This window comes from Stenotrophomonas sp. I18B00994 (assembly GCF_014145825.1).
In the GTDB taxonomy this organism is placed as follows: domain Bacteria; phylum Pseudomonadota; class Gammaproteobacteria; order Xanthomonadales; family Xanthomonadaceae; genus Stenotrophomonas; species Stenotrophomonas maltophilia.
Genome location: NZ_JACIUW010000002.1, coordinates 221186 through 278160 on the forward strand (window position 1 = coordinate 221186; position 56975 = coordinate 278160).

A 56975-nucleotide genomic window follows, 5' to 3' on the forward strand; every position below is an offset into this window, starting at 1 on the left:
AGACCATCCGCGCGCTGTACAAGACCGGCTTCTTCGAAGACGTGCAGCTGGACCGCCAGGGCAGCATCCTGGTGGTGACCGTCAAGGAACGCCCGGCGATCAACAAGCTGACCGTGACCGGCAACAAGGACATCAAGTCCGAGCAGCTGCTCAAGGGCCTGTCCGATATCGGCCTGACCGAGGGCGGCACCTTCGACCGCCTGAGCCTGGACCGCGTGACCCAGGAACTGCGCCGCCAGTACAACGACCGCGGCAAGTACACCGTCGAGATCACCCCGACCGTGAGCCCGCTGGACCGCAACCGCGTGGACATCGCGATCGCCATCAAGGAAGGCAAGGCGGCCAAGATCCGCCACGTCAACCTGGTCGGCACCGAGAAGTTCGAGAGCAAGGACATCCTGGAGACCTGGGAGTCCAAGGAGCACAACTGGGCGTCGTGGTACCGCCGTGACGACCAGTACTCCAAGGAAAAGCTGTCCGGCGACCTGGAAAAGCTCAACTCGTGGTACCTGGACCGCGGCTACGTCGACTTCAGCATCGATTCCACCCAGGTCTCGATCAGCCCCGACAAGCGCGACATGTTCCTCACCGCGGGCGTGACCGAGGGTGCGCAGTACAAGATCTCCGAGATCAAGGTCAGCGGCGACACCATCCTTCCGCAGGAGGACGTCGAGCGCATGGTGATCCAGAAGCCGGGCGACACGTTCTCGCGTGCCCTGCTGGAATTCAGCTCGGACACCATCACCAACTCGCTGTCCAACATCGGCTACGCGTTCGCCAAGGTGAACCCGATCCCGACCACCAACCGTGCCGAACAGACGGTAGGGATCAACATGCAGGTCGTGCCCGGCCCGCGCGTGTCGGTGCGTCGCATCCTGTTCCGTGGCAACACCCGCACCTCCGACGAAGTGATGCGTCGCGAAATGCGCCAGTTCGAGAACAGCTGGTACTCGCAGGCCGCGATCGACCGCTCCAAGATCCGCCTGCAGCGCCTGGGCTACTTCGAGTCAGTGGACGTCGAGACCCCGGCCGTCAGCGGCAGCAACGACCAGGTCGACGTCGTCTACAACGTCAAGGAAACCACCTCCGGCAGCTTCGTGTTCGGCCTGGGCTATTCGCAGTCCTACGGCATGACCACCTCGGTGCAGCTGTCGCAGAACAACTTCCTCGGCGGCGGCAACCGCGTGTCGGTCGAAGCCTCGCGCAGCAGCTACCTGCAGCGCTACGGCTTCAGCTACACCAACCCGTACTTCACCGACGACGGCGTTTCGCTGGGCTACAACCTGTCCTGGCGTGAACTGGACTACTCCGACTTCAACACCGCGCAGTACAACAGCACCAATGGTTCTGCGCAGGTGGTGTTCGGCGTGCCGCTGACCGAGACCGACACCGTCTCGCTGATGTTCGGCATCGACAGCAACCAGATCACCACGTACCAGGGCTCGACCCCGCAGTCGATCATCGATTACATCAACGTGCTGGGCAGCAGGACGTTCCATGCCTGGCGCACGGAGCTGGGTTGGGCGCGTGACTCGCGCAACGACTACTTCATGCCGACCCGCGGCACCTATCAGCGTGTTGGCCTGGAAACCACGCTGCCGGGCTCGACCATCGAGTACTACAAGCTGAACTACCAGATCAGCAAGTACTGGCCGATCATGCCGTCGCTGGTGATCAACACCCGCGCCGAGATCGGCTACGGCGACAGCTACGGCAGTGACAAGACCGCAATGGTCCCAGACGAGAACGGCAACCTGCGCTCGGTCACCGCCAAGGGGCTGCCGTTCTACGAGAACTTCTACGCCGGTGGTACCAACTCCGTGCGCGGCTTCGAGGACAACACCCTCGGCCCGCGCGAAGTAACCCGCGGTTATCCGGAAGGCCAGCCGCTGGGCGGTTCGCTGAAGACCGTCGGTTCGGTCGAAGCCTACTTCCCGCGTTTGTTCGACAGCCCGTCGGCCCGCGTGTCGGCCTTCGTCGACTTCGGCAACGTCTACAACGGCGCCGATAACTTCAAGGCCAACGAACTGCGAGTGTCTACCGGTGTAGCCCTGCTGTGGCGCGCCCCGGTCGGTCCGATCTCGATCAGCTACGCCTTCCCGCTGAAGAAGGAAGACGGCGACAAGATCGAACGTCTGCAATTCACCTTCGGCGGTCAGTTCTAAGAACTGACCACCGAAGGTGCGCCGCGGCTTGCTGCGCAAGCAGCGGGTCCCGACCTACCTCCTATCCCCCGCGCCATTACGCATGCCATCCATGGCATGCGCCCTTCGGGCCGTTGCATAGCAACGTTGGGAATCGCTCCTGCGATTCCCAGGGGCGCGCCCCCCTTAACAGAAGGGGGGCTCTCCACCAGACGGGGTGCGAATCGCCGGGCTCTGCCCGGCGTTTTCGTTTTTCAGATGACACTGCACGGCACGGGCTTTTGGCCGCGCTCGCGGGAAATTGTCCAGAGGCGGCGGGTGGCCCTGGACAGGACCGTTGGCGCCATGGATGGCGCCATCGAGCACCATGGAGGGGCTTTTGCGTGTCCTGGCCAGGGCCACCCGCCGCCTCCCGCCCGTACCAGGCAGGCGCCAAGCCCTGCCCCCCGCATGACCGCAATGGCGTCACACGTTAAACTCCCGCCGTGAATACTCCCACCTACACCGCCCAGCAACTCGCCGAGCAGTTCGGCCTGCAGGTCCATGGCGACCCCGCCACCGCCATCCACGGCGTGGCCACCCTCGCCCACGCCGGTCCTGGCCAGCTGACCTTCCTCGCCAATCCACGCTACCGCGCCCAGCTGGCCGACAGCCAGGCCTCGCTGGTCGTGCTGCGCGCCGACGACGCCGAGGCCGCCCCCGGCGCCGCGCTCGTGGCCAAGGACCCGTACACCACCTTCGCCAAGATCGCCGCGCTGTTCGACATCGCGCCCACGCGCCCACCGGGCATCCACCCCAGCGCCGTCATCGATCCCAGCGCCCAGGTCGCCGCCAGCGCCCACATCGGCCCCTTCGTCTCCATCGGCGCGCGCAGCGTGGTCGGCGAGAACTGCATCATCGGCACCGGCAGCGTGATCGGCGAAGACTGCAGCCTGGACAGCGGCTGCGAACTGATCGCCCGGGTCACCCTGGTCACCCGGGTCAAGCTCGGCAAGCGCGTGCGCGTGCACCCCGGTGCCGTGCTCGGTGCCGATGGCTTCGGCCTGGCGATGGACGCCGGCAAGTGGATCAAGGTGCCGCAGCTCGGCGGCGTGCGCATCGGCGACGATTGCGAAATCGGCGCCAACACCTGCGTCGACCGTGGTGCACTGGAAGACACCGTGCTGGACGAAGACGTGCGCCTGGACAACCTGGTACAGATCGCGCACAACGTGCAGATCGGTGCGCACTCGGCCATCGCCGGCTGCACCGGCATCGCCGGCAGCGCCAGGATCGGCCGTTACTGCCTGCTCGGCGGCCACGTCGGCGTGGTCGGCCACCTCGAGATCTGCGACAAGGTCGTGATCACCGGCAAGTCGGTGGTCCGCAATTCCATCCATGAGCCGGGCGAGTACTCGTCCGGCACCCCGTTGACCGACAACCGCACGTGGCGCAAGAACGCCGCGCGCTTCAAGCAGCTGGACGCATTGGCTCGCCGCGTCCTGGCTGCTGGCAAGGAGAAAGAATGAACGACACGCTGCAGCTTCCGATCGACGTCTGCCAGATCCAGGAACTGCTCCCGCACCGCTACCCGTTCCTGCTGGTGGACCGGGTGCTTGAGCTCGACATCGACGCCAAGCGCATCCTGGCGCAGAAAAACGTCAGCATCAACGAGCCGTTCTTCCAGGGTCACTTCCCGGGCCGCCCGATCATGCCCGGCGTGCTGATCATCGAAGCGCTGGCCCAGGCCGGTGGCGTGATGACCCAGCTGACGCTTGGCCGCGATGCGCAGTCCAAGCTGTTCTACATGGTCAAGGTGGAAAACGCCCGCTTCAACAAGCAGGTCGTGCCCGGCGACGTGCTGATGCTGGATGTGCAGATGAAGCGCCTGATCCGCAACATGGGCTGGTACTACGGCGAGGCCAAGGTCAACGGTGAAGTCGTTGCCTCGGCCGAGGTCATGTGCGCCGGTGCCAAGGGCTGATCCACGGGAGGCAGCAATGACTGACAACGCACCACGGATCCACCCGACTGCCGTCATCGATCCGGCCGCGCGCCTGGCCGACGACGTCCAGGTCGGCGCGTTCACCCTGATCGGTGCCGATGTGGAAATCGGCGCCGGCACAGTGGTCGGCCCCCATTGCAGCATCCACGGCCCGACCAGGATCGGCCGTGACAACCGATTCATCGGCCACGCCGCGATCGGTGGCGAGCCGCAGGACAAGAAGTTCGCTGGCGAACGCACCGAACTGGTGATCGGCGACCGCAACGTGTTCCGCGAGTTCGTCACCCTGAACCGTGGCACCGGCGGCGGCGGCGGCATCACCACGATCGGCAACGACAACTGGATGCTGGCCTACACGCACGTGGCGCACGACTGCCATGTCGGCAACTTCTGCGTGTTCTCCAACAACACCACCCTGGCCGGCCACGTGACCGTGGGCGACTACGTGATCATCAGCGGCTTCGCTGGTGCCCACCAGTTCTGCCGCATCGGTGCCCACGCCTTCCTCGGCATGGGCGCGCTGACCAACGGCGACGTTCCGCCGTTCACCATGGTCGGCACCGATTCGCTGGGCCGCCCGCGCGGCATCAACAGCGAAGGGCTGAAGCGTCGTGGCTTCGACGCCGAGCGGATCTCCGCCATCAAGCGCGCCTACCGCACCCTGTACGTGGCGGGCCTGCCGCTGGCCGAAGCCAAGGTGCAGCTGACCGAACAGGCACGCGACAGCGATGACGTGAAGGCCATGCTGGACTTCATCGAGCACGCTGAGAGGCCCTTGCTGCGATGAGCAGCACGACCGGCCAGGCGCCGGCCGGCGCCGCCGTGATTCCGCTGGCCTCGATGGCCGGCAGCGTCCCCGCGCAGCGGGTGCTCAGCGAGCGCCCGTTGCGGATCGCTCTGGTGGCCGGTGAGGCCTCCGGTGATCTGCTGGGTGCGGGCCTGGTGCGCGAGCTGAAGGCACGCTTTCCGAATGCCGAATTCGCCGGCATCGGTGGCGATGCCATGCGCAGCGCCGGCTGCCTGACCTGGCACGATGCCAGCGAGCTGGCGGTGATGGGCCTGACCGAAGTGCTGCGCCACCTGCCACGCCTGCTGAAACTGCGTTCCGCGTTCCGCCAGCGTGCACTGGAATGGCAACCGGACGTGTTCATCGGCATCGACGCGCCCGACTTCAACCTGGGCATCGAACACTGGCTGAAGCAGCGCGGCGTGCGCACCGTGCACTACGTCAGCCCCTCGGTCTGGGCCTGGCGCGAGAAGCGCGCCGAGAAGATCGGCAGCAGCGCCGACCTGGTGCTGTGCCTGTTCCCGATGGAACCCCCGATCTATGCCAGGCACGGCATCGACGCGCGCTTCGTTGGCCATCCGATGGCCGATGACATCCCCCTGCAGGGCAACCGCGAGGAAGCGCGCGCCGCGCTTGGCCTGCCGACCTCGGCCAAGGTGCTGGCGGTGCTGCCAGGCAGCCGCCTGGGCGAAATCTCGCGCCTCGGTGAACCGTTCTTCGAGGCCGCCTGGCAGGTCTCCGAGCGCATCCCCGGCCTGCACGTGGTAGTGCCTGCCGCCAACCCGGCCTGCAAGCGCCTGATCGAAGAACAGCTGTCACGCTCGGCGCTGCCGGTAGCCTTCTCGCATGTACTCGACGGTGAGGCGCGAAACGCGATGATCGCCGCCGATGTGGTGGTGCTGGCCTCGGGCACCGCGACGCTGGAGGCGATGCTGGTCAAGCGGCCGATGGTGGTCGGTTACCGCGTCAACGAGCTGACCTACCGCCTGGTCAAGGCGCTGGGCCTGATCAAAGTCGACCGCTTTGCCCTGCCCAACATCCTGGCGGGCCAGGACCTGGCACCGGAACTGATGCAGCACGACTGCACGCCGGACAAGCTGGCGGCGGCCATCCAGCAATGGTTCGACCACCCGCAGCGGGTGACCGACCTGCAGGATACCTATGCCCGCCTGCATCAACGACTGCGCCGCAATGCCTCGGCCCGCGCGGCCGACGCTGTGGGCGAGCTGTTGATGCGCGACCAGGCCCAGGCATGAGCCGCCGCCACGCCGCAGCGGCCAGCCTGGCCCTGTTCGACGGTGCTGCCGTGGTCGAGCCGGAGCGTCTGGTCGCCGGCGTCGACGAAGCCGGCCGCGGTCCGCTGGCCGGACCGGTCGCGGTGGCGGCGGTGGTGTTCGACCCGGCACGGCCACGCATCAACGGCCTGGACGATTCCAAACAACTCACCGCAGCCCGCCGCGAGCAACTGCATGACCGCATCATCGAACGTGCCCTGGCCTGGCACGTGGTGCTGGTGGACGTGGACACCATCGACCGCCTGAACATCTACCAGGCCACCCTGCAGGGCATGCGTGACGTCGTTGCAGCGGTCGCCCACGTGGCCGGCTTCGCCCGCATCGACGGCAACGTGGTGCCCAAGGGCCTGGTACTGCCGGCGCAGGCGCTGGTCGGCGGTGATGGCATCGACCGCGCGATCATGGCCGCCTCGATCCTGGCCAAGGTCTCGCGCGACCGCTACATGCAGGACGTGCATGCCCGCCACCCGCAGTACGGCTTCGAGCAGCACAAGGGCTACGGCACCCCGGCCCATCTGGCCGCCCTGCGCGAGCACGGCCCCTGCATGGAGCACCGGCGCAGCTTCGCCCCGGTGCGCGAGTGCCTGGAAAACCCGGCAGCTGTGACCGCAGACAACGCAATCGCCTGAATCGCCTGAACGGTCGCTGCACCCGGCTGCGAAAGCAGGGTCAAGCGGGGCCCGCGGTTCGCCTGCGAACCGTGGGGAGCGATAGCGCGGATGCGATATCGCATGCCGTCAAGAGCTTGTCGCGCCCTCCAGCCCTCGCTACCCTGACCGGGCACTCCAGCGCTTCCCGACCCCGGCGACGATTCCCCCGTCAGCACCCGGGGCCCGCGCGCTCCAACCTGGTCCGGCATGTCCAACTCCCGCTTCGTACATCTCCACGTCCACACCGAGTTCTCGCTGGCGGACTCCACCATCCGTGTGCCGGCCAAGCCGGACCAGGCGGACCCGAAGAAGGCCAAGCAGGCCAACCTGCTGTCACGCTCGGTCGAACTCGGCCTGCCCGCGCTGGCGGTGACCGACCTCAACAACCTGTTCGCCCTGGTCAAGTTCTACAAGGCGGCCGAAGGCGTGGGCATCAAGCCTATCGCCGGCGCCGACGTGCTGATCGCCGAGGAAGGGCAGGATCCGTGGCGGATGACCCTGCTGTGCCGCGACCGCGAGGGCTACCTGAGCCTGTCGCGGCTGCTGACCCGCGCGTGGATGGAAGGCCATCGCCCCGAAGGCGGCGTGGCCATCCATCCGGACTGGCTGAAGGCCGGCAACGCCAACCTGTTCGCGCTGGCCGGCCGGCAGAGCCTGGCCGGGCGCCTGGCGCTGGACGGCAAGCATGAACTGGCCGAGCAGCAGCTGGCCGATTGGCAGCGCGTGTTCGGCGATGGCCTGCACCTGGAGCTGACCCGCACCGGCCGCGAGGGCGAGGAAACCTTCAACCAGTTCGCGCTGATGGCCGCCGGCCAGCGTGGCCTGCCGGTGGTGGCCAGCAATGATGTGCGCTTCCTGGCGCCCACCGATTTCAGCGCGCACGAAGCGCGCGTGTGCATTTCCACCGGCCGCGTGCTGGACGACCCCAAGCGCCCGCGCGAGTACAGCGACCAGCAGTACCTGAAATCGGCCGAAGAGATGTGTGCGCTGTTCGCCGACATTCCCGATGCCATCGACAACACGCTGGCGCTGGCCGAGCGCTGCAACATCGAGATGCGGCTGGGCACCTACTTCCTGCCCAATTACCCGGTGCCCGACGACGAGACCCTGGATACCTGGATCCAGAAGATGTCGCGCGACGGCCTGGAAGAGCGCCTGGAGAAGAATCCGCTGGCGCCGGGCAAGACCCGCGAAGATTATTTCGAGCGCCTGGAGTTCGAGCTCAACACCATCATCAAGATGGGTTTCCCCGGCTACTTCCTGATCGTGGCCGACTTCATCCAGTGGGGCAAGAACCAGGGCATCCCGATCGGCCCGGGCCGTGGTTCGGGTGCCGGTTCGCTGGTGGCGTGGGCGCTGAAGATCACCGATCTGGACCCACTGCCGTACAACCTGCTGTTCGAGCGCTTCCTGAACCCGGAACGCGTGTCGATGCCCGACTTCGACATCGACTTCTGCATGGACCGCCGCGACGAGGTGATCGACTACGTCGCGCGCAAGTACGGGCGCGAGCGCGTCAGCCAGATCATCACCTACGGCACCATGGCCGCCAAGGCGGTGGTGCGCGACTCCGGCCGCGTGCTCGGCTTCCCGTACGGCCTGGTCGACGGTGTTTCCAAGCTGATCCCGAACATCCTCGGCATCCACCTGAAGGATGCACTGGGCAAGGGCAAGGAAGGCCCCAGCTCGGAAATGGCGTCGCCGGAACTGATCCAGCGCTACGAGACCGAGGACGATGTCCGCGACCTGATCGACCTGGCGCTGCAGCTGGAAGACCTGACCCGCAACGCCGGCAAGCACGCCGGTGGCGTGGTGATCGGGCCCGAGCCGCTGAGCGAGTTCTGCCCGCTGTACGCCGAACACGACGAGAACGGCCTCGGCAAGAACCCGGTCACCCAGTTCGACAAGAACGACGTGGAAGAAGTGGGCCTGGTGAAGTTCGACTTCCTCGGCCTGCGCACGCTGACCATCATCGACTGGGCGGTGAAGGCGATCAACAAGCGCCATGAGCGCGCCGGCATTCCGCCGGTGGACATCGCCGCGATTCCGCTGGACGACACGCCCACCTACAAGGACATCTTCGCCAACGGCAATACGGGCGCAGTGTTCCAGTTCGAATCCTCGGGCATGCGCCGCCTGCTGAAGGACGCGCGCCCCGACCGTTTCGAAGACCTGATCGCGCTGGTGTCGCTGTACCGCCCCGGCCCGATGGACCTGATTCCCTCCTTCAATGCGCGTAAGCACGGCCAGGAAGAAATCATCTATCCCGATCCGCGCACCGAAGCCATCCTGAAGGACACCTACGGCATCATGGTGTACCAGGAGCAGGTGATGCAGATGGCGCAGATCGTCGGCGGCTACTCGCTGGGCGGCGCCGACCTGCTGCGCCGTGCGATGGGCAAGAAGGTGCCGGCCGAAATGGCCAAGCACCGCGAGATCTTCCGCGAAGGCGCGGCCAAGGACGGCGTGGACGAAGCCAAGGCCGACGCGATCTTCGACCTGATGGAGAAGTTCGCCGGCTACGGCTTCAACAAGTCGCACGCCGCCGCCTACGCGCTGGTCAGTTACCAGACCGCATGGCTGAAACGCCATTACCCGGCCGAGTTCATGGCGGCCACGCTGTCGTCCGATCTGGACAACACCGACAAGGTGGTCGGCTTCCTCGACGAGGTGCGCAACCTCGGCCTGACCGTGCTGCCGCCCAAGGTGAACCAGTCGGCCTTCATGTTCGAAGCGGTGACCCCGGACACCATCCAGTACGGCCTCGGTGCGATCAAGGGCGTCGGCCAGGGTGCCTGCGAGGCGGTGGTCGAGGAGCGACTGAAGGGCGGCCCGTTCAAGGACCTGCTCGACTTCTGCACCCGCGTCGGCTCGGCCAAGCTCAACCGGCGCACGCTGGAAGCGATGATCAACTGTGGTGCGTTGGACGAGCTTGGCCGCAACCGTGCCTCGCTGATGCTGCAGCTGCCGGAGGTAATCAAGGCTACCGACCAGATGGCCCGCGAGCGCGCTTCGGGACAGAACTCGCTGTTCGGTGGCCCGGACCCGAGCGCGACCACGATCCAGCTGGATCTGCCCGAAGCCGAAGAATGGCCGCTGCTGCAGCGCCTCAACGGCGAGCGCGACACGCTGGGCTTCTATCTCAGTGGCCACCCGTTCGATCCATGGCGCGACGATGTACGCGATCTGGTCGGCAACGACCTGGGTTCGGTGGAGAAGATCTGGAGCGCCAACAGCGGTGGTGGCGGCGGCGGCGAAAAGCGCTGGCGCCCGGAAGTACAGACCGTGCTGGCCGGCCAGGTGGTCGGTGTGCGTCGCAAGGGCGAGAGCCAGATCTTCATCCAGCTGGAAGATGGCCGCGGCCGCGTCGAGTGCAGCGCGTTCTCCGACGCGATGGCCGAGTTCGGGCACCTGATGACCAAGGACCGCATCCTGGTGGTCAAGGGCGGCCTGCGCGAGGACGAGTTCAACGGCGGCTACGCACTGCGCATCCGCCAGTGCTGGGACTTCGACGAAGTCTGCGCCAACTACGCCACGCGGCTGTCGCTGCGCCTGGACCTGCGCCAGCAGCGCCCGGTCTGGGAGCGCATCGATGCCCTGCTCGACCGCCATCGCCCGGGGCGCACGCCGCTGCGCCTGGACCTGCTGCTGAAGGGCCCGCACGGCGGCGTCGCCGGCATGCTCGATGTGTCCGGGCAGAGCGCGGTGCGCATCGATTCCAAGTTGATGGAGGCGCTGCGCGCCGACCCCGCCGTACGCACGCTGAAAGTGCGCTACAGCCCACCGTGGGCCAGCTGAGGCTGGCTCTGGTTTTCCTGACCCTCCTGCTTTCCCGTTCCAAGTATCAAGGACGATTGCCGATGAAGACCCTGCTGTTCCCGCTCGTTGCCGCTCTGGCCCTGGCCGCCTGTTCGCCCTCGAAGGTCGAGTTCCAGATCGACAACCCGACCGACGCGCCGCTGGCCCTGAGCATCGATGGCAAGGACCTGCCGGTGGCCGCACAGGGCTCGCGCCCGATCTCGCTCGCTGTCGGTGAGCACCGCCTGCACACCGACAAACTGGGGGACGTGCGCTTCATCGTCTACGTCGATGGCCGTGGCGGCCTGATCAACCCGACCCTGAGCGAGTACGTGATCGCCCGCGAGGTCTATGTCACCGACGAGAGCAAGCTGAAGAACTTCGGCACCGGCAAGGCCGGCATCGAGCTGGGCGGCGTCGACTTCGAGGGCCCGTTCGAGAAGAGCCACGACCTGTTCATCGACAAGACCTGGACCTACGGCGTGCGCGAACCCTTCCCGAAGGAAAAGGTGGTGGCCCACGTCGACGCCAGCGGTGGCCAGATCGTGGCCAAGGTGTTCACCGCCACGGACTTCATCGCTTACGTGGAAGAAGGCATGGGCGAGCCCGGCGCGTTCAAGCGCGAGCAGCCGGCCGGCTACGTGACCCCGGCGTTCAGCCTGGAACCGGCCCCGGCCAGCCTGCCGGCGCTGGTGCCGGCCTTCGAGGCCCACGCCGCGCCGCTGCGCGAGGTCTATGCGCGCTGGCTGAAGGCGACCACCGCCGATGAACAGAAGGCGCTGCGCAAGCAGGACTTCGCTGCGCAGATGGCCTTCACCTCGGCCACCGCCACGCTGGGCAGCGGGCTGGGCCGTGACGCCAACGAGGCCTACAACGACTTCGTTTCCCAGCGCAGCCAGCTGATGGGCCGCAGCGCCCTGGTGGTGCCCTGAGCTGACTGGCGCGCCCCGCCCGGCTGCGCTACCGTCGCCTTCCAGACGAAGGCGTACGGGTGGTTTGCGCGCATTCGGCTAGAATTCCCCTCTTCTTTACACGACGGCTTCCGATGAATCCGAACTACCTCGACTTCGAGCAACCCATCGCCGACCTGGAAGCCAAGATCCAGGAACTGCGCAACGCCAGTGCCGGGCCGGCGGTCAATGTCGAGGCGGAAGTGCACGCGCTGCAGGACAAGCTGCGCATGCGCACCGCGCAGATCTTCCGCAACCTGACCTCGTGGCAGGTGCTGCAGCTGGCGCGTCATCCGTCGCGCCCGTACACCGCCGACTACCTCCGCGTCATGTTCGATGAGTTCCAGGAGCTGGCCGGCGACCGTGCCTTCGCCGACGACAAGGCGATCATGGGTGGCCTGGCCCGCATCAACGGCCGTGCAGTGATGGTGATCGGCCACCAGAAGGGCCGTGACACCAAGGAGAAGATCAAGCGCAACTTCGGCATGCCCAAGCCGGAGGGCTACCGCAAGGCCCTGCGCCTGATGAAGATGGCCGAGCGCTTCGGCCTGCCGGTGCTGACCCTGATCGACACCGCTGGCGCCTGGCCGGGCATCGACGCCGAATCGCGCGGCCAGTCCGAAGCGATCGCGCGCAACCTGATCGAGATGGCCGAACTGAAGGTGCCGATCATCTGCACCGTGATCGGCGAAGGCGGCTCCGGCGGCGCGCTGGCGCTGGGCGTGGGCGACCGCACCGTGATGCTGGAATACGCGGTGTACTCGACCATCACCCCGGAAGGCTGCGCCTCGATCCTGTGGAAGGACGCCGGTAAGGCCAAGGACGCGGCCGAACAGCTGGGCCTGACCGCCCCGCGCCTGAAGAGCCTGGGCCTGGTCGACAAGGTCGTGCGCGAGCCCACCGGCGGCGCCCACCGCAACCCGACGCAGATGGCCAAGCGCCTGAAGGCGGTGCTGCTGAACGAGCTGGATGCGCTGGACAAGCTGTCCACCGAACAGCTGCTGGAACAGCGCTACGCGCGCCTGCGCAGCTACGGCACGTACGAAGCAGCCTGAAGTAGTGCCGGCCGCTGGCCAGCATGCAGGTAGGCCTGGTAGTGCCGGCCGCTGGCCGGCAACACGCAGGTGATTGCAGAAGCGAAAGCGCCGGGCAATGCCCGGCGCTTTCGTTTGCGCCCTGACGGCATCCACGCATGGCGTGGATCTACCGGGTGCAGATGACCCCGCCTCAGAACGGCTTGGCCAGCACCAGCCATACGATCGGAATGAAGGCCAGCAGCGGGATCTCGTTGATCCAGCGCAGCGCGCGCGACGACGGCAGCGCCCTGCCCTTGGCCACGCCCTTGAGCAGGCGGCCGATCCAGCCGAAGTACACCAGCAGCAGCACCACCAGTCCCAGCTTGGCATGCAGCCAGCCGGCGCCACCAGGCGCGACCATGGTCGGGAAATCGGGGATGACCTTGTAGCCCAGCCACAGCACCAGGCCCAGCAGGAATGCCAGGCCGAACATCGAGTGGCCGAAGCGGTACAGGCGCAGGCCCATCAGCTGCAGGCGCTCGGTCACCGCCGGCTGGCCCGCAGTCTCGGCCAGGTTCACCAGGATGCGCGGCAGGTAGAACACCGTGGCCATCCACGCCACCACGAACACGATGTGGAAGGTCTTGACCCAGTAGTAGCTCTGCATGCGCTCGCTCCGGCGGCTGGCGTAGATGGGTACCCATTGTCGCAGTAGAGCCACCCCATGGGTGGCTGCCGCGTCCAATCGCCGCAGCATGGCAGCCACCCATGGCGTGGCTCTACTGCAGGCCCGCCACACCCGGGGGCGCAACACCGTACGATAGGCGCCGTTTTCCCCGACCGCGCACCGCCCCATGGACAAGACCTACGACGCCGCCTACTTCCAACGCTGGTACCGCCGTGCCGACATCGGCGGCAGCGCCCGCCTGGCGCGCAAGGTCGCGTTGGCCGTGGCCAGCGCCGAGTACTACCTGGAGCGGCCGATCCGCAGCGTGCTGGACATCGGCTGCGGTGAAGGCGCCTGGCGTGCACCGCTGCTGAAGCTGCGTCCGAAGGTCGAATACCTCGGCTTCGACAGCAGCGAGTACGCTGTGCGCCGCTACGGCAGGACCCGCAACCTGCACATGGCCCGCTTCGGCGATTTCGCCTGGCTGCGGCCCTGTGCCCCGGTCGACCTGCTGATCTGCTCGGACGTGATGCATTACGTGCCCGACCGCGAGCTGCGCGCCGGTCTGGCCGGCGTGGCCGAGCTGACCGGTGGCGTGGCCTTCCTGGAGACCTTCGCCGCCGAGGACGAGTTCGAGGGCGACCATGACGGCTTCCAGGCCCGCCCGGCGCGCTGGTACCGCCGCACGCTGGCCCGGCACGGCCTGCAGCCGGTAGGGTCGCACTGCTGGCTCGGCCCCGCCCTGGCAGGCGATGCGGCCGCGCTGGAACGGATGTGAATCCGGATTCATTATTTTCAGCCGACTTAACCTGCGGGACACCCGGATGGGATATGCTGCGCGGCAACATATGACCATACATATTCGGTCGTCATGCTCTATCAACTGCACGAACTGACCCGCAACCTGCTCGCCCCCTGGGTGCACCAGGCCCAGGCCAACGCCAGGTTCTTCGCCAACCAGGGCCACTGGTGGTCGCAGATGCCCGGCGCTGATCGCCTGGCGGCGGTCAATGAGCTGTTCCATCGCATCGGCAAGGATTACGAGAAGCCCGAGTGGGGCATCAACGAAATCGACGTCGATGGCGAACGCGTGCCGATCGTCGTGCACGAGGAAGTGAGCAAGCCGTTCTGCAAGCTGCTGCGCTTCAAGCGCCACAGCAATGAAGCCGACCAGCTGCACACGATGCTCAACCAGCCGTTCGTGCTGGTGGTGGCGCCGCTGTCGGGCCACCACGCCACGCTGCTGCGCGATACCGTGCGCACGCTGCTGCGCGACCACCGCGTGTACGTCACCGACTGGGTGGACGCGCGCATGGTGCCGGCCAGCGAAGGCGAATTCGGCCTGGACGACTACATCGCCTACATCCAGGAATTCATCCGCCACCTCGGCGTCGAGCGCCTGCACGTGGTGAGCGTGTGCCAGCCGACCGTACCGGTGCTGGCCGCGGTTTCGCTGATGGCCAGCCGTGGCGAACCGACGCCGCGCACGCTGGTGATGATGGGTGGCCCGATCGATGCGCGCTGCAGCCCGACCGCAGTGAACAACCTGGCCACGCAGAACCCGCTGTCGTGGTTCGAGAACAACGTCATCCACACCGTGCCGGCCAGCTATCCCGGTGCCGGCCGTCGCGTGTATCCAGGCTTCCTGCAGCACGCCGGCTTCCTGTCGATGAACCCCAGCCGCCACTTCAGCTCGCACTGGGATTTCTACACCGACCTGGTCAAGGGCGATCTGGAAGACGCCGACGCGCACCGTCGTTTCTACGACGAGTACAACGCGGTGCTGGACATGCCGGCCAGGTACTACCTGGATACCATTTCCGTGGTGTTCCAGGACTTCCTGCTGCCGCGTGGCGAGTGGGTGGTCAACGGCGAGAAGGTCGATCCGTCGGCGATCCGCGATACCGCGCTGCTCAGCATCGAAGGCGAGCTGGACGATATCGCCGGCCTCGGCCAGACCGAAGCCGCACAGGCGCTGTGCACCGGCATCACTGCTGACCGACGCGAGCATTTCATCGTCGAAGGTGCCGGCCACTACGGCATCTTCAGCGGCCGTCGCTGGCGCGAAGTGGTGTACCCGAAGGTGCGCGACTTCTTCGCCGCGCATGCCGAAGCACCGGCGGCGAAGGTCACGAAGAAGAAGAGCAACGTCACCCCGTTGCGGCGAAAGGCGGGGTAATGCCTCGCCTCGGGGTCGGATCCCTTTCCAACGGAAAGGGCTCTGACCCCAGCATGATGGGATCCGGGGTCAGAGCCCTGTTCTGCGAACAGGGATCCGACCCCTGGCCTGTTACAACCGCACCAGCAGGTTCTTGGCAATCAGCCCGTGCAGCTTGCCGATGCCGCGTGCCAGATGCATCGTCAGCAGCAGCAGCAGCGCGCCCGCCGCAGCAACCGTGATCGCCACCAGCGGCGATGCAGCCATCGGCAGTACATTCACGCCATCGACGTACACGCCCGGAATGTCGCCACTGAAGATTGCCGCGACCGGCGCCCAGATCAGGCTCAGCGACAGCGACAGCAGCGTCACCGCGAGGGTGAAGTAGATGACGCCCAGCGGCAGCATCAGCACGAAGTACAGCAGGGTGAGCCAGGTGCGGCCATCGGTGAACATGTCGCCGATGCGCTGCAGCCAGGTGCGGCTGCGATCGGTGTAACGCGGACGGCGCGGCATGCGCTCGCCCAGCAGCGCTTCCACCAGCCGCCCTTCCAGCAGCGCCAGCCCGCGCACCGAGCCGAAGAACAGCACGGTCAGCGGAATGCCCACGATCAGGATCAGCAGGCCCAGCGACAGCGACAGGCCGGTCACCACCCAGGTGAAGAAGAAGATGCCGGTAGCCAGCGACAGCAGCATGTAGAACAGCGCACCGTAGGTGTGCGGATCGGTCACCACGCCGAAGAAACGCGCCAGCAGCGAGCGCTGCACCGGCGCCGGCGGCGGTGCGGCCGGCTCGACGCCACTGGCTTCGGCCGCTGCGCGCAGCACCGGTGCGGTATCGGCACGCGGCGTGCGCAGCGCGCGGTTCACCGTCACTTCGGTCTCGCGGTAGATCTCGGCCACTTCGTCCGGCGCGCCGTAGCTGCCGGCCACGTCGGCGATCACCTCGGCCTCGCTGCGACCGGGCTGCGCCGCCAGCTCCGAGCGCAGGTACTCCTCGGCGTCGTACAGCGCGTCCTGCACCATCGCCGGGTCGGCGCCTTCCAGCGCCGCGCGCAGCTGCGCCAGGTACTGCGGGATGGTGGTCGGCAGGGTGCGGCCTGCCAGGCTCGGATCGTTCATTGCGGTACCCCCTCCAACACGGAATCGACGGAATCGCGGGTGGCCTGCCAGGCCTGGCGCCACTGCGCCAGCACCTCGCGGCCACGTTCGTTGATGCGGTAGTAGCGTCGCGGCGGCCCGCTGCTGGACGGCTCCACATGGCTTTCCAGCAGGCCGGCTCCTTCCAGATTGCGCAGCACCGGGTACAGCGCGCTCTGCTTGCCGCTCAGCACGCCCTCGCCCACCCGCTCCAGCTCCTTGGCAATGAGGTAGCCGTACAGCGGCTCCCCGGCCCGGGCCAGCACCGCCAGCAGGGCCAGCGACACCGTTCCGGCGCTGAGCTCCTTCTGGAACTTCTTCAGCTGGACATCGTCCTCGGACATGACCGGCCCTCCACTACGTTGAAGTCCACAGTAGTGCGAAGTTCGGTATAGCGAATGTGTCGTTAGTCATCGTGCCGGTTGGCGTGGCCGGGCCGCTCGCGCAGAATCGAAGCCTCGTTCATGTTCCGGGGATCCCATGCCGCACCTTCGTCGCCTTGCCCTGACCGCCATCGCCCTGTCCTGCCTGCTGCCCGCCATGGCCAGTTCGGCCACGCCCTACCGCAGCCCGCAGCAGATCCTCGACGCTTCGGCCGCCAGCGACTGGCGCACCCCGGACCCGGCCAACCTGCTGTACATGGACCTGCCGGCCGGTCGCGTGATCATCGAGCTCGCGCCGCAGTTCGCCCCGCGCCATGTCGCCAACATCCAGACCTTCGCCCACGAGCACTTCTGGGACGGCACCAGCATCTACCGCTCACAGGACAACTTCGTGGTGCAGTTCGGCGATGCCGACGCCGATGACGCCGCCAAGGCCAAGCCGTTCGGCAGTGCCGAGCGCAAGCTGCCGGCCGAATTCGAGCGCGCCGGCGCCGGCCTGAAGGTGAGCGTGCTGCCGGACCGCGATGGCTGGGCCGCGCAGACCGGTTTCGTCGATGGCTTCCCGGTGGGCCAGGACCCGCAGGCCGGCAAGGCCTGGCTGGCGCACTGCTACGGCATGCTGGGCGCCGGCCGCAGCAACGAAGAGGACAGCAGCATCGGTGCCGAACTGTACGTGGTGACCGGGCAGTCACCGCGTCAGCTGGACCGCAACATCACCCTGGTCGGCCGCGTGCTGAAGGGCATGGAACTGCTCAGCGCAACGCCGCGCGGACCGGCGCCGATGGGCTTCTACACCGACCCGAAGCTGCGCACACCGATCGTGTCGATCCGCCGTGCCAGCGACGTGCCGGCGGCCGAACGCACGCCGATCCAGGTGCTGCGCACCGATTCGAAGACGTTCGCCGATACGGTGGAGGCGCGACGCAATCGCGTGGATGATTTCTACAAGCGCCCGGCGGGGCATATCGATCTTTGCAATATTCCGGTGCCGGTGCGGTGATGGTTTCCACACGTTACGCGTGCTGAAGGTACTTCACTGTTCATGGGCGTCACTTTTCTTTTCGCGCGAAAAGAAAAGTAACCAAAAGAAACGCGCCGCCAGGTCGGGAGCCGCCGTGCTTCGCACGTCGGTACCCTGCGCTTCTCGGTGAAACAGGGGACGGTGCCGAACTCGCTACGCTCAGACATCGGCACCTCTTCGCCCCTGATTCCCCTGCGATGCTCGGCTCACTCAAGGCGGACCCAAGGTCAAGAGCCACAGCTGCACGACGATGCATGGTAGTGCCGGGCCGGGCCCGGCGAGCGAAGCGACCGCTTCTGCCTTTGATCTTGGATCCGCCTTGAGCGAGCCGAGCACCGCAGGTCCGGCGAGGGCGAAGAGGCGCGGGTGTCTGAGCGCAGCGAGTTCCCGCGCCGTCCCTCGACGGGCCGAGGAGCGCAGGGCACCGGTGCGCAGCACCGGCTCGCGGCCGGCGGAACGTTTCTTTTGGTTACTTTTCTTTGCGTACAAAGAAAAGTAACGCCCATGAACAGTGAAGCACCTTCAGCACGCGCAACGCGCAAAACGCCAATTCCTCAGCCCTTCTGGCTCACCGCCACGCTGCCCAGAATCAACACACCCGCAATCAGCATCTGCACCGTCACCGCCTCCCCCAGGAACAACCACGCAAACGCCGCGCCGAACAGCGGAATCAGGTAGGTCACCGTCGACGCCCGTGACGGGCCGATACGGCCGATCAGGCGGTAGAACATCAGGAACGCCAGCCCGGTGCAGGCTACGCCCAAGGCGATCGCCGCGCCCCAGGCCTTCAGCGGAATCGCCGCCTGCGGCCAGTGGCTCACCGCCATCGGCAGCATCCACAGCGAGGCACACGACAGCGTTGCCGCCGCCGCTGCCGCCGACGGCAGGCCGGTCATGTGCCGCTTCACCAGGTTCACGCCCAGGCCGTACAGCAGCGAAGCCGCCGCACCGGCCAGCACCGCGGTGCCGATACTCAGGCCGGAAACCTTGGCGGTGGCCAGCACCACTACGCCGGCGAAGCCAACCAGCAAGGCACCGGCGCGGCGCATGCCGATCTTCTCGCCGAAGAACAGGAAGGCGATCAGCGCGGCGAACAGCACGGTCATCGCATTGCAGATCGCGCCGATCGCCGCCGGCGCCTGTTCCGCTGCATAGGCGAACAGCACGAACGGCAACGCCGAGTTGATCAGGCCGATCGGTGCCAGCCACAGCCAGCGCCGCGGCGGGAACTGCGCGCGGGCGCGCCACAGGAACGGCAGCAGCACCAGCGCACCCAGCACCAGCCGCACTTCGACCAGCGCGAACGGGCCGAACGACGGCACCGCCACCCGCATGAACAGGAACGAGCAGCCCCAGATGGCGCCCAGCAGGGTCAATTCCAGCGGCGTGCGCCAATCGCGCTCGGCCGCCTGTGGGACCGCATTCATGCCTTGCCTCCGTACATCGTCAGTTCCTCGCCAAGGCGGATAGGATCAGGCGCAGACGCCCGCCGCACAAGCGCGTAGTATCGCTGCCAGCCACAAATATGGTTTGAGGCTCGACATGCTGCTACGCCCTTCCCTGCTACCCGCACTGGCCGTGTTCGCGGTCGCCGCGCGCCACCAGAACTTCGCCCAGGCCGCGCAGGAGCTGCACCTGACCGCCAGCGCGGTCAGCCACCACGTCCGCCGCCTGGAAGAAGTGCTGGAAGTACGGCTGTTCCTACGCCACGCCCGCGGCGTGCGCCTGACTGCCGAGGGCCGGCAACTGGCCGACGCCGCCAGCGCCGCCTTCACCGATGTCGCGGCCGTCGCCCATCACCTGCAGCCGGATGCCGACAGCGTGCCGCTGCGGATCACCACGCTGCGCTCGCTGTCCTACTGCTGGCTGCTGCCACGGCTGCCGCGCTTCACCCAGGCCTACCCGCACATCCGCATCGAACTGCATACCGGCAGCGGGCTGGATCGCTATGACGACAACGGCCCGGAAGTGGGCATCCGCTACGGCCTGGGCCAATGGCCCGGCCTGCGTGCGCAGCACCTGATGGATGACTACCTGTTCCCGGTCGCCTCACCGGCACTGGCCGGCGTCGAAACGCTGGTCGATCCGGCGCGCATCGCCGACCTGCCGCTGCTCACCGACCTGTCGCCGCAGGGCTGGCGCGACTGGTTCCGCCACGCCGGCGTGCGCACGCCGTCGCCGCTGCCACCCATGCACACCTTCGCCGACAGCACCGATGCGATGCGTGCAGCGGTGTATGGCATGGGCGCGGTGCTGGCGCGCACCCACATCGCCCAGCCCTATCTGCAGCGCTACGAGGTGGTGCGCCTGCCCGGCCTGGCGCTGAAGGCGCGCTATGCGTACCACGTAGTGCATGCCGAAGGACAACCGCCCAGCCCGGCCGCACGCCTGTTCATCGACTGGCTGCTGGAGCAGGCGCAGGACGAACGCACACCGATTCCCGCATTGCCGGACAGCCTGCTCGGGCGTCCGGCCACACGCGCCTGACTGCACCCTCACCCGTTCTTTGCCCGGCGCTGGCTAGGCTGCAGGCAACTCCACAACGTACATACGCCATGGCCATGCTGCGACTGCGCATCACCGGAACTGAAGACGACGCCCGTGCCATCAGCGACCTGCTGCTCGGCCTGGAGGGCATCGAGCATGTCGAGGAAACCGACGACCTGATGCCGCACATGGACGACGACGATTCCAGCTCGGCCGGGCTGTCCGACGACATCGGCCCGGGCATCCATGAGCTGGAAGTGGAAGTCGGCAATGAAAGCACCGCGCAGAAGGTGCGCGACGCAGTGCAGGAACTGGCGCTGGAGCTGGATGTGTTCGTCGAGTACGAGACCGACGAGGGCTGATGCCGGCGGGCTGCCGGCATCAGCCTCCACCTCAGAGGTTGGGCGGCAGCTTGCGACGGCGGCGGCGCCACCATGCACGCACACCCCAGGCCGCGATCAAGGCCAGCACCGCCACCGGCAGCAGCGCGGCGACGGCGCGGATCAGGAACGCAACGCTGGTGCTGAGGATGCTGCCCGACTCGCTCAGCGCCTCGCCGATCTCGCTGCGGCTGCGCTGGCCGGACGTGGTATCGAAATGGATCGTCACCAGCTGGGTATCGATGCGCCGGCGCTGCTGCGCGGCATCCTTGCTGGCCTGCTCGACACCCGCCTCGATCTCGGACAGCCGCGTGGTGATCGCCATCAGGTCCTCGATCTTCAGGTCCTTGCGGTCCTGGTAGGCCAGCAGCCGCGCGTGTTCCTTCTCCAGCCGCGCCTTGGTCAGCGCGGTGTCGGCCACGGCCTGCGCGAGGTCCTCGGCACGCGTGTTGCGCGACTGCAGCGTGCCGCCCTCACCGGCCAACGCGATCAACGGCTCGGTGCCCTTCGGTGCAATCCGCACCTTGACCTCGCCACTGGGCTGCTCGCCACTGCGCTGGTCTACCTGCAGCACCGCGCAGTCACCGAACTTCGCGCTCTGGCAGGCCTGTGCCACCTGCTGGATGCGCGGTGCGATCTGCGCCGCTTCCAGTTGCACCTGCACGTCGTGTTCGTAGGCGAGGAATGCGCCTTCCGGTGAAGCGATGGCAGCCTCGGCCGCCGTGGCGCCCGCATCCGCCGCCATGTCGCCCTGCTTGGCGCAGGCGCCCAGCGCCAGCAGCAGCACCGGCATTGCCGCCATGCACGTCCACGCGCGCACCGGCCTCACAGTGCGGCCCCGTCGTAGGAGGTCACCGCCAGCGTGGCCAGATCCACTGCAGGCACGCAGCGCACGTTCACCGCCACCATCGGCATACCGCTGCGCGGATCCACCGCCTCGCTGTAGGGGGCAATGCCGCATTCGCGGCAATGGTGATGGTCGATGTGGGCCTTGTTGAAGTGGTAGGTGGCCACGTCCGCCGGATCGGTGCTCAGCTGGAACGCTTCGCGCGGGGCGAACCACAGCAGGCTGCCACGGCGGCGGCACATCGAGCAGTTGCAGTCGATGACGTCGCTGATCGGCGCCCCGGCCTGTACGGTGAATGCGATCCTGCCGCAATGGCAGCTTCCCTGGTATTCCATGTTCTGCGCTCCTTTGGAGGGTCCTTGTCTGCGCCCATGGTAATCCTATGGCACGGGGACAAAGCAGCCACGCGGCCCTATGCTCAGGGTTTGACCCCGTACAGGAACGCCGATGCGCCCGCATCTTCTTGCCCTCGCCCTGGTCGCCGCGCTGGCCGGTTGCCAGCCGGCCGACGCCCCGACCAACGCTTCCACCCCGGCCACCAGCCAGCAGGCCGGTGACGCGGCGGTCGATGCCGCCTTCGCCGACCTGTCCAAGCGCGCCCTGGACACCTGGATGCAGCTGTCGCCGGTCAGCGCTACCCAGATCGGTGACCACCGCTACGACAGCGAGCTGGACGACCTCAGTGCCGCCGGCCAGCAGAAGACCCTGGCAGCCTACAAGGCGCTGCTGGGCGAGCTGGACAAGATCGAGGTGGCCAAGCTGGGCCGCGAGAACCAGGTAGACGCGGCGATCCTGCGCAACCAGCTGCAGTCGGAAATCTGGAATGCCGAAGTGCTGCAGTCCGGCAAGTGGGATCCGCAGCTGTACAACGGCATTGCCGGCAGCGCGATCTACGGCCTGATGGCGCGCGAGTTCGCGCCGCTGCCGGAGCGCCTGAAGTCGGCCACCGCACGCATGGAAAAGCTGCCGGCGATCTTCGCCCAGGCCCGCGAGAACCTGGATCCGGCGCGGGTGCCGAAGATCCACGCCGAGACGGTGGCCAAGCAGAACAAGGGCATCCTCAGCATCGTCGATACCTTCATCACCCCGCACATCGGTGAACTGCCGCAGGCCGACCAGCAGCGCCTGCAGGCCGCCATCGACGGCCTGAAGAAGGCGGTGGACGAGCAGCAGACCTGGCTGGACAAGACCCTGGTGCCGAATGCCAAGGGCGACTTCCGCATCGGTGCGGAAAAGTACGACCAGAAGCTGAAGTTCGCGCTGAGCTCCTCGCTGTCGCGCCAGGAGATCGGTGAGCGTGCACGCGCCGAACTCAAGCGCGTGCGCGAAGACATGTACGGCATCGCGCAGACCGTGCTGAAGGACAAGCCGGGTGCGCCGGAGATGCCGGCCCAGCCGACCGACGAGCAGCAGCAGAAGGCCATTGAAGCTGCGCTGGAGCTGGCCTACGCCGACAAGCCGGCACGCGACAAGGTCGTCGACGATGCCAAGGCCTCACTGGAGCAGTCCACCGCGTTCGTGCGCGAGCACGATCTGATGACGCTGCCCGACGCGCCGGTGGACATCATCCTGATGCCGGAATTCCAGCGTGGCGTGGCCGTGGCCTACTGTGATTCACCGGGTCCGCTGGACAAGAACCTGAAGACCTTCTACGCCGTGTCGCCGATTCCGGACGACTGGAACGACAAGCAGGTCGACTCGTTCCTGCGTGAGTACAACTCGCGCATGATCCACCTGCTGAGCATCCACGAAGGCACCCCGGGCCACTACCTGGAAGGCTGGCATTCGGCCAAGTTCCCCTCCACCCTGCGTGCGGTGCTGCGTTCAGGCCTGTTCGCCGAAGGCTGGGCGGTCTACACCGAGCGCATGATGCAGGAGCAGGGTTACCTCAACAACGACCCGCTGTTCCACCTGGTGCAGCTGAAGTTCTACCTGCGCACGATATCCAACGCGATCCTCGACCAGGGCGTGCACGTGGACAACTGGGATCGCGAGAAGGCAATGCACCTGATGACCCACGACGCGTTCCAGCAGGAAAGCGAAGCGGCGGGCAAGTGGGTGCGTGCACAGCTGACCTCGGCACAGCTACCGACCTACTTCGTCGGTGCGCAGGAACACTTCGACACCCGCAAGGCGGTGCAGGAGAGGCTGGGCGACAAGTTCAACCTGAAGGCGTACCACGACCAGATGCTGTCCTACGGCGCCCCGCCGGTGCGTTTCGCACGCCAGCTGATGCTGGACCAGCCGATCGAGTGATCGGGGTGGTGTAAGTTGGAAACGGAACGGCCCGGGCAAACCCGGGCCGTTTCTGCAGGCCGCCCCGAAATGACGGAACGGAGAACTCAGACGACCACTGCTGAGTAGACTCGAGCGGCGAGATCATGCGCGACGCCCATATTGACCAGTGCAAAATCAGACTCGTCTTCCCCACCAGTCTTTTTGACAATCTCCTGCAACTGGTACCTGCGCTCATACGAGGCCAGCACATCGCCAACGTCGCCCTTCGAACGGGCAGCACAAACGATCACCTTGCATCCTGCCTGTGCAAATTGGTCGATCAGACCATCCACGGTTCCGGAAACATCACCACGGTTGAAAATTCCGATCTTGCATCCGTTGATCTGAACCATTGCACTGAAGTCGAGCTTGTGGCCAATAGCCTCAAACGAAATGAATCGCGTGGCAGAGTGCGCAGCCAGCAGTCGGTACAACATGAGAAGCGTCGAGCTCTTTCCCGAGTTGCTGGCGCCACGAAGCGCGATCAGCTGTTTTTTCATTTTCCAAGTCCATTTTCAGGGTTGAAATAATGCTGCCGGAACCTGGCAGCGAGCACACACATCATGCCACCGAGTTGCACCGGATTCAGCGGCATTGAATGGCGGCAATCCAAGTGTCGGCACCCGCCTGGTTCACGGGACTCTTCGGTCTTCAGACACCATCGACAGCCCTTTTGCCATCTCCGCTGAAAGCCCTCACTTTAGCTCCAAGTAGTTGCCTAAACTGCGCTTCAGTGCACCCAGTCTTCGCACACCCTTGCGGCACCAGCGTCGCCCGTACCGGCGGCTGCATTTCACTCAGTGGCACCGCGTCACGCAACTGCTCCTTGGTGGGATAGACATATACCAACCGGTAGTGCGCCCTCCCGCTGTGCCCACGCCAGCGTTCGAACTGCAGCAGGCCACCGATCGGCGTCTTCTCGTACTGCCCCGGCAGGCTGTAGTCGCTGATTCCCAACGCCGCCAGCACCGAGCCGATGTTGGAATCGTGACCGACCAGCAGGGTCACCTTCGGCGACGCCGGGTCGTCGAACAACGCATTCACTCTTGTCAGCAGCGGAGCGGCCACATCACGCGCCACCTCGGGCGTTCCGAACAGGATGTCCTGGTAGCGGTTGCGGATCTGCGCCAGCGCCTGCCATTGCGCCTCGGTGGTCAACCGGCCCCAGCCTTCGCGGGGGATGCCACTGCCCTGGTAGTGCTCCATCAACAAGGCATCGACCAGCCCGCTGGCCAGCGCCAGTGATCCGGACGCGCGAGGCTCCTTGCCCGGTTCCGTACTGAAGGTGGTATCGGCCAGCGCCAGATGGCAGTCGCTGTGCCCCTTGCATGCCGCCGACTGCGGATAGCGGGTGATCTCCTCCACCACGGACAAAGCCGGTGCCAGGTCCACTGCGGCCAGCGCTCGCTGCATTGACTCCAGCACGCGCGTGCGGAATGCCGCGTCGTCGTTGTGGATCACCGGATCGAACAGCGGATCCATCGTCCCCAGCGCCATGCGCTGTTCGACCGTGACATGGCAGCCCGGAAACGCACCGGCAATGAAGAACTGCGCGGTGGCCTGGGTGCGCTGCAGGCTGTTGGCGTACGCGTGGAAGTCATCCTCCTGCGGGCAACCCGACACCGGCAACAGCTGCGCCTGGCGCAGCCACTGGCCGATGTAGCGCCCCATGTAGACCTCCAGCACACCGCCCTTGGTGGTCAGCTCGCCCGGTGCCACCTCCCAGCGCGGCCAGTCCTCGGGCGTCGCATTGGCCAGCGCGCCGGAGGCGACCACTGGCGCGCGCAGGTTGTGGCGGCTGAGCAGGACGACCTGCTCGAGCTGGTCGCCGTCCATGGGTGCCGGCGCAGCCGTGGCAACCGTAGCAACCGTGGCAACCAGGCTGAGTGCCAGCAACAGGGAGCGCAGGGGGCGGATCATGCAGGTCTCCGGAAACACGCTGGGGTCAGAGCCCTTTCCTGCGGAAAGGGATCCGACCCCGAAACGATCATTGATCGGCAGCAACAAATCCACCGGTCTGTCGTGCCCACAACCGTGCGTACAGACCACCGGCAGCAATCAGCTCGGCGTGGCTGCCGGTCTCGACGATGCGTCCCTGGTCCATCACCACCAACCGGTCCATGCGCGCGATGGTCGACAGCCGGTGCGCGATCGCGATCACCGTCTTGCCGCCCATCAGCTCATCCAGGCTGTCCTGGATGGCCGCTTCCACTTCCGAGTCCAGTGCCGAGGTTGCTTCGTCCAACACCAGGATCGGGGCGTCCTTCAGCAGCACGCGGGCAATGGCGATGCGTTGGCGCTGGCCGCCGGACAGCTTCACGCCGCGCTCGCCGACATGTGCGTCGTAGCCACGACGCCCCTGCCCGTCCACCAGCGTATCGATGAAGGCTTCGGCACGTGCCTTGGCCACCGCAGCGCGCAGCTGCTCATCGGTCGCGTCTGGACGGCCGTACAGCAGGTTGTCGCGGATCGAGCGGTGCAGCAGCGAGGTGTCCTGGGTGACCACACCGATCTGCTGGCGCAGGCTTTCCTGGGTGACGTAGGCAATGTCCTGGCCGTCGATCAGGATGCGGCCGCTTTCCAGGTCGTACAGGCGCAGCAGCACATTGACCAGGGTCGACTTGCCGGCCCCCGAAGGACCGACCAGGCCGATCTTCTCGCCCGGCTTCACCACCAGGTCCAGGCCTGCGATCACGCCACCCTTCTTGCCGTAGTGGAAGTGGATGTCCTGGAAATGCACGCCGCCACGGGTCACCTGCAACGGCACTGCATCCTCGCGGTCCTGCACGGTCAGCGGCTGGGCGATGGTGGTGATGCCATCCTGCACCGTGCCGATGTCCTCGAAGATGCCGTTGATGGTCCACATGATCCAGCCGGACATGTTGTGGATGCGGATCACCAGGCCGGTCGCCAGCGTGATCGCACCGACGGTGATGTGGCCGCCATTCCAAAGCCACAGCGCCAGCCCACAGGTACCGGCGATCAGGAAACCGTTGACGATGGCGATGGTCAGGTCCATGCCGGTGGTCACCCGGGTCTGCGCGCGGTGCTTGACCGCCAGTTCCTGGATCGACTCGGCCACGTAGGCCTGCTCGCGCCCGCCATGGGCGAACAGCTTCAGCGTGGGAATGTTGGTGTAGCCATCGACGATGCGGCCCATCGCCTTGGAACGCGCTTCGGACGCAATCCAGGCCCGTTCCTTCGCGCGCGGCACGAAGTAGACCATGATCACCGCATAGGCCAGCAGCCACAGGATCAGCGGCACCATCAGCCGCCAGTCGGCCTGCGCGAACAGGTACAGCGCGGTGCCGGTATAGACCACGATGTACCAGAGCGAATCGACCATCTGCACCGCCGACTCGCGCAGCGAGGTACCGGTCTGCATCACCCGGTTGGCGACGCTGCCGGCGAAGTCGTTCTGGAAGAAGCTCAGGCTCTGCCGCACCACATAGTTGTGCATCAACCAGCGCGAGCGGTTGCTCAGGCCGGGCACGATGGCCTGGTTGACCAGCAGGTTGTGCAGGCCGACCAGGATCGGACGCGCGATGACCGTGATGAACAGCATCCAGCCCAGGTCGTTGGCATGGCGCTTGAAGAAGTCGGCACCGGGCTGCTCGGCGACCATGTCGACGATGCGGCCCAGGTAATCGAACATCGCCACTTCCACCAGCGCCAGCAGCAGGCCGGCGATGAGCGTGGCCAGCAGCACCGGCCACACCGGGCGCAGGTAGTGCAGGTAGAACGGCAGCACTTTGCGCGGAGGCATCCGCCCGTCCACGGGCGGGAACACCGGAATCAGGGATTCAAACCAACGGAACATCGCATTCCCTCGCCATCTTTAGCTGGCGGAGTATCCCATGCCGCATGTGTACGCCGGCCGACGATCGCTGCGGCTGCGGTCGTGCCGGCCGCTGGCCGGCAACCTTGTGACGCATCCGGGGATCATGAGGTTGCCGGCCGCAGGCCGGCACTACCCATCGGATTCGTCAAACGTCAGCGCCGGGCCACGCCCGGCGGCGTCATTTCACTGGGGTGAACAGCAGGTCCTGGAAATCGAAACTGAAATCGGTCAGGTCGGAAATCGGCTGCATGCGCACCTCGCGCACCTTGCCGTCCGGGTCCAGGCTGAAGTTCACGAACGCGTCGGCGTTGAGCGAACGGTCGTCCCAGCGCACGATGAAGGTGTCGTGCTGCCAGTGCTCCAGGCGACCGCTCAGCTGCGCGGTCCTGGCAAAGCGCAGGCGCAGTCCCTTGCCCTCGGCACTGACCTGCATGTCGCCATACCAGCGGTCGCGGAACGTGCCTGTGTAGCCGGCCAGCGCCAGCGACGGCCTGCTGCCCTTGTCGCGCGCGCTCTGGTGCTTGGCCCACGCCTCGTCGGCCTTGTCCTGTCCCTTGGCCACGGCCTTGGCATAGGCGTCCACCCAGTCATGCTTTTCACCGCCCAGGTAGGCATCGAGCACACTCAGGGTGATCGCATTGAACGCCGCGCCCACTTCCTGATTGGTCAGCACCACCACGCCCAGTTTCTCGCCCGGTACCAGGGTCAGCCGCGAGACCATGCCCGGCCAGCCACCGGTGTGCCAGACCAGCTTCTGCCCGCGGTAGTCGCTCAGGCTCCAGCCTTCGCCATAGCCGGCGAAGTTGGCCCGCGCCGGTGCCAGCTCCGGCACGCTCGGCGCCGGGATCGACTGCGGCGTGATCATCCGCCACATCTGCTGCTGGCTCTTCTCGGAGAACAACGGCGTGCCGTCGGCCAGTTTGCCTTCGGCCAGCTGCACCTGCATCCAGCGCGCCATGTCGTGCGCGCTGGAATAGATGCCGCCGGCGCCGGCATTGTTCGACCAGGTCAGCGGCGCGACGGTACGCAGGTCCTTGAAATCGTACTTGGCGTGGCCGACCGCGGCCTTGTCGCCCGGCTTCAGGTGATCGGCGTTGTAGCGCGTGCCGGCCATGCCCACCTTGTCGAAGATGCGGGTCTGCAGGAACTGCTGGTAACTCATGCCGGAAACATGCTCGATCACCTGCTGGGCGACCGCGTACAGGATGTTGTCGTACGCATAGCCCTCGCGGAATCCACCCTTCAGCGGCACCTTGCCCAGCCGTTCCACCACTTCGGCATTGCTGTAGGAGGTGGTCGGCCAGAACAACAGGTCACCGGCGCCCAGGCTCAGTCCGCTGCGATGCGACAGCAGGTCGCGGATCGTCATCTGGCCGGTCACGAACGGATCGGACATGCGGAACGACGGCAGGTGGTCGATCACCTTGTCGTCCATCTTCAGCTTGCCGTCCTCGGCCAGCAGGTTCAGCGAGGTGGCGGTGAACGCCTTGGTGTTGGACGCAATGGCAAACAGCGTATCGGCCTGCACCGGTTCCGGCTTGCCCTGCTCGCGCACGCCCCAGCCGCGCTCCAGCACCACCTCGCCATCCTTGACCACCGCCACCGCAATGCCGGGCACGTCGAACTGCGCGCGCACGCGCTCGACGGTTGCATCCAGCTCCTGCAGCTGCGCCGGGGTGGCAGCGCTCGCCATGGTCGTGCACGCCAGCAGCACGGCTCCTCCAATCCAGGGTTTCATCCAGCACGATCTCCGAACAGGGGTGGCGGCCATGTGCAGGCCGTCACCGGGGTTTCGCGGGATGGTAACGTTCTGCGTTGCACCCTGCCCTGTGCCATAGGAGGGGTGTCATGGGCGAGAACGGCCAACCGAGCAGCGGCTCCACCATCATTCCGTGCCTGCGCTACCGCGATGCGCAGGCTGCCATCGACTGGCTCCAGCGCGCCTTCGGCTTCCATGCCCAGGCCGTCTACGCCGATGGCGATACGGTGTTCCATGCGCAGCTGACCTTCGGCACCGGCATGATCATGCTGGGCTCGGCCAGCAACCAGAGCGCGTGGAGCGAGCATGCGGCGATGCCTGATGAGGTCGGCGGCCGCCAGACGCAGATTGCCTGCGTGATCGTCACCGATGCCGACGCGCACTACGCCCGGGCCAAGGCCGCCGGTGCCCGAATCGTCATCGACATCGCCGACCAGGACTACGGCGGCCGTGGCTATGCCTGCGCCGACCCGGAAGGCTACCTGTGGTGGTTCGGCAGCTACGACCCGTGGCGCGCGGACCACGGCCAGTGACCGCCGGAGCGATCCGCTGCGGCATCGGTGGCTGGGTGTTTCCCGAATGGCGCGGCGGCGTTTTCTACCCCGTAGGCCTGCCACAGCGTGAAGAACTGGCCCATGCCAGCCGTGCCCTGCGTTGCATCGAAATCAACGGCACCTTCTACCGCACGCCCACCGCCGCGCAGTGCGCGCAGTGGGCCGCACAAACGCCGGAAGGCTTCCGGTTTTCGATGAAGGCGCCACGCTACCTGGTGCAGCGCCGCGACCTGTCCAGCACGGTCGAGGCGGCCGCGCCCTTCCTGCAGGCGGCGACCGCGCTCGGTGACCGGCTGGGCCCGCTGCTGTGGCAGTTCGATCCACGGCATCCGGCCGACGCCGAAGCACTGGAACGGCTGATGGCACAGCTGCCGAAGCATCTGGACGGGGTGCCGCTGCAGCATGCGCTGGAGGTCCGCAACGCCGAGGCACATGGCCCGGCACTGGTCGACGCCGCCCGCCGCCACGGCGTGGCGCTGGTGATCGAGGATAGCGACGAGGCGCCATTGCACGGCGATGTCAGTGCCGGCTTCGTCTATGCGCGGATCAAGCGCAGCCAGGCCCGCTTGAACGAGGGCCTGCCGGCGCCCGTGCAGCAGCGCTGGGCCGAACGCGCACGCCGCTGGTCATGCGGTGAACCAGTGGATGACCTGCCCTGCCTGGCCGCGCCAGCTCCGGAAACCCCGCGCGAGGTCTACCTGCTGTGCATCGGCGCGGGCAAGGCACGCAACCCGGCGGCGGCGATGGCCCTGCAGCGGCGGGTTGGCCAGGGCAGCGATCCCGCACGCGGGTAGCGCTGCGACGTTCGCCTTGCCTCACAATAGGCGGATGAGCACACCCGACACCCGCAAAGCGCTGTGGCAGATCCACTTCTGTGTCCTGCTGTGGGGCGTCACCGCCATCCTCGGCAAGCTGATCACCCTGCCCGCATTGCCGCTGGTGTGGTGGCGCATGCTGCTGGTGACGGCGATGCTGGCCCTGCTGCCGCGGGTCTGGCGCGGGCTGCGCACCCTGCCCCTGCGGCTGGTGGCCGGTTACGCCGGTATCGGTGCGCTGGTCGCCCTGCACTGGCTGACCTTCTACGGCGCGGTGAAACTGGCCAATGCCTCGGTGGCCGCCACCTGCATTGCACTGGCCCCGGTGTTCACCTCGATCATCGAACCCTGGGTCGCCAAGCGGCCGTTCCAGCTACGTGAACTGGCGTTCGGCCTGGCGGTGCTGCCGGGTGTTGCGCTGGTGGTCGGTGGCGTGCCCGATGGCATGCGCCTGGGTGTCTTGATCGGCGCGATATCGGCGCTGCTGGTGGCGGTGTTCGGCTCGCTCAACAAGCGCATGGTCAGCCACGCCGATCCGCTCACGGTCACCGCCCTGGAGCTGGGTGCCGGCACCCTCACCCTGACCCTGCTGGCACCGCTGATGCCCTACCTGCTGCCAGCACTGGCCAGCCCGCTGTGGGTGGTCCCGAATCTGCACGACAGCATCCTGCTGCTGGTGCTGGCCGGGTTCTGCACGCTGCTGCCGTTCGCCCTGGCCCTGGTCGCACTGCGCCACCTGAGCGCCTATACGGTGCAGTTGGTGACCAACCTGGAGCCGGTCTATGCGGTGGTGCTGGCGGTGGTGCTGCTGCGCGAGCAGCACGAGGTCACGCCGTGGTTCTACCTGGGCGTGGCCATCATTGTCGGCGCGGTGTTCCTGCATCCGCTGCTGAACCGCCGCAAGCCGGTGCAGCACCCGGAAATCCTTGGCACGGCCGAGGCACGCAACATCGCCGATTGAGTGCATCCGCGCATGGCGTGGATCTGCCGGATCCGGATCGATGTCTCAACGCTGCGGCCAATGCCAGGCCGGCGCATCCAGCAGGCCCTGCCCGCTCAGCAGCGTGCGGCCCTGTTCCTTGTGCAGATGCAGCGAGTGGCAGCCCGGCGCCTGCTCCAACGCCGCGATCAGCCGGCTGGCGTGTGACACCACCCACACCTGGCTGCGCGCACTGGCGGCGATGATCAGCCGCGCCAGCGCCGGCAGCAGGTCCGGATGCAGGCTGGTCTCCGGCTCGTTCAGCACCAGCAGCGGCGGTGGCCGCGGCGTGTGCAGTGCCGCGGCCAGCAGCAGGAATCGCAGGGTACCGTCAGACAATTCGGCCATCGACAACGGCCGCAGCAGCCCGGGCTGGTGGAATCGCAGGGCCAGTCGACCGTCCAGCTCTTCGAAGCCGACCGTGGCGCCGGGGAAGGCATCATCGACACTGCGTGCCAACGCAACCGGATCTCCGATCTCGAGAATGGTCACCCAGGCCGCCGCCAGATCCCGGCCGTCGTGATGCAGCACCGGCGTGCGCGTTGCCATCGCCGGTTGTCGCGCCGGGGCATCGGCGTCGCTGCGGAAATGATCGTAGAAGCGCCAGCGACGGATGTACTCACGCAGGGCGATGGTTTCCGGCATGCGCTGCGGATCGCCGACCTGGGTGAACAGGCTGTCGAACAGTGACAACCGGTCATCCACGAGATCCCAGCCGTGCGCATGGCGTTGCCGCACCATTGCCCCACGGCGATCGACCAGCAGGTTGGCGCTGCGCAGGAACGGCCCGGCCCAGATCGCCTCCGCCTTGATCTGCGGATCCAGCGCAAACGCGGAACGGCTGGGTGGCGGGTAGCCCAGGTCGATGGCATAGCCGAACTCGTCGGTGGTGAATCCCAGCTTCAGCCCCACTGACGCCTGCCGGGGCCCGCCCTGCAGCGGGATCTCGCCGGCCGCGACCCGGCGATCGATGGATTCGGGGCCGGCCCACAGCGCCGAACCAAGTCCCCCTTCGCGGGCCAGCACCGCCGCGACGCCGCCCTGGGCGGTTTCCGCCAGCAGGCGCAGCGCGCGGTACAGGCTGGATTTGCCACTGCCGTTGTCACCGCTGACCACGTTCAACGGCTGCAGCGGCAGTACCAGCCCGTGCAGCGAGCGATAGTGGGCGATGGCCAGGGTCTGCAGCATGGCTGGTGTCCGTGGAAACAGGGACGTCATGCTGGCCGGTTCTGATCGCAGGAGCTGCGACGCCAAGTAAAACGGGAAGAGCATCCACGCATGGCGTGGATCTACTGGAGCGGCATCGAATCATCCACGCGTCGCATGCGTTCAGCGCGCGAACCGCCGTGTTTCAGCCCGCCAGCTCCACCCGGTTGCGACCGTTGCCCTTGGCCCGGTACAGCGCCTTGTCGGCGCGCGCCAGCATCTCATCCACGCTTTCACCGGGCTGGTGCTGGGCCACACCAATGCTGATCGTGACCGGGAATCCCAGCGGCAGATCCGCCACGGCCAGGCGCAGGAACTCGCATTGCAGTTCGGCCGTGCGCAGATCAGCGCCCGGCATCACCGCCACGAACTCCTCGCCACCATAGCGCGCGGCCATGCCACGGCCGGCAAAATGCGAACGCAGCAGCACGCCCAGCTCGGCCAGTACCCGGTCGCCGGTGGCGTGGCCCTGGAAGTCATTGATGTGCTTGAAATGATCGATGTCCAGCAGGGCCACGCAGGCTACTCCCGGTTGCCCATCGATCTCCGCAACCGCCTCTTCCAGTGCCGCTGCCATCGCGCGGCGGTTGGGCAGGCCGGTCAGCGCATCGGTGCGGCTCTGTTCGGCCAGGTCGGCATTCTGCGCCAGCAGCACGTCCTGGTACTCCGACAGCAGGCGCTCGTAGTCATCGCGTTCCAGCATGTGCTTCTGGATGTCGAGCGCGAAACGACGCAGCTCCATCACCAGCATCACCTGCCGTGACAGCGCGGCCAGCGCCTCGGCCTTGTCGCTGGGCAGGTGCTGCGGCTGTGCATCGAACACGCACAGCGTACCCAGCGGCAGGCCATCGGAACTGATCAGCGGCGCACCGGCGTAGAAGCGGATGTGCGGGTCGCCGGTCACCACCGGGTTGTCGTGGAAGCGGATGTCCTGCAACGCATCCTCAACCACCATGATTTGGTGCGGCTGCAGGATGGCGTGGCCACACATCGATTCGCTGCGCAGGTTTTCCGCCGCGTCGATGCCCTGGATCGACTTGAACCATTGCCGTTCGACGTCAATCAGGGTCACCGCCGCCATCGAGGTACCGCAGACCGCCTTGGCGATCGCCACCAGGTCGTCGAATGACTTCTCGCGCTGCGAATCAAGGATCCGGTAGCGGTACAGCGCCTCGAGCCGAAGGGCTTCGTTGGCAGGCTTGTCGGGCTTGATCATGCAGCGTCACGTTCCGGCAGGTCACTGCAAAGTCTAGCTGATGCCGGCGCGTAATCCGCACAACGGGTAGTGCCGGCCGCTGGCCGGCATCCCGCGCGCATTCGATGCTTGGAGCAGCCGGCCAGCGGCCGGCACTACCGCGCGTTACCAGTCCAGCTGCTTCGGCAGGAGGCCCTGCAGTTCCTGCTCGGTCAGGTTGCGCCACTGGCCCGGCTTCAGCGCGCCGATCTTGATGTTGTCGATGCGCACGCGGCGCAGCTGGGTCACGCGATAGCCGAATTCGGCGGCCATCAGGCGGATCTGCCGGTTCAGGCCCTGCTGCAGGGTGATACGGAAGCCGAACTTGGCGATGCGCGAGGTCTTGCACGGCAGCGTCATCTGGTCGTGGATGCGCACGCCGCGCGCCATGCCGCGCAGGAACTCATCGGTGACCGGCTTGTTCACCGCCACCAGGTATTCCTTCTGGTGGCCATTTTCGGCGCGCAGGATCTGGTTGACGATGTCGCCGTTGCTGGTCATCAGGATCAACCCCTCGGATTCCTTGTCCAGGCGGCCGATCGGGAAGATGCGCTGTTCGTGGCCGACGAAGTCGACGATGTTGCCCTTGACCGAAGTTTCGGTCGTGCAGGTGACGCCTACCGGCTTGTTCAATGCGATGTAGACGTGGCGGCGGGCGCCGGGCTTGCGTGCCACGCGGGCGCGCAGCGGCTGGCCGTCGACCAGCACCTGGTCTTCCTCGCCCACCACCGCGCCGGTACCGGCCGGATGGCCGTTGACGGTAACGCGGCGCGCGGCGATCAGGCGATCGGCCTCGCGGCGGGAGCAGAAGCCGGTGTCGGCGATATGTTTGTTGAGTCGGGTGGTCATCGGCCCATTATCCGGCATCGCCGCCCGCTGCGCTTCACGCCAGGGCGGGCGGATCGAGCTCCTCACCGTCGAAGACCCGGTTGCGGCCCGCCCGCTTTGCCACGTACATGGCATGGTCGGCGCGCCGCAGCAGCCCGGCCAGATCGTCCTCGCCCGGTCGCCACTGCGCCAGGCCGATGCTGGCGGTCACCTCCAGCCCCGGCACCTGCAGGGCCTGGCCAGCCTCGGTGATGCGCTGGCGCAGGCGGTCCAGCCGCGCCGACGCCGCCTCGCGCGGCATGCCGGGCATCAGCAGCAGGAACTCTTCGCCGCCCATCCGCACCACTTCGTCCTGGCTGCGTACCGCCGCGCGCAGGGCACGCGCCACCGCCACCAGCACCTGGTCGCCCACTGCGTGGCCGTGGCGGTCGTTGATGTCCTTGAACAGGTCGATGTCGAGGAAGCCGATCACCAACGGGCCGCGCTCACGGTCCACCCGTTCCAGATGGCGGGCCAGCTGCTGCAGTCCGGCGCGACGGTTGGGAAGCCCGGTCAGGCCATCGGTCTCGGCCAGCTGGCGAAGTTCATCACGCTGCTGGCGCAGCCGGCCCAGCCGCTGGTTCAACGCATACGCGGCCATCATCAACAGCCAGGTCACCGCCAGCTGCAGCGCCTCCACCCGGTATTCCAGCAGCCACGCCGCACCACAGGCATCGGCGATGATCAGTACCAGCATCGGTGCCAGCGCGGCCAGACCCGCCTGTGCCCAACGGTCGCCGCGCCAGCGTGCCCAGACGCCGACCATCAGTGCCAGGCCACATCCGGACAGATAGGACACCTGCAAGCCCTTCGCGACCCAGGCCAGATGCTCCCAGCGCAGCCACGGCACCAGCACGGCCAGCGCCATCAGGGTCCACAACACCGCCAGTTGGGCCGGGCGCGATCGAGGCAGCACGCGGTCGCCTCCGTTCAGCCGCCACAGCGCCGGCAGCACCAGTGCCTGGGTCGCAGCGGTCAGCGCCAGCAGCCACCAGGCGCCGTGCTCGCCCACCGGCAGCCAGGGTTCCGGATAGCCGCTCAGCCCGCCGAGGATGGCCTGCCACAGCACCATCACGCTGTTGCCGGCGATGTAGACCAGGAAACTGCGGTCCCGGGTGGTCAGGAAGGCCATCAACGCCGACAGCGCCAGCGCAATCGCCACCGCGATGCAGGCCGCACGCACCAGCAGGCGGGCGGTGTCGTTCTGCTGCACCGGGCTGGGCGCGCCCAGCCGCAGGGTCGGTACCCAACGTGCCTTCAGCGGTGTCTGCCAGGAGACCAGGAACGGCTCATGGCTGCCGGCCGGCGGTACCGCCACCAGGCCGATGCCAGCCCGGAAACGTGAATCGCGGGTGCGCGCGTCGTGCATGTTGCCGCAGATCTCGCGGTCGCCATGCTGGACGCGCACTTCACCGGCAAAGACGTTGAACACGTCCAGCGCCTGCGGTTGGCCTGACCAGCCCTGCGGCGGAGCCGGTACCAGCACCTGCTGGCGGGCGCCGGACAGCATCTCCGGCGTGCATGCGCGGTGCGGCGTCGGCTCGTCGGTAGCGCCGCCGACCAGGAGATAATCATGGCCCGGCACGGCCTCTGCAGCCTGAAGCGGCCACGGCAACGCCAACCACACCATCAGGACGGCCAGCACCGCTCCTGTTCCATACCGCCACTGCCTGCCGCCCACGCCACGTCCTGTTCCTGCTTACGTCCGCGCCCACTGCGCGCCGCCCCTGGCGCGCATTATCGCAGCCGGGCACGCCACGCATGTGTAGACCAAAGTCGGCGCCCGCGGTTCAGCCAGCCGCCGGCGGCCCCTTCACCGCGACCAGCCGTACCGGGCGCAGATCGACCAGGGTCAGCCGCTCCAGCGGCTGCGGCCGTTCGATGGCATAGCCCTGCAGCCCCTGCACGCCAAGCCGGGTCAGCGCACCGGCAACCTCGGCGGTCTCCACCCACTCGGCCACCACTTCCATCTGCAACTCGCGCCCGAGCTCGCTGATCGCGCGCACCGTGGCGTGGCTGACCGGGTCGGTATCCATGTCGCGCACGAAGGCGCCGTCGATCTTCAGGATGTCCGCCGGCAACTGGCGCAGGTAGCCGAAGGAAGACAGGCCGGAGCCGAAGTCATCCAGCGCCATCCGGCACCCCCGTGCCTTCACCGCATCGATGAAGGCGCGGGCCTGGCTGAGGTTGCTGATCGCCGCGGTCTCGGTGATCTCGAAGCACAATTTGGAGGCCAGCGCGCGGTTGCGCTCGAGCAGGTCGCAGACGAAGGCGAGGAATCCCGGCTCGGCGATCGACTGCGCGGACACGTTGACGTTGCACAGGCCCAGCTGGCGCACGTGCGCCGGGCACACCTGCAGGTGGCGGAACAGCAGCCCGAGCACGTGCCGGTCCAGCGCCACCGCCATGCCATAGCGCTCCACCGCCGGCATGAACTGGCCGGGCAGATGCAGGCTGCCATCGGTGCCACGCATGCGCACCAGCACCTCGTAGTGCAGGTAGGACGGATCGCCAACGCGGGCGATGCGCTGTGCATACAGCAGCATGCGATTCTCGGCCATCGCCAGGCTGACGCCCTGCAGGCGCTCGGCCTCCTGCCGCCGCTCCTCCAGCGCCATGCGGTTCTCATTGAAGCAGTGCACGCGGTTGCGCCCGGCCTGCTTGGCGGCATAGCAGGCGCTGTCGGCAGCACTCATCAACCAGTTCACGTCCGGCGCATCTGCACTGACCTCGACCACGCCGATGCTGCAGCTCAGCTGCGGGCTGCCCTCGCTGATCGGGAACGTGGCCTGGCCCAGGTTGCGGATCACCCGCTGCAGCACCCGCTTGGCTTCGTCCTGCCCGGCATGGGCGAGGAACACGGCGAACTCGTCGGCGCCCAGGCGGCCGACCCAGTCACCGTCACGCACGGCCGCCACCAGATAGTCGGCGAAACTGCGCAGCATCTGGTCACCGGCGGCATGGCCGAAGCTGTCGTTGACCAGCTTGAAGTGGTCCAGGTTGATGTAGCACAGCGCATGCGTACCGCCATCACTGCGTACCTGCAGCAGCGCACGCTCCAGCAGCCGCTCGATCTCGCGGCGGTTGATCAGGCCGGTCAGCGGATCGTGGCTGGCGTGATGCTCGATCTCACGTGCCAATGCATGGTTCTGGCTGACATCCTCGATGATCGCAAACACCGACAGGCCGCCTCCCGCGCTGCGCACGCCGGTGCCACTCCAGCGCCCCCACACCAGGCTGCCATCGCGGCGGCAGAAGCGCAGTTCACTCGGCCGCAGCTGCCGGTCCCAGTCGATGCGGCCGACGCCATCGATGACCAGTTCGCCTTCCATCAACAGATCGCCGAGCGACATCTGCAGCAGCACGTCGCGTCGGTAGTCGAGGATGTCGGCCATCGCCTGGTTGGCTTCGATCACCTTGCCGTCGGTGTCGAGCTTGAGCATGCCGACATTGGCCTGGTAGAAGGCCGCACGGAAGCGGCTTTCATGCTCGGTCAGGTCCTTGCCGACGCGGCGCGCGAGGGCCACCGCCATCAGGCTGATCGCCAGCACCGACAACCCGCCGACCACAAGCGTGGCGATCCGTACCATCGTGGCCATGCGCAGCAAGGCTTGCGAAAATGCCTGCGCCTGCACCTGCAGCCGCCGGTCCAGATCACGCAGTTGTTGCAGGTACCGATCGCGGTCCGCCGCTGGCAGCACGCCCTGGGCGTGCCCCGACTGCAGCTCGGCAACCAGCCGCTGCATGGCCAACAGATCATCGTCGGTCTGTCGCCACAGCGTGGTTGCTTCCCGGAATGCACCGATGTCGCGTGCATAGCGGAACGAGAACACCAGGCGTGGGATATCGGCGCGCGCGTTGCCACCCTGCAGGAAGCCCTGCCTGGCCTTTTCCTCGTCCGGTACCGCCTGTTCCAGCGCCAGCCGGGCCTGCAGATCGCCCAATGGAATCCGCAGCGCCTGGCGCGCGTCATCCAGGTCCTGGGCATGGCCACGCGCCAGGTAGCGGCTCAGCGCAGCGGTTGCATCCTGCTGTCCTCGTGACCAGTACCCCTGGCCGGCAATCCAGGCCGTCGAGGCTGCCTGCAGTTCCTGGATCAACGCGGACAACGCGACCAACCCGATCGCCATGCCCGTCAACAACGCAAAGCGCAATCCCAGCCCACGGGTCATCGGCACCCGCCGGCTCTGCTGGTCCGTGCCACTTCTACCCATCCCGGATCCCCCCGAATGTGCTGCGGTGACAACCTGCCTTGGAACCGGCCCAGCCTATGACCGGCAATGTGTGGGCCATGCGAAAAAGGGGACGGAGGGGATTAAGTCGTTTTCGGCATAAGCGCATGGCCTGCCATTTACGACTTAATCCCCTCCGTCCCCTTTTCCTGTACGCCAGCCCGGGGGCGGGCGTTGTCATGGACGGATGCGGGTGCGGCTTAGAAGCTGCGCGGGCCGCGCGGCTTGAAGCCGTCACGACGCGGCGGGCGGCTGTCGCGGTCACCGCCGCGGTCGCCACCATGGCCACCCGGACCACCCGGGCCACCACGACGCGGACCACCCGGGCCGCCCGGGCCACGCTTGTCGAAGCGCGGCTTGAACGGACGCGGGGCCGGGTTGGTGTCTTCACCCGGAGCCAGCGCACGCATCTGCAGCTGCTGGCCGGACACCCACACCTTCTGCAGGTGCGACAGCACGTCCGGCGGCATCTGTGCCGGCAGGTCCAGCAGCGAGAAGTCGTCGTGGATGTCGATGCGGCCGATGAAGCGGCTTTCCAGGCCCGCTTCGTTGGCGATGGCGCCGACGATGTTGGCCGGCTTCACGCCATGTTGGTGGCCCACCGAAATGCGGTAGGTCTCCATGCCCTGCTCCGGTGCACCACGCGGCGGAACCTCACGGCGCGGACGCTGCTCGAAACCACCTTCGGCGTCGTCGCGACGCGGGCCACGCTCGAAGCGTGGACCACGCTCGTTGCGGTCGAAGCGATCGCCACGCTCCGGACGGTCGCCACGGTCGAAACGCTCGCGCGGGGCGCGCTCTTCACGCGGGGCACGCACCGGCGGCTGCAGCAGGAACGGGGTGTCACCCTGCAGCATCTTGGCCAGCGCGGCGGCGATCTCGATGGCCGGCACGTTCTGCTCGTTCTCGAAGCGCTCCAGCAGCTGGCGGTAGAAGTCCAGGCCGCCGGCACCGAGGGTTTCGGTGATGCGCGTGGTGAATTTGTTGATGCGGGTGTCGTTGACCGCTTCCACGCTCGGCAGCTGCATCTCTTCGATCGGCTGGCGGGTGGCGCGCTCGATCTGGCGCAGCATGCCCTTCTCGCGCGGGGTGGCGAACAGGATCGCCTCGCCGCTGCGGCCGGCACGACCGGTACGGCCGATACGGTGCACGTAGCTTTCGGTGTCGTACGGAATGTCGTAGTTCAGCACGTGGCTGATGCGCTCCACGTCCAGGCCGCGCGCAGCCACGTCGGTGGCGACCAGGATGTCCAGCTTGCCTTCCTTCAGCATGGCGATGGTGCGCTCACGCTGGGCCTGCTGCATGTCGCCGTTGATGGCGGCAGCGGCCAGGCCACGGGCCTGCAGCTTGCTGGCCAGTTCTTCGGTGCCGGCCTTGGTGCGCGCGAAGATGATCATCGCGTCGAACGGCTCGACTTCCAGGATGCGGGTCAGCGCATCCAGCTTGTGCATGCCGCTCACCCACCAGTAACGCTGGCGGATGTTGGCCGAGGTGGTGGTCTTGGCCGCGATGGTCACTTCCACCGGGTCCTGCAGGTAGGTCTGCGCGATGCGGCGGATCTGCGGCGGCATGGTGGCCGAGAACAGGGCCACCTGGCGCTGCTCCGGCAGCTTCTTCAGCACCGCTTCGACGTCGTCGATGAAGCCCATGCGCAGCATTTCATCGGCTTCGTCCAGCACCAGGGTCTTCAGCTCGGACAGGTCCAGGGTGCTGCGGTCGAGGTGGTCGATCACGCGACCGGGGGTACCGACCACGATATGCACGCCACGGCGCAGCGCCGACAGCTGCTGCCCGTAAGGCTGGCCGCCGTACACCGGCAGCACGCGGAAGCCCGGGATCTTCGACGAGTAGGACTGGAACGCTTCGGCGACCTGGATGGCCAGTTCGCGGGTCGGCGCCAGGATCAGGGCCTGCGGCTTGATCTGCTGCAGGTCGATGTTGGACAGTACCGGCAGCGCGAACGCGGCGGTCTTGCCGGTACCGGTCTGGGCCTGGCCCAGCACGTCGCGGCCTTCCAGCATCGCCGGGATGGTGGCGGCCTGGATCGGCGACGGGGTTTCGTAGCCGATGGCGGTGACCGCCTGCATCACGGGCTCGGACAGGCCGAGCTGCGCGAACTGCAGCGGCGCTTGGGAATCTTGGGACATGGGGAACTCCGAAGGCACTGCCGTCTTCCTGGCAGTGCGATAAAAAAGGGATGGTCCGCGCTTTGGGCGCCCTTCTTATCGCGTGCCCTGGCGCTGCTCGGTCGGAGGAGATTTCACTCGCTCAGAGCGGGATGATACCGCATTGATCCTGAACGAGGCGTACAGCTTTCCGTGCGCGTGCCGTCATGCCCCGTGCTGGCGCACAATACGCGCCCTCTTCCCGGCCCGGCCGCTGGCCTGCGCCCCTCTTCCCAGGAACCCCGCTCCATGCAGATTCTCGAATTCGACCTCGACGGCGACTACGTCGAACTCAAGCAGCTGCTCAAGCTGGCCGACCTGGTCACCAGCGGCGGCGAAGCCAAGATGGTCATCAGCGAAGGCCTGGTGCGGGTCGACGGCGAAGTCGAACTGCGCAAGGCCTGCAAGATCCGCGCAGGCCAGGTGGTCGAGTTCGCCGACAGCCAGATCCGGGTGCTGGCCGCCGGCTGATGTGAGGCTGTTCAGGCTACGCGCTGGGTCAGGTGCAAGGCAATCAGCTGCCTGAACGGTGCCACGCCCTGCGCCAGGCGCAGGCCGGCCGCCCGCAGCAGCCGCGCCGGGCGGCGATCGTCGGTGTACAGGCTGGCGATCGCATTGGTGGCCTCGTACAGCGGCCGCGACGCCAGCCGGTGACCCCGTTGGTAGCTGGCCAGCATGCCGGCGGCGGCAATGTCGGCACCGCGACGCTGCTGCGCGACGATGCCCTGCGCCAGCCGCTGTGCGCTGGCCAGGCCCAGGTTGAAGCCATGCGCGGTGACCGGGTGCATGCCGACTGCGGCATCGCCGATCAGCGCCGAACGCTCGCCAACAAAACGGTGCGCGTACACACCTACCAGCGGATACGCCTGCGGCGTGGCCACCGGCTGCATCCGGCCCAGCCGATGTTCGAAGCAAGCACTGATGGCCTCGCCGAAGGCCACCTCGTCCATCGCCAGCAGCGCCTCGATCTGCCTCGGCGGCAGCGTGATCACCGCCGAGGCCTGGCCCTCGTTGAGCGGCAGCAGCGCCATCGTGCGGCCGTAGCCGAACCATTCCCAGGCAGTGTGGCGATGGTCGCGCTCGACCTGCATGCGGCACACCAGCATCGACTTGCCGAAGTCGCGCATCTGCGCACCGATGCCGAGCATGCGGCGGGTGGCGGAGAAGCGGCTGTCAGCGGCCACCAGCAGCCGCGCATGCAGTTGGCTGCCGTCATCGAGTTTGACCACATGGCCCTGTGCATCGGCTTGCACGCCCTGCACCTTGCGCCCGTCGAACAGTTCCACGCCGTCCTGGCCCTGCACCGCATCCCATGCGGCACGGCGGATCAGATGGTTGGGTACCAGCCAGCCCAGCGGCTGGCCGTCGACCTGGCTGCTGGCGAAGGTCAGCGCGAACGGCGAGCCGCCGTTCATCACCCTGGCGTCGCGCAGCTCAGCGACTTCGGCCTGCGGCAGGCGCTGCCACAGACCCAGTTGCTCCATGCTCTGCCGCGAGGCATGGGTCAACGCGATCTCCCTGCCATCGAAGGCGGCCTCGGCCAGGGCCTGGCGCGGCTGCACTTCGACCAGCCCGACCTGCAGCCCGCTGCCGGCCAGCGCGCGCGCGAAGCACAGACCTGCCGGTCCGGCGCCAACCACCACCACGTCCATCCTGCGCATGCGCGCCTCCTGCCGATGATTCAGTCCGCGCCAGCATAGCGCCGCGCACCTGAGCGGCCTTGATCTGGATCAGGCCGACTTACAGAAGTGCGAACACCAGCGCCAGGATCGACATCAGCGACACCAGCCACACCAGGCTGCGCACGTAGGGCACGCCTGCGGCGTACAGGGGAAGATAGACCACACGCGCCCAGAAGTAGGCCTGCGCCGCCAGTGCAGTGGTGTCATTGCCGCGACCGGCCACGACCACCGCGATGGCGGCGGCGGCGAAGAACGGGAACGTCTCCAGGAAATTGGCCTGCGCACGCTGCAGGCGCCCGGCCAGAGGGCTGACCGGCTTTGCGTCGCCATCGCGTGCCGAGGCATTCCACTTCATCCCGCGCTCGCGGGTGACCACGGTGGAGGTGGCGAAGATGTAAACGAAGCCGAGCAGGACCGACCAGGCCAGCATCGTCAATTCAGTTGCCATCATTCATCTCCTCAGGGTGCCGACGCACGCAGGCTGTAACCGGCCAGACGCCACACCTGGTCCTCGTCGAAACGGAACGAGACCAGCTCGCGCACCGGCTGCGCGCTGTTGGCGAAACGGGTCGGGAAACTGACGTTGATGTACAGCCCTTCCGGCACCGCGGCACCTGCGCTGTACTTGACCCGGGTGATGGTGGGCTGGCCACGCCCGGCCAGCGCACCCAGGCGCGTGCGCTCGGTGGTCAGCTGGCTGACGAATGCGGCCTTCGGCACCGCACGACGCGCGACGGCGGAGGCGCCATCCCACAGTTCACCGGCGCGGTTGGCATCGACCAGCTGTGCGGCTTTCAATGCAGCAGCGCCCATCTCGGCATCCTGTTTCTGCACCTGGGCCTGCTGTGCAGCGGTCAACGCCGGGGCGCCGGCGGTGGCTGGCTTCGCAGCCGCTGGCGAGGCCGGGGCCGGGCGTGCCGGAGCCGGTGCCGGCGTGGCCGGCGCAGGTGCCTGCGCCAATGCGGTCAGGGGCAGCAGGGACAGCAGCAGGAGCACGCGCTTCATGGACACCGCCGGTTTTCTGGAGAGAACCGCAGTCTACGCCAGCGCGGTGACTATGCCGTCAGCGTGCCGGGGCGTTGCCCTCCACCGCTGCCGCATCAGCCTGCGCGGCGGGCGCGGCGGTGTTCACTGGCGCCTGTTCGGCCACCGGCGGCGGCTCCGACGGTGCCGGTGGCAGCGTTGCCACGTCGATCTCCGACAGTGGGCTTTCTTCCGGGCACACCGCGTCCGGGAAACCGAAGCGCTGCTTCAGCGCCTGGCCGCAGCTGTTGATCGATTCCATGTCAGCGCCTTCCCGCTTGCACTGCTGGTCGAAGGCAATCAGGAACGCGTCCTTGCGTTGCACGAAGTCATCACCACAGGCCCGCATCTGCTTGATCCGTTCCAGATCGTCCTGCACCGCGTTGGTGCCGTCCAGGCCGTACTGGCGCAGCTCATCCTGCGTCAGCAGGCGCAGGCTGCGGTTGGGCACGGTCATCATCAGATCGGCCACACCCACCGCCACGCCGTTGCGCTGCAGGTAGTCCTTCACGTTGTCGTAGACCTCGTGCAGCTCGCGGTTGAGTTCCGCGCGCGAGGTGGCCTTGGAGCTGATCCGCATCATGCGGTGGATGCCGACCTTGCCCGACAGCAGGCGGTTGTCACCGGCAGCCAGCACGAACACGCAGGCACTGTGGCAGATCGAGCCTTCGCGCACCCAGATGGTCCAGCCCGATTCACCGATGCTGTCGCCGGCGACGATCGCCGATTCCACCTGGCCGCCGCTGGAATCCAGGTCGAGGATGCGCTTGTGGATCTTCTGCTCGTCAGCGACCACGGCCAACCGCCACATCATCTCGGCAAAGCCCGGATTGATCTTGCCGGCGTAACGCACGCGCATCAGGCCACGTTCGGCGCACGGCGTCAGCGCCTGGGTGATCTGCTCGCGCTGCAGGCCCTCCAGCTCGACGCCATCGCCCGCCTCACCGGCGTACTCGGTACTGCAGCTGACCCAGGCGCGGCCATTCTCCAACTGCGCCTGCGGCCACGGCCGATCCGCCCGGCTGCGCGGCGGCGCCGGCGGTGGCGGTGCATCGGCGGCATTGATCGACACCATGTTCTCACCATCGCTGGCCGGCGCCCGCGCGGCCTTGTCGGCGGCGGTGACATTGCCCGGATTCTCCAGCTGGCTGCAGCCCGCCAGGGCCAGGCACAACAGGGGCAACCAGCGGAGTTTGGCGGACATCGGGCAACCAGTCTTCACGTGAGCAAGAGCCACAGTCTACCCGTCCGGGGCACGCATTCAGCGCGTGGCACTGAACCCCTTCTGACCCTTGGGAAAAGCGTGTCGACCAGGGTCGACACCTACCAACAGCCGCGCAGAACGCCGTCCCGACAGGTCGCAGGAACCTGTCGAAGGCGGGGTGGGTCCGGTTGCAGGGGCGTGAGCGCCATGGGCCCGAGGCATGCCTCGGGCGGGTTGGGCAGGACGCCCAACCCCGGTCTTGCCGTGTGCGCAGGACAGCGCACACGAGCAAGCGGCGATCGAGCTTACATGGGTGAGGGCGCTTTGCTTGCGAAGCACTGCTTCGCAAGCGCCCGAACGCACAGCCGCCAGCGGCTGGGCCGGGCCCCGGAGGGGTACTTGCAGCGTCCCCTGCAACCGGACCCACCCCGCCCTGCTGCAGGAAACCAGCTTCTGCTGTTGCCGTTGCCGGCCAGCGGCCGGCACTACCACGGGTGCAGGGCGCGGCCCTGCCAGAACCCCCTTCAGCATCCATGTCCGAATGTGGCGAGTATCGCCGTCGCCAGAGGCCTAGACTGGCGCCATGGACACCGCCCTCGCCCTCGACACCGCCGCCTGCGACCGCGCCCGCCTGGCCCGTGACGCACGCTTCGACGGCGTTTTCTTCACCGCCGTGCGCAGCACAGGCATCTATTGCCGCCCCGTCTGCCCGGCGCCGCCGCCGAAGCCACGCAACATCACCTACTACCCGACCGCCGCTGCAGCCGCCGCCGCCGGCTACCGGCCGTGCCTGCGCTGCCGCCCCGAACTGGCACCGCAGGCCCAGCAGGCACTGGCCGGGCAAACCGTGCAGCGCGCCCTCGCCATCATCCACGGCGGCTTCCTGCAGGAGCAGCGCGTTGCAGACCTCGCGCAGAAGATCGGCCTCAGCGCGCGCCAGCTGCAGCGCCTGTTCGTCGAACATCTCGGCGCAACACCCGGGCAGATCCATGCCACCCACCGCCTGCTGCTGGCCAAGCAACTGCTGACCGAAACCACGCTGCCGGTGACCGATGTTGCGCTGGCCGCCGGCTACAACAGTCTGCGCCGCTTCAATACCGCCTTCCTGCAGGGCTGCGGCATGGCACCGACGGCGCTGCGTCGCCAGCACCAGCCGCTGGCCGCCGATGGCGGCGGCCTGGTACTGCGGCTCGTGTACCGCCCACCGTTGGACTTCCCGCGCATGCTGGCCTTCCTGCGCAAGCGCAGCCTGCCTGGCATCGAACTGATCGGCGAAGACAGCTACCAGCGCGTGCTCGGCACACCCGAGCGCCCCACCCTGCTGCGCGTCACCGCCGACCCGAAGCGCCCGGAGCTGCGTCTGCAGCTGGGTGCGGTCGACCCGCGCCTGATCCCCGACATCGTGCGCCGTGTGCGTCGTGTGTTCGATCTGGACGCCGACCTGCAGCAGGTCCATGCCGCCCTGGGCGAGGAACCGCTGCTGGCACGCGGCATCGCCGAACGTCCGGGGCTGCGCGTTCCGGGCGGCTGGGATGGCTTCGAGGTCGGCGTACGCGCCGTGCTCGGCCAGCAGGTCAGCGTCGCCGCCGCCACTACCTTTGCGCGGCGTCTGGTGGATGCGTATGGGGCGCATCTGCCGGGCATGCCGTCCGAGTTCGATCGCCAGTTCCCAGCGCCCGAGGTGCTGGCCGAGGCGCCGCTGGAATCGATCGGCCTGCCGCGCAGCCGCGCAGCCACGGTGCGTGCGCTGGCCGCTGCATGTGCCAGCGGCCAGCTCGACTTCGGACCCGGGCAGGCCCTGGAAGACTTTGTTGCGCGCTGCGTGGCATTGCCCGGCATCGGCCCGTGGACCGCGCAGTACATCGCCCTGCGCGGGCTCGGCCAGCCCGATGCCTTCCCCGCCGGCGACCTGGTGCTGCAGCAGGTGCTCGGCCACGCACAGGGCCAGCGCCTGAGCGAACGTGCAACTGAAGCGCGCTCGCAACCGTGGCGCCCGTGGCGCGCCTACGCCGTGCTGCACCTGTGGCACCTGTCCGGCACGTTCGTTGGAGAACCGACATGACCCTGTTGTTTGATCGCTTCGACAGCCCCATCGGCGTGCTGACCATCGCCGGTGATGAGCGTGGCCTTTCACATGTGCTGTTCCCGGAAAACCGCCATCCGGCACGCGGACGCGACGACTGGCACTACGCACCGGATGCCCTGCCGGAAGCACGCGAACAGCTGCTGCAGTTCCTGCACGGCGAGCGCAACAGCTTCGACCTTGTGCTGGCGCCACGTGGCACGCCGTTCCAGCTGCGCGTATGGCAGGCGCTGGCACTGATTCCGTTCGGCCAGACCTGGAGTTACCTGCAGCTGGCGCAGCACCTCGGCCAGCCCAGTGCGACCCGCGCGGTCGGCGCGGCCAACGGGCGCAATCCGCTGCCGATCATCCTGCCCTGCCATCGCGTGATCGGCAGCAACGGCGCATTGACTGGTTTCGGCGGCGGGCTGGAAACCAAGGCCGCGCTGCTGCGGCTGGAACAACGCCAGGCCCCGCTGTTCGCCTGAGAGGGCTGGCCGGGCTGCGCCCGGCACCCGCAGAGGCTAGAGCAACAGCAACAGCGGGCTTCCTGCGAGGAGGCAGGGTGGGTCCAGTTGCAGGGGACGCTGCAAGTACGTCCCTGTAAGCTCGGTCGCGCCATCCATGGCGCTCACGCCCCTGCAACCGGACCCACCCAGCCTTCGACAGGTTCCGGCGATCTGTCCGAACGTCGTTCTGCGCAACTGTTGGTAGGTGTCGACCTTGGTCGACACGGTAGATCCACGCCATGCGTGGATGGAAGCATCAGGAATTGTGTCTGGAGAAAAGCCCCCTTCCTGTTGAAGGGGGCGCGCCGACAGGCGCGGGGATAAGGAAAAATGCGCGGACACGGCGCGCGATAGCGCGCCGTGTCTTGGGCGCGTCATTGCGCGGGCTTATCATGCGTGGATGACTTCCGTACGCCTGACCTGCGCGCTGGCGCTGCTGCTGCCATTGGCCGCCTGCACCACCGCGCCCGCCCCTTCCGCCTCCGTTCCCGGTTCCGCCGCTGCGGCTTCGCCTCCGAAGCTGCTGCTGATCTCCATCGACGGCCTGCGCGCCGATGCGCTGGACCGTGGGCTCACTCCGAACCTGCAGCGACTGATCGACGGCGGCGTGCGTGCACGCTGGATGACGCCGTCCTATCCGTCACTGACCTTCCCCAACCACTACACCATCGTCACCGGCCTGCGTCCGGACCACCACGGCATCGTCAACAACAGCATGGACGATGCAACCCTGGGCCGTTTCGAACTGAGCAACCGCGACGCGGTCACCACCAGCGGTTGGTGGGGTGGCGAACCGATCTGGGTCAGTGCCGAGAACGCTGGCGTACGTTCGGCCACCACGGCGTGGCCGGGCAGTGAGTCTGAAATCCGCGGCGTGCGCCCCAGCAAGTGGCGCGTGTACGACGGCAAGGAACCGCTGGAGCAGCGGGCCGGCATCGTGCTCGACTGGCTGGCGCAGACCGATGCCGATGCACCGCGCCTCACCACGCTGTACATGGAACACGTGGACAAGGCTGGGCACAACTACGGCCCCGGGTCGAAGCAGTACGCCGACGCCATCGTGCGCGCCGACCAGATCGTCGGCCAGGTGCTCGACGGGCTGCAGCAGCGCGATCTGGCCAAGACCACCAACGTGATCGTCGTCTCCGACCACGGCATGGCCAGCGTCGCCGACGGCAACGTGATCGCCACCGAGTCGATGGCCGACCCGGCCATTGCACGCAATATCAGCCAGGGCCAGTCGGTGGGCTTTGCGCCGGTCGCCGGCCGCGAAGCGGAAGCCGAACGCGCCCTGCTCGGACGCCACGCGCACTACGAATGCTGGAAGAAGGAGAACCTGCCGGCACGCTGGCACTACGGCACGCATCCGCGGGTTCCGGCCATCGTCTGTGTCATGGATGAAGGCTGGGATGCCCTGCACCAGGAGAAGATCGCCAAGCGTGCGAAGCAGGATCGAGGTTCGCATGGCTACGACAACGCACTGCCTTCCATGCGCGCAGTGTTCGTGGCCGGCGGCCCGTCGTTCCGCCAGGGCCTGGTGATCGATGGCTTCGACAACGTCGATGTCTATCCGCTGCTGGCCCACCTGCTGCAGGTACCGGCCGCGCCGAACGATGGCAATCCGGAAACGCTGAAGAAGACACTGCGCTGATGCGGTTGTAGAGCCGAACCCACGCTCGGCTCACCGGACAGGCATAAAAAAACGCGGCGCCAGGCGCCGCGTTTTTCATTGAACCGGTCGCTCGACCGGATCAGGCCTTGGCGACGGCCTTCTTCGCCACAGCCTTCTTCGCCGGAGCCTTGGCCACGGTCTTCTTGGCAACCGGAGCGGCGGCGCCTACGGCGACCTTGCTGGCGGTGTGCGAACGGGCGTTGCCATAGCTGGCGTTGTAGCGCTTGCCCTTGGCGGTCTTGCGGTCACCCTTACCCATGTCTTCAACTCCTCAAATGTGAAATCTGGTTACCCCGTACTGACACGGGTTCGGCGGGGCCGCCTTGCTGGGCGCCCCCGCGCACGATCGAAAATCCTATCACGGAGCGCCTAGTGCGCGCAGCTGGCGTCGTGCACGTGACCGTGGTTGAGGCGCAGGTTGACCAGATGGGCCACACCCACCAGCAGGCCACCGATGGTCATCACCACCGCGTGCGGCACCGCATTGTGGTGCAGCGGGTCATACAGCACGCCGGCCCACAATGCGACCAGGCCGGGAATCAGGAAGCCCAGCGCACGCAGCGCACCGTGCCGGCGGTAGCCCCAGACCAGGCTGAACAACCCCAGCAGGGTCACGAACACCACCAGCGCCTGTTCCACGCCGTCGCTCAGCCAGAACGACAGCCCCAATGAAGGCGCTGCGGCCAGCAGCACCGGGATCACCGCGCAGTGCACCGCGCACAGCATCGAACCAGTGGCGCCGAAACGGTCGAGCAGGTGGCGCAGGCGTGAGGACAGGGACATGACTTCCAGCAGGGTCGGCGAATCGTTATGGAATAATATAACATCCCTCTCCGACCCGCACGGTTTCCCTCCCCCTGTCCCATCGACGGGATTCGTGCGCCCCGCGATTGATACATTGTAACAAAGGACCCGTCCATGCCCGCCCATACCCCACGGCTCAAGCCGCATTCCCTGGCCCTGGCCCTCGCCGCCCTGCTGCCGTCCGTCGCCTTTGCAGCCGGCCAGGACACCGCCCATCGTGACCGCCACCTGACCGAGCTGTCGTCGGTGCAGGTCACCGCGTCGCCGCTGCAGGGTGACGCCGAATCCCTGGCACGCCCGGTGGAGGTTCTGGCCGGTGAACGCCTGGACGAGCAGAAGGCCGGCACCCTCGGCGATACCGTGGCCAAGCTGCCCGGCGTGCAGAGCACCTTCTTCGGCCCCGGCGTCGGCCGCCCGATCATCCGTGGCCAGGAAGGCCCGCGCGTGGCCGTGCTGTCCAACGGCATGGGCAACATGGATGCGTCCACGGTCAGCGCCGACCACGCCACCAGCATCGAACCGTTCCTGGCCGACCAGATCGAAGTACTGAAGGGCCCGGCCACGCTGCTGTTCGGTAGCGGCGCCATTGGTGGTGCGGTCAATGTGGTCGACGGGCGCATCGCGCGCGAGCTGCCTGAGCGGCCGCTCAGCGGTCGTGCCGAACTGCGCGGCAATTCGGTGAACAACGAGCGCAGCGGCATGTTCCGCCTCGATGGCGTCAGCGGAAACGTCGTGCTCCATGTGGATGGCCTGGTGCGCAATGGCGACGACTACCGCATTCCCGGTTACGCGGTGATCGACAGCCTTGAAGACCACCACGACGACCACGACCATGACCACGCGGGCGAGGAAGGCGAAGAACCGCGCCGCGGCCGCCTCGACAACAGTTCGATCCGCACACGCGCAGGTGGCGTCGGCGCAACGTGGCTGGGCGACGGTGGCTACTTCGGCGTGTCGGCCAGCACCTACCGCACCAACTATGGCATTCCCAATGGCGCGCACGTGCACGCCGATGGTGACGATCATGGCCATGACCACGGTCACGACCATGGCGACGAAGAGGAAGGCGGCGACGAGCACGACGTGCGCATCGACATGGTGCAGAACCGCTTCGAGACCAAGGCCGGCATCTACAACCCGGTCTCGTTCCTGAAGAACATCAACGCACGCGTGGCCTACACCGACTACGAACACGTGGAGCTGGAAGCCGGTACGCCGTCGACCCGCTTCACCAACCGCGGCATCGAAGCGCGCCTGGAAGCGGTGCAGCAGCAGATCGGCGGCTGGGACGGCGCCTTCGGCCTGCAGTTCGGCAACAGTGATTTCGGTGCCAAGGGCGAAGAGGCGTTCGTTCCGGATACCGGCACGAAGAACATCGGCCTGTTCGTGCTGCAGGAAAAGCAGTTCGGCCCGTTCAAGCTGGAACTGGGCGGCCGCCACGATCAGGTCAAGCTGGACCCGAGCGGTGACTACCGCCGCCGCACCTTCGGTGCCACCAACCTGTCTGCCGCAGGCATCTGGAAGCTCAACGATGCCGTTGACCTGCGCATCGGCGTGGACAGCTCCGAGCGAGCACCGACCAACGAAGAGCTGTATGCCGCCGGCGCGCACATCGCCACCCGTTCGCTGGAAATCGGCGACGCCAACCTGAAGACCGAGCGCGGCCAGCGCGTGGAACTGGGTATCCACACCCACAGCGAGCGCCTGGACTTCTCCGCGTCGGTCTACCAGACCAGGTTCAAGGACTTCATCTACCTGGCCGACACCGGCATCACCGAGGGCCTGCCGGTGCGCATCTGGACGCAGCAGGACGCGGTGTTCCGCGGTGCCGAGGCCGAAGCGCTGGTGCACCTGTTCGAGGGCGGCGCCGGTGACTGGGATCTGCGCCTGTTCGGCGACTACGTGAAGGCCAAGCTGGATGGCAGCGGCAGCCGCAACCTGGACATCGCCGTGCCGCATGGCGACCACAACCACAACTACACGGTGGAACTGGCCAACACTGGCTATCTGCCGCGTATCGCACCGGCCCGCGTCGGCGCCGACCTGCGCTGGTCGAAGGACGGCTGGCGCGCTTCGGTCGGTGCGGCGCGCTACAGCCGCCAGAAGGACGTCGCCCAGAACGAAGCCCCGAGCGACGGCTACACCCTGGTCGACGCGCACCTGGCCTACCGCTGGGATCGCAACGCCACCAACAGCTACGAGGTGTTCCTGGATGGCAGCAACCTGACCGACCGCGAAGTGCGCCCGCATACCTCGCTGCTGCGCGACTACTCGCCGCTGCCAGGCCGTGGTGTCGCATTCGGCATCCGCGCGTTCTTCTGATCGCGCACGGCGGGGTCAGAGCCCTTTTCGAAGGAAGGGGCTCTGACCCCCACGCCATTCCACGGGGGCCTTCGGGCCCCCGTTTTCATTTCGACCCACGCCATCACACATCCGTCACAAAGATGTGCGTACCACAACAAGCGGACAATCCCGTCACCCAATGTCTCGCCAACCGGACACTTTTGTCCGAAAATGATTCCATGACTGCCCAACGTGCCGATGCCGCCGCCCGCCGTGCCCTCATCCTCGACGCCGCCGATCATGTGTTCGGCCAACACGGTGTCACCGCCCCGCTGGACCTGGTGGTCGAACGCGCCCAGGTAGGCCGCGCCACCCTGTACCGCAACTTCCCGGACCGCACCGCGCTGATCCAGGCGCTGCTGCAGCGCACGGTCGACCGCATCCGGCGCCAGGTCGAGCAGCTCGGCGACCGCGACGACGCCCTGTTCGAGGTGTTCGAGGGCATGGCCCAGCGCATCATTGATTCGCCGGCATTGGCCGATTACTGGCGTGCGGTCGATTCGGACGTGCCGTCCATGCGCACCGCGCGCGAGACCGTGCGCGACCTGCTGGAGGAACCGATCGCGCGCGCCAAGGCCGCCGGGCTGTGCCGTGCCGACCTGGAAAAGACGGATATTTCACTGATCTCGGGCATGCTGGGTGCGGCCCTGCGCGGCAAGACCCGCGACGAGCGCGCTCAGTTGGCCGGGCGCGCCCTGCAGCTGCTGCGTGGGGGTCTCCAGGGAGCTGCCAGCGAGGCCCGTTGATGGTCCAGCCGTATCTGAAGCCGGTTCCGGATTGGGAGGAGCACGAAAAGCCGACCATGCCCGGTTCGGCATCGATGCCCTGGCACCCGCCGTATCGGCGCGCGGCCTATGCGCTGGTATCACTGCTGGTGGCGATCACCGGCGGCCTCGGCAATGCGCTGGTCACCGCCAACCTGCCGTTCCTGCAGGGCCAGCTGGCACTGACCCCGACCCAGGGCAGCTGGCTGGTGGCGGCCTATGCCATGGTGAATGTCACCGCCAACCTGTTGGCCTTCAAGTTCCGCCAGCAGTACGGCATCCGCCTGTTCGCCGAGATCGGGCTGGGCCTGTACGCGGCCCTGGCGGTGCTGCACCTGTTCGTCGGCAGCTTCGAGACCACGATGCTGACCCGCGCCGCCAGCGGCTTCGCGGGTGCGGCCTGTTCGACACTGGGCACGCTGTACATGCTGCAGGCGCTGCCGCGCCGCTTTACCGGCAATCTGCTGGTGGTCGGCGTCGGCCTTTCGCAGCTGGCGGTGCCGATCGCCTGGATCGTTTCACCAGGCCTGGTCGATACCGGCCAATGGCATCAGCTCTACTCATTCGAAGCCGGGCTGGCACTGTGCGCGTTCGCGGCAGTGGTGGTGCTGAAGCTGCCGCCCGGCATCCAGGTGAAAGCCTTCGAACCGCTGGACTTCCTCACCTTTGCCCTGCTCGCACCGGCCGTCGCGCTGCTGGTGATCGTGCTGGCGCAGGGCTACACCCGCTGGTGGCTCAACACGCCGTGGCTGGGCTGGGCCCTGGTCGCCTCGATCGTGCTGTCCACCACCGCCTTCATCATCGAGCACTACCGGCGCAATCCGCTGCTGCAGACACGCTGGCTGGCCAGCCTGCCCGTACTGCATTTCATCGTCGGCGCCTTCCTGATCCGCTTCCTGACCACCGAGCAGTCCTACGGCGTGGTCAACCTGATGCGCACGCTCGGCATGGGCCCTGATCAGTTGCGGCCGCTGTTCGTGGTGATTCTTGCCGGCGTGATCACCGGTATCGCCGGCACTGCACTGACTTTCGGGCCCAAACGGCTGATCCCGCAGCTGCTGATGGCGATCCTGCTGCTGGGCGCCGCCGCGTTCTTCGACCAGCACCGCACCAGCATGGATCGGCCGCACGACTTCTACGCCAGCCAGTTCCTGGCCTCGGTCGGTGCCGGCATGTTCATGGGCCCGTTGATCATGCTCGGCATTTCCGCCGCGCTGAAACAGGGCGTGGACCACATGATCACCTTCCTGGTGACGCTGTCGATCACGCAGACGCTGGGCGGCCTGGCCGGCTCGGCGGTGCTGGGGACCTTCCAGCTGCATCGCGAGCAGCTGTATTCCAGCGCGCTGACCAGCCAGCTCGACCCAGCCGACCCGGTGGTGGCACAGCGCCTGCGCATCCAACAGCAGCTGTACGTCGCCCAGATCACCGATCCGGTGCTGCGCAGCGCGCAGGGCAGCGCGCAGTTGGCGCAGACGACGCGCCGCGAAGCCAACGTACGCGGCTTCAATGATGTGTTCACGCTGAGCGGTTGGTTGGCCATCGGCTTCCTGTGCTGGTTGCTGCTGCTGTCGCTGCGCACCGCCGTGCACAAGCAATGGCGCAAGCGCCACCCCACTTCCCCCGCTGTGGCCACGCCGGCCGCGCCCCGCTGAGTTCTCGACCATGCCTCCCGTCCCGCCCCGACCCGACGACGCCGACAACGTGACCCCACCGCCGCCGACCGACGCGGCGCCTGCCCCTACGCCGGTAGAACCCGCGGTCGCGCCGAAGTACCTCAAGCCCAGCGCGCGCAGCGTGGTGGTGATGGTGGTGGTGGCCTTGCTGGGCATTGCGCTGATCCTGCGCGCCTGGCACCTGTGGCCGTTCACCAGCAGCGTGATGGTGACCGACAACGCCTACGTGCGCGGCCAGATCACGGTGATGGCGCCGCAGGTGAACGGCTACGTGACCGAAGTGCTGGTGAAGGACTTCCAGCACGTGAAGGAAGGCGAGCCGCTGCTGCGCATCGATGACCGCATCTATGCGCAGCGGGTCGCCCAGGCGCAGGCGACGCTGGACAGCGCACGCGCGGCCCTGGCCAACTCGGACCAGTCCCAGGCGCAGAACCGTGCGCAGATTGCCTCCGCCCGCGCCACGTTGTCGGCCGGGCAGGCGGAGCTGCAACGCTCACGCAACGAGACCAAGCGCTACGAGGAACTGGCCGCGCAGCAGCTGGTGTCGATCAACGATCGCGACAAGTTCCGCACCGCGCAGGCCTCGGCGCAGGCCAGCGTCCAGCAGTCGCAGGCGCAGATCCGCATCGCCGAGGAGACCCTGGTATCGACCCAGGTAGCGCGCAAGAGCCTGGAGGCCCAGGTGGAGAGCGCGCAGGCGCAGCTGGAACTGGCGCGCATCGATCTGGCCAACACGGTGATCCACGCGCCGCGCGACGGCCAGATCAGCGAAGCCAGCGTACGCGTGGGCCAGTACGTCGCCGCCGGTTCGCAGCTGCTGTTCCTGGTACCTGACACGCTGTGGGTGGTGGCCAACTACAAGGAAGGCCAGACCTGGGGGATGGCGATCGGCCAGCCGGCCACGTTCTCGGTGGACGCGTTCCAGGGCCAGGTGCTGCGGGGCCGCGTGCAGGAGATCGCGCCCGCCACCGGGTCGGAATTCAGCGTGCTGCGCCCGGACAACGCCAGCGGCAATTTCACCAAGGTGGTGCAGCGGCTGCCGGTGCGGATATCGATCAACAGGGATCAGAAGCTGGCAAAGCAGCTGCGGCCCGGCATGTCGGTGATCGTGCGGGTGGATACCCGTTCCAAGGCGATGGACTAGGACGCAGGCCCTGTCGCACCGTTTCCAAAATGCCGGCCAGCGGCCGGCACTACCGTTGCGTTAGCCGGCGCAGCGCGCGCAGAGGCCATGCACTTCCAGGGTCTGCGCCTGCGGCTGGAAACCCAGCTCCTTGGCGCGCTTCTCCAGCTGGGTGACGATCTCGCGGTCCTCCAGCTCCACTGCGCTGTGGCAGCTGTTGCAGATCAGGAACGGCACCGAATGCGCGGCACTGCTGGGGTGATGGCAGGCCACGAAGGCATTGACCGATTCCAGCTTGTGCACGAACCCGTTGGCCATCAGGAAGTCCAGCGCGCGGTACACGGTGGGCGGGGCATCCGCGCCCACGCCCTTGCCGTTGCGCACCCATTCCAGCAGCTCGTAGGCCTTGACCGGCTTGCCGGCCTCGGCGATCAGCTTCAGCACATTGGCGCGGATCGGGGTCAGGCGCAGCCCGCG

48 protein-coding genes and 1 pseudogene (2 of these 49 running past the window's edge) are annotated in these 56975 nt (G+C 67.1%); 26 read left to right on the top strand and 23 right to left on the bottom strand.

What is annotated here, in order from left to right; genetic code table 11:
* The 9 genes and pseudogenes from bamA to H4O10_RS03045 all read left to right on the top strand — a co-directional run.
* Positions 1–2165, top strand: the 3' portion of a protein-coding gene (gene bamA / locus H4O10_RS03005) for an outer membrane protein assembly factor BamA (RefSeq protein WP_049395932.1). 199 nt of this gene lie to the left of the window's left edge; 2165 of the gene's 2364 nt are visible here — the last part of the coding sequence; the start codon falls outside the window, past its left edge; it ends in the stop codon at positions 2163–2165.
* Positions 2166–2629: 464 nt separating this feature from the next.
* Positions 2630–3652, top strand: coding sequence for a UDP-3-O-(3-hydroxymyristoyl)glucosamine N-acyltransferase (lpxD, locus tag H4O10_RS03010; RefSeq protein WP_005408738.1), 1023 nt, complete (start codon positions 2630–2632; stop codon positions 3650–3652).
* The gene (fabZ, locus tag H4O10_RS03015) at positions 3649–4107 is read left to right on the top strand and encodes a 3-hydroxyacyl-ACP dehydratase FabZ (RefSeq protein WP_005408737.1); all 459 of its coding nucleotides are present in this window, start codon (positions 3649–3651) and stop codon (positions 4105–4107) included. Before lpxD ends, fabZ begins: the two co-directional genes overlap by 4 nt.
* Before the next feature lie 16 nt (positions 4108–4123).
* Positions 4124–4915 carry an acyl-ACP--UDP-N-acetylglucosamine O-acyltransferase gene (gene lpxA, locus H4O10_RS03020; RefSeq protein ID WP_005412736.1) on the top strand — a complete coding sequence of 264 codons (792 nt, stop codon included), beginning with the start codon at positions 4124–4126 and terminating at the stop codon, positions 4913–4915.
* A gap of 92 nt (positions 4916–5007) precedes the next feature.
* Positions 5008–6171 (top strand): annotated as a pseudogene (gene lpxB / locus H4O10_RS03025) (lipid-A-disaccharide synthase); the annotation flags it as partial.
* The gene (locus H4O10_RS03030; protein ID WP_049454734.1) at positions 6168–6839 is read left to right on the top strand and encodes a ribonuclease HII; all 672 of its coding nucleotides are present in this window, start codon (positions 6168–6170) and stop codon (positions 6837–6839) included. The pseudogene lpxB and the gene H4O10_RS03030, both read left to right, overlap by 4 nt.
* Positions 6840–7067: 228 nt before the next feature.
* The gene (dnaE, locus tag H4O10_RS03035; protein WP_043034852.1) at positions 7068–10658 is read left to right on the top strand and encodes a DNA polymerase III subunit alpha; all 3591 of its coding nucleotides are present in this window, start codon (positions 7068–7070) and stop codon (positions 10656–10658) included.
* A 62-nt stretch (positions 10659–10720) separates the two neighbouring features.
* Positions 10721–11590, top strand: a complete 870-nt coding sequence (locus tag H4O10_RS03040; RefSeq protein ID WP_033834081.1) for a hypothetical protein — start codon at positions 10721–10723, stop codon at positions 11588–11590.
* Positions 11591–11703: 113 nt separating this feature from the next.
* Positions 11704–12663 (top strand): acetyl-CoA carboxylase carboxyltransferase subunit alpha, encoded by a 960-nt coding sequence (locus tag H4O10_RS03045; protein ID WP_005408731.1) that lies wholly within the window; start codon positions 11704–11706, stop codon positions 12661–12663.
* Between the two features lie 172 nt (positions 12664–12835).
* Here the strand turns inward: H4O10_RS03045 and H4O10_RS03050 are convergent, their stop codons facing one another.
* The gene (locus H4O10_RS03050; RefSeq protein WP_005408730.1) at positions 12836–13291 is read right to left on the bottom strand and encodes a CopD family protein; all 456 of its coding nucleotides are present in this window, start codon (positions 13289–13291) and stop codon (positions 12836–12838) included.
* 187 nt (positions 13292–13478) lie between these two features.
* On the opposite strand from H4O10_RS03050, the gene H4O10_RS03055 reads away from it, so the two are divergent.
* Together H4O10_RS03055 and phaZ are read left to right on the top strand one after the other, a co-directional pair.
* On the top strand, positions 13479–14069 hold the full coding sequence (locus H4O10_RS03055) for a class I SAM-dependent methyltransferase (RefSeq protein WP_033834080.1): 591 nt from the start codon (positions 13479–13481) through the stop codon (positions 14067–14069).
* Between the two features lie 93 nt (positions 14070–14162).
* Positions 14163–15470 (top strand): polyhydroxyalkanoate depolymerase, encoded by a 1308-nt coding sequence (gene phaZ, locus H4O10_RS03060; RefSeq protein WP_049454732.1) that lies wholly within the window; start codon positions 14163–14165, stop codon positions 15468–15470.
* A gap of 111 nt (positions 15471–15581) precedes the next feature.
* Here the strand turns inward: phaZ and H4O10_RS03065 are convergent, their stop codons facing one another.
* Both H4O10_RS03065 and H4O10_RS03070 read right to left on the bottom strand, forming a co-directional pair.
* Positions 15582–16571 carry a sensor domain-containing protein gene (locus tag H4O10_RS03065; protein WP_049454730.1) on the bottom strand — a complete coding sequence of 330 codons (990 nt, stop codon included), beginning with the start codon at positions 16569–16571 and terminating at the stop codon, positions 15582–15584.
* A complete protein-coding gene (locus H4O10_RS03070; RefSeq protein WP_032128337.1) occupies positions 16568–16933 on the bottom strand; it encodes a PadR family transcriptional regulator in 366 nt (121 codons plus the stop codon). The genes H4O10_RS03065 and H4O10_RS03070 overlap by 4 nt, the downstream gene beginning before the upstream one ends.
* 136 nt (positions 16934–17069) lie before the next feature.
* Here H4O10_RS03070 and H4O10_RS03075 point away from each other — a divergent pair, with 136 nt between their 5' ends.
* On the top strand, positions 17070–17972 hold the full coding sequence (locus H4O10_RS03075) for a peptidylprolyl isomerase (protein WP_049454728.1): 903 nt from the start codon (positions 17070–17072) through the stop codon (positions 17970–17972).
* A 575-nt stretch (positions 17973–18547) separates the two neighbouring features.
* On the opposite strand, the gene H4O10_RS03080 is transcribed toward H4O10_RS03075, so the two are convergent.
* Positions 18548–19420 (bottom strand): DMT family transporter, encoded by an 873-nt coding sequence (locus H4O10_RS03080; RefSeq protein ID WP_049454681.1) that lies wholly within the window; start codon positions 19418–19420, stop codon positions 18548–18550.
* Positions 19421–19535: 115 nt separating this feature from the next.
* Here H4O10_RS03080 and H4O10_RS03085 point away from each other — a divergent pair, with 115 nt between their 5' ends.
* Together H4O10_RS03085 and H4O10_RS03090 are read left to right on the top strand one after the other, a co-directional pair.
* On the top strand, positions 19536–20480 hold the full coding sequence (locus tag H4O10_RS03085; RefSeq protein ID WP_049454683.1) for a LysR substrate-binding domain-containing protein: 945 nt from the start codon (positions 19536–19538) through the stop codon (positions 20478–20480).
* Between the two features lie 68 nt (positions 20481–20548).
* Entirely contained in the window at positions 20549–20842 is a 294-nt protein-coding gene (locus tag H4O10_RS03090; protein WP_005408721.1) for a hypothetical protein, read from the top strand.
* 31 nt (positions 20843–20873) lie between these two features.
* On the opposite strand, the gene H4O10_RS03095 is transcribed toward H4O10_RS03090, so the two are convergent.
* Together H4O10_RS03095 and H4O10_RS03100 are read right to left on the bottom strand one after the other, a co-directional pair.
* Positions 20874–21662 (bottom strand): DUF4349 domain-containing protein, encoded by a 789-nt coding sequence (locus H4O10_RS03095; protein WP_005412726.1) that lies wholly within the window; start codon positions 21660–21662, stop codon positions 20874–20876.
* A 23-nt stretch (positions 21663–21685) separates the two neighbouring features.
* Positions 21686–22042 (bottom strand): GFA family protein, encoded by a 357-nt coding sequence (locus tag H4O10_RS03100; RefSeq protein WP_012479600.1) that lies wholly within the window; start codon positions 22040–22042, stop codon positions 21686–21688.
* 112 nt (positions 22043–22154) lie between these two features.
* Between H4O10_RS03100 and H4O10_RS03105 the strand changes: the two genes are divergently transcribed.
* Entirely contained in the window at positions 22155–23963 is a 1809-nt protein-coding gene (locus H4O10_RS03105; protein WP_049454685.1) for a DUF885 domain-containing protein, read from the top strand.
* Between the two features lie 86 nt (positions 23964–24049).
* On the opposite strand, the gene H4O10_RS03110 is transcribed toward H4O10_RS03105, so the two are convergent.
* The 4 genes from H4O10_RS03110 to H4O10_RS03125 all read right to left on the bottom strand — a co-directional run bounded on the left by H4O10_RS03110 (position 24050) and on the right by H4O10_RS03125 (position 29563).
* Complete coding sequence (locus H4O10_RS03110) at positions 24050–24484, bottom strand: hypothetical protein (RefSeq protein WP_033835119.1); 435 nt, start codon at positions 24482–24484, stop codon at positions 24050–24052.
* A gap of 151 nt (positions 24485–24635) precedes the next feature.
* Positions 24636–25904 carry a bifunctional glucose-1-phosphatase/inositol phosphatase gene (agp, locus tag H4O10_RS03115; RefSeq protein ID WP_049454686.1) on the bottom strand — a complete coding sequence of 423 codons (1269 nt, stop codon included), beginning with the start codon at positions 25902–25904 and terminating at the stop codon, positions 24636–24638.
* Between the two features lie 67 nt (positions 25905–25971).
* Positions 25972–27804 carry a multidrug efflux ABC transporter SmrA gene (gene smrA, locus H4O10_RS03120; RefSeq protein ID WP_049454688.1) on the bottom strand — a complete coding sequence of 611 codons (1833 nt, stop codon included), beginning with the start codon at positions 27802–27804 and terminating at the stop codon, positions 25972–25974.
* Between the two features lie 199 nt (positions 27805–28003).
* Positions 28004–29563, bottom strand: a complete 1560-nt coding sequence (locus H4O10_RS03125) for a serine hydrolase (RefSeq protein WP_033835117.1) — start codon at positions 29561–29563, stop codon at positions 28004–28006.
* Between the two features lie 110 nt (positions 29564–29673).
* On the opposite strand from H4O10_RS03125, the gene H4O10_RS03130 reads away from it, so the two are divergent.
* Genes H4O10_RS03130 through H4O10_RS03140 form a run of 3 tightly spaced genes read left to right on the top strand, consistent with a single transcriptional unit; the run spans position 29674 to position 31914 of the window.
* The gene (locus H4O10_RS03130; protein ID WP_049454691.1) at positions 29674–30117 is read left to right on the top strand and encodes a VOC family protein; all 444 of its coding nucleotides are present in this window, start codon (positions 29674–29676) and stop codon (positions 30115–30117) included.
* Positions 30114–30932, top strand: coding sequence for a DUF72 domain-containing protein (locus tag H4O10_RS03135; RefSeq protein ID WP_049454693.1), 819 nt, complete (start codon positions 30114–30116; stop codon positions 30930–30932). Before H4O10_RS03130 ends, H4O10_RS03135 begins: the two co-directional genes overlap by 4 nt.
* Before the next feature lie 34 nt (positions 30933–30966).
* Positions 30967–31914, top strand: a complete 948-nt coding sequence (locus H4O10_RS03140) for a DMT family transporter (RefSeq protein ID WP_005408711.1) — start codon at positions 30967–30969, stop codon at positions 31912–31914.
* Positions 31915–31959: 45 nt separating this feature from the next.
* On the opposite strand, the gene H4O10_RS03145 is transcribed toward H4O10_RS03140, so the two are convergent.
* From H4O10_RS03145 to H4O10_RS03170, 6 genes are all read right to left on the bottom strand, one after another.
* The gene (locus tag H4O10_RS03145) at positions 31960–33120 is read right to left on the bottom strand and encodes an AAA family ATPase (protein ID WP_049454695.1); all 1161 of its coding nucleotides are present in this window, start codon (positions 33118–33120) and stop codon (positions 31960–31962) included.
* A 163-nt stretch (positions 33121–33283) separates the two neighbouring features.
* Complete coding sequence (locus tag H4O10_RS03150; protein ID WP_005412715.1) at positions 33284–34354, bottom strand: sensor domain-containing diguanylate cyclase; 1071 nt, start codon at positions 34352–34354, stop codon at positions 33284–33286.
* 144 nt (positions 34355–34498) lie between these two features.
* Positions 34499–35221, bottom strand: a complete 723-nt coding sequence (locus H4O10_RS03155; RefSeq protein ID WP_005408708.1) for a pseudouridine synthase — start codon at positions 35219–35221, stop codon at positions 34499–34501.
* 34 nt (positions 35222–35255) lie between these two features.
* Complete coding sequence (locus H4O10_RS03160; RefSeq protein WP_049454697.1) at positions 35256–36920, bottom strand: diguanylate cyclase; 1665 nt, start codon at positions 36918–36920, stop codon at positions 35256–35258.
* A gap of 109 nt (positions 36921–37029) precedes the next feature.
* Positions 37030–39453 (bottom strand): EAL domain-containing protein, encoded by a 2424-nt coding sequence (locus H4O10_RS03165; protein ID WP_049454699.1) that lies wholly within the window; start codon positions 39451–39453, stop codon positions 37030–37032.
* Between the two features lie 218 nt (positions 39454–39671).
* Complete coding sequence (locus tag H4O10_RS03170; protein WP_033835111.1) at positions 39672–41618, bottom strand: DEAD/DEAH box helicase; 1947 nt, start codon at positions 41616–41618, stop codon at positions 39672–39674.
* A gap of 267 nt (positions 41619–41885) precedes the next feature.
* Between H4O10_RS03170 and H4O10_RS03175 the strand changes: the two genes are divergently transcribed.
* Complete coding sequence (locus H4O10_RS03175; protein ID WP_005408703.1) at positions 41886–42107, top strand: RNA-binding S4 domain-containing protein; 222 nt, start codon at positions 41886–41888, stop codon at positions 42105–42107.
* An 11-nt stretch (positions 42108–42118) separates the two neighbouring features.
* Here H4O10_RS03175 and ubiM read toward each other — a convergent pair whose 3' ends face one another.
* The 4 genes from ubiM to H4O10_RS03195 all read right to left on the bottom strand — a co-directional run bounded on the left by ubiM (position 42119) and on the right by H4O10_RS03195 (position 45545).
* Positions 42119–43297, bottom strand: a complete 1179-nt coding sequence (gene ubiM, locus H4O10_RS03180) for a 5-demethoxyubiquinol-8 5-hydroxylase UbiM (RefSeq protein ID WP_049454701.1) — start codon at positions 43295–43297, stop codon at positions 42119–42121.
* A gap of 79 nt (positions 43298–43376) precedes the next feature.
* Positions 43377–43766 (bottom strand): MAPEG family protein, encoded by a 390-nt coding sequence (locus H4O10_RS03185; RefSeq protein WP_049402234.1) that lies wholly within the window; start codon positions 43764–43766, stop codon positions 43377–43379.
* A gap of 11 nt (positions 43767–43777) precedes the next feature.
* Positions 43778–44323, bottom strand: coding sequence for a DUF4019 domain-containing protein (locus H4O10_RS03190; protein WP_005408699.1), 546 nt, complete (start codon positions 44321–44323; stop codon positions 43778–43780).
* A gap of 58 nt (positions 44324–44381) precedes the next feature.
* Positions 44382–45545, bottom strand: a complete 1164-nt coding sequence (locus H4O10_RS03195) for a hypothetical protein (protein WP_049454703.1) — start codon at positions 45543–45545, stop codon at positions 44382–44384.
* A 583-nt stretch (positions 45546–46128) separates the two neighbouring features.
* Here H4O10_RS03195 and H4O10_RS03200 point away from each other — a divergent pair.
* The 3 genes from H4O10_RS03200 (at position 46129) to H4O10_RS03210 (ending at position 49767) form a co-directional block, all read left to right on the top strand.
* On the top strand, positions 46129–47607 hold the full coding sequence (locus H4O10_RS03200) for a DNA-3-methyladenine glycosylase 2 (RefSeq protein ID WP_033835539.1): 1479 nt from the start codon (positions 46129–46131) through the stop codon (positions 47605–47607).
* The gene (locus H4O10_RS03205; protein WP_005408696.1) at positions 47604–48095 is read left to right on the top strand and encodes a methylated-DNA--[protein]-cysteine S-methyltransferase; all 492 of its coding nucleotides are present in this window, start codon (positions 47604–47606) and stop codon (positions 48093–48095) included. The genes H4O10_RS03200 and H4O10_RS03205 overlap by 4 nt, the downstream gene beginning before the upstream one ends.
* A gap of 421 nt (positions 48096–48516) precedes the next feature.
* Positions 48517–49767: an ectonucleotide pyrophosphatase/phosphodiesterase gene (locus H4O10_RS03210; RefSeq protein WP_012479582.1), complete on the top strand. Its 1251-nt coding sequence runs from the start codon at positions 48517–48519 to the stop codon at positions 49765–49767.
* A 100-nt stretch (positions 49768–49867) separates the two neighbouring features.
* Here the strand turns inward: H4O10_RS03210 and H4O10_RS03215 are convergent, their stop codons facing one another.
* Positions 49868–50047, bottom strand: a complete 180-nt coding sequence (locus H4O10_RS03215) for a 30S ribosomal protein THX (protein ID WP_004150462.1) — start codon at positions 50045–50047, stop codon at positions 49868–49870.
* Between the two features lie 110 nt (positions 50048–50157).
* A complete protein-coding gene (locus H4O10_RS03220; RefSeq protein WP_008264835.1) occupies positions 50158–50571 on the bottom strand; it encodes a MerC domain-containing protein in 414 nt (137 codons plus the stop codon).
* Between the two features lie 135 nt (positions 50572–50706).
* Here H4O10_RS03220 and H4O10_RS03225 point away from each other — a divergent pair, with 135 nt between their 5' ends.
* From H4O10_RS03225 to H4O10_RS03240, 4 genes are all read left to right on the top strand, one after another.
* Positions 50707–52914 carry a TonB-dependent receptor gene (locus tag H4O10_RS03225; RefSeq protein WP_180845667.1) on the top strand — a complete coding sequence of 736 codons (2208 nt, stop codon included), beginning with the start codon at positions 50707–50709 and terminating at the stop codon, positions 52912–52914.
* Positions 52915–53114: 200 nt separating this feature from the next.
* Positions 53115–53681, top strand: a complete 567-nt coding sequence (locus H4O10_RS03230) for a TetR/AcrR family transcriptional regulator (protein WP_049452251.1) — start codon at positions 53115–53117, stop codon at positions 53679–53681.
* Positions 53681–55354, top strand: a complete 1674-nt coding sequence (locus H4O10_RS03235; protein ID WP_049452252.1) for an MFS transporter — start codon at positions 53681–53683, stop codon at positions 55352–55354. The genes H4O10_RS03230 and H4O10_RS03235 overlap by 1 nt, the downstream gene beginning before the upstream one ends.
* Before the next feature lie 10 nt (positions 55355–55364).
* The gene (locus H4O10_RS03240; RefSeq protein WP_049403564.1) at positions 55365–56519 is read left to right on the top strand and encodes an HlyD family secretion protein; all 1155 of its coding nucleotides are present in this window, start codon (positions 55365–55367) and stop codon (positions 56517–56519) included.
* Between the two features lie 60 nt (positions 56520–56579).
* Here H4O10_RS03240 and H4O10_RS03245 read toward each other — a convergent pair whose 3' ends face one another.
* Positions 56580–56975, bottom strand: partial view of a Fur family transcriptional regulator gene (locus H4O10_RS03245; protein WP_049403563.1) — the 3' portion only. It continues 96 nt past the right edge of the window; only the last 396 of its 492 coding nucleotides appear in the window; its start codon lies off the right edge, out of view; its stop codon occupies positions 56580–56582.

Bases quoted from the DNA above. Each gene is read 5' to 3' on its own strand.
- H4O10_RS03170 (WP_033835111.1), bottom strand. From the start codon at position 41,618: ATGTCCCAAGATTCCCAAGCGCCGCTGCAGTTCGCGCAGCTCGGCCTG.
- H4O10_RS03045 (WP_005408731.1), top strand. From the start codon at position 11,704: ATGAATCCGAACTACCTCGACTTCGAGCAACCCATCGCCGACCTGGAA.
- H4O10_RS03185 (WP_049402234.1), bottom strand. From the start codon at position 43,766: ATGGCAACTGAATTGACGATGCTGGCCTGGTCGGTCCTGCTCGGCTTC.
- H4O10_RS03030 (WP_049454734.1), top strand. From the start codon at position 6,168: ATGAGCCGCCGCCACGCCGCAGCGGCCAGCCTGGCCCTGTTCGACGGT.
- H4O10_RS03175 (WP_005408703.1), top strand. From the start codon at position 41,886: ATGCAGATTCTCGAATTCGACCTCGACGGCGACTACGTCGAACTCAAG.
- H4O10_RS03195 (WP_049454703.1), bottom strand. From the start codon at position 45,545: ATGTCCGCCAAACTCCGCTGGTTGCCCCTGTTGTGCCTGGCCCTGGCG.
- H4O10_RS03200 (WP_033835539.1), top strand. From the start codon at position 46,129: ATGGACACCGCCCTCGCCCTCGACACCGCCGCCTGCGACCGCGCCCGC.
- smrA (WP_049454688.1), bottom strand. From the start codon at position 27,804: ATGTTCCGTTGGTTTGAATCCCTGATTCCGGTGTTCCCGCCCGTGGAC.
- H4O10_RS03090 (WP_005408721.1), top strand. From the start codon at position 20,549: ATGGCCATGCTGCGACTGCGCATCACCGGAACTGAAGACGACGCCCGT.
- ubiM (WP_049454701.1), bottom strand. From the start codon at position 43,297: ATGCGCAGGATGGACGTGGTGGTGGTTGGCGCCGGACCGGCAGGTCTG.
- H4O10_RS03230 (WP_049452251.1), top strand. From the start codon at position 53,115: ATGACTGCCCAACGTGCCGATGCCGCCGCCCGCCGTGCCCTCATCCTC.
- H4O10_RS03235 (WP_049452252.1), top strand. From the start codon at position 53,681: ATGGTCCAGCCGTATCTGAAGCCGGTTCCGGATTGGGAGGAGCACGAA.
- dnaE (WP_043034852.1), top strand. From the start codon at position 7,068: ATGTCCAACTCCCGCTTCGTACATCTCCACGTCCACACCGAGTTCTCG.
- H4O10_RS03215 (WP_004150462.1), bottom strand. From the start codon at position 50,047: ATGGGTAAGGGTGACCGCAAGACCGCCAAGGGCAAGCGCTACAACGCC.
- H4O10_RS03110 (WP_033835119.1), bottom strand. From the start codon at position 24,484: ATGAAAAAACAGCTGATCGCGCTTCGTGGCGCCAGCAACTCGGGAAAG.
- H4O10_RS03155 (WP_005408708.1), bottom strand. From the start codon at position 35,221: ATGACCACCCGACTCAACAAACATATCGCCGACACCGGCTTCTGCTCC.
- H4O10_RS03190 (WP_005408699.1), bottom strand. From the start codon at position 44,323: ATGAAGCGCGTGCTCCTGCTGCTGTCCCTGCTGCCCCTGACCGCATTG.
- H4O10_RS03050 (WP_005408730.1), bottom strand. From the start codon at position 13,291: ATGCAGAGCTACTACTGGGTCAAGACCTTCCACATCGTGTTCGTGGTG.
- H4O10_RS03105 (WP_049454685.1), top strand. From the start codon at position 22,155: ATGCGCCCGCATCTTCTTGCCCTCGCCCTGGTCGCCGCGCTGGCCGGT.
- H4O10_RS03145 (WP_049454695.1), bottom strand. From the start codon at position 33,120: ATGCTGCAGACCCTGGCCATCGCCCACTATCGCTCGCTGCACGGGCTG.
- H4O10_RS03085 (WP_049454683.1), top strand. From the start codon at position 19,536: ATGCTGCTACGCCCTTCCCTGCTACCCGCACTGGCCGTGTTCGCGGTC.
- H4O10_RS03095 (WP_005412726.1), bottom strand. From the start codon at position 21,662: ATGGCGGCAATGCCGGTGCTGCTGCTGGCGCTGGGCGCCTGCGCCAAG.
- H4O10_RS03125 (WP_033835117.1), bottom strand. From the start codon at position 29,563: ATGAAACCCTGGATTGGAGGAGCCGTGCTGCTGGCGTGCACGACCATG.
- H4O10_RS03165 (WP_049454699.1), bottom strand. From the start codon at position 39,453: ATGGGTAGAAGTGGCACGGACCAGCAGAGCCGGCGGGTGCCGATGACC.
- H4O10_RS03205 (WP_005408696.1), top strand. From the start codon at position 47,604: ATGACCCTGTTGTTTGATCGCTTCGACAGCCCCATCGGCGTGCTGACC.
- agp (WP_049454686.1), bottom strand. From the start codon at position 25,904: ATGATCCGCCCCCTGCGCTCCCTGTTGCTGGCACTCAGCCTGGTTGCC.
- H4O10_RS03065 (WP_049454730.1), bottom strand. From the start codon at position 16,571: ATGAACGATCCGAGCCTGGCAGGCCGCACCCTGCCGACCACCATCCCG.
- H4O10_RS03055 (WP_033834080.1), top strand. From the start codon at position 13,479: ATGGACAAGACCTACGACGCCGCCTACTTCCAACGCTGGTACCGCCGT.
- H4O10_RS03220 (WP_008264835.1), bottom strand. From the start codon at position 50,571: ATGTCCCTGTCCTCACGCCTGCGCCACCTGCTCGACCGTTTCGGCGCC.
- H4O10_RS03040 (WP_033834081.1), top strand. From the start codon at position 10,721: ATGAAGACCCTGCTGTTCCCGCTCGTTGCCGCTCTGGCCCTGGCCGCC.
- H4O10_RS03210 (WP_012479582.1), top strand. From the start codon at position 48,517: ATGACTTCCGTACGCCTGACCTGCGCGCTGGCGCTGCTGCTGCCATTG.
- H4O10_RS03070 (WP_032128337.1), bottom strand. From the start codon at position 16,933: ATGTCCGAGGACGATGTCCAGCTGAAGAAGTTCCAGAAGGAGCTCAGC.
- H4O10_RS03075 (WP_049454728.1), top strand. From the start codon at position 17,070: ATGCCGCACCTTCGTCGCCTTGCCCTGACCGCCATCGCCCTGTCCTGC.
- H4O10_RS03150 (WP_005412715.1), bottom strand. From the start codon at position 34,354: ATGATCAAGCCCGACAAGCCTGCCAACGAAGCCCTTCGGCTCGAGGCG.
- H4O10_RS03100 (WP_012479600.1), bottom strand. From the start codon at position 22,042: ATGGAATACCAGGGAAGCTGCCATTGCGGCAGGATCGCATTCACCGTA.
- H4O10_RS03130 (WP_049454691.1), top strand. From the start codon at position 29,674: ATGGGCGAGAACGGCCAACCGAGCAGCGGCTCCACCATCATTCCGTGC.
- lpxA (WP_005412736.1), top strand. From the start codon at position 4,124: ATGACTGACAACGCACCACGGATCCACCCGACTGCCGTCATCGATCCG.
- fabZ (WP_005408737.1), top strand. From the start codon at position 3,649: ATGAACGACACGCTGCAGCTTCCGATCGACGTCTGCCAGATCCAGGAA.
- H4O10_RS03140 (WP_005408711.1), top strand. From the start codon at position 30,967: ATGAGCACACCCGACACCCGCAAAGCGCTGTGGCAGATCCACTTCTGT.
- H4O10_RS03240 (WP_049403564.1), top strand. From the start codon at position 55,365: ATGCCTCCCGTCCCGCCCCGACCCGACGACGCCGACAACGTGACCCCA.
- phaZ (WP_049454732.1), top strand. From the start codon at position 14,163: ATGCTCTATCAACTGCACGAACTGACCCGCAACCTGCTCGCCCCCTGG.
- H4O10_RS03080 (WP_049454681.1), bottom strand. From the start codon at position 19,420: ATGAATGCGGTCCCACAGGCGGCCGAGCGCGATTGGCGCACGCCGCTG.
- H4O10_RS03225 (WP_180845667.1), top strand. From the start codon at position 50,707: ATGCCCGCCCATACCCCACGGCTCAAGCCGCATTCCCTGGCCCTGGCC.